This is a genomic window from Kitasatospora sp. NPDC018058 (assembly GCF_044327205.1).
GTDB lineage: Bacteria > Actinomycetota > Actinomycetes > Streptomycetales > Streptomycetaceae > Kitasatospora.
In genome coordinates, this window is the sequence record NZ_JBIRFA010000031.1 from 1 (window position 1) to 57,671 (window position 57,671).

Genomic DNA, 57,671 nt, shown 5'->3' on the forward strand with positions numbered 1-57,671 from the left:
ACGAACGGCTCGCGCGACTGGCCATGCACCCACCGGGACCGAGAGGTCACAACCCTACCGAAGAGGGCTGCAGAAGGGATGGTCCTCTAATGAGCACGACGACGAGCACGACGACGAGCGCGACACCCCGCGCCCTACGCCGGCGCGACTTCCGGCTCCTGTGGGCCGGCGAGTCCGTCAGCCAGTTCGGCAGTGCGACCACCCGCGTGCTCCTGCCGCTGATCGCGGTGAACACACTGGACGCCGACTCCTTCACCATGGGCCTGCTGGGCGCCGCGGCCTGGGTGCCGTGGCTTCTGATCGGCCTGCCCGTAGGAGCCTGGACGGACCGGATGCGACGCCGACCGGTGATGATCGTGTGCAACACGGTGTCGGCGGTGCTGATGTTCTCCCTGACGGCGGCGGACTGGCTGGGCCTCCTCACGACCGGTCAAGTCCTTCTCGTCGCCCTCCTGGCCGGCACCGCCGACGTGTTCTTCCGCGCGGCCTACAGCGCGTACATCCCCGCCCTCCTGCCGCAGGAGGAACTGGCGGACGGCAACGCCAAGCTCCAGACCAGCGAGTCCGCCGCCGAGGTCGCGGCCCCGGGGGCGGGCGGCGTGCTGGCCCAGACGGCGAACGCGGCCCTGGGTTTCCTCGCCGACGGCCTGAGCTTCCTGATCTCGGTCGTGCTCCTCACCCGGATCCGCGCCCGCGAGAGCCCGCCCGGCCGCGAGGAGCGGGCGGGAGCCGACCGGTCCCTGGCCGCCGAGATCCGGGAGGGCATCGTGTTCCTCGCCCGGGACCCGTTCCTGCGGACGATCCTGGCGTGCGACGCGGCGATGAACCTGTTCCTGGCCGGTGCCCAGTGCCTGGCGATCGTCTTCCTCAGCCGAACGGTCGGCGCCGGCGGCGGCGTCATCGGCGTCCTGATCGCCCTGACCGGCCTCGGCGGCGTCCTGGGCGCGGTGATCTCGCCCCGCCTGGCCCGCCGGTTCGGCACCGCCCGGGCGGTCATCTTCTGCGCCTTCTGCAGCGGCCCGTTCGGACTGCTGATCCCGCTCACCACGGACGGCACGGGCCTGCTGGCCTTCCTGGTCGGAGACTTCTGCCTGATGACCGGGGTCGTCGCCGGAAACGTGATCATCGTGAGCTTCCGCCAGGCCTACTGCCCCCCGGACATGCTCGGCAGGGTCAGCTCCAGCATCCGCTTCGTGATGTACGGGACGATTCCGATCGGCAGCCTCCTCGGCGGAACCCTGGGCACCGTCCTCGGCGACCGGGGCGCCCTGTGGCTCCTGTACACGGGCAACGCGCTCTGCGCCCTGCTCCTCCTCACCGGCCCCCTGCGCACCCGACGGGAACTGCCGGTGCCGTGAGGCGAAGCGAAAGCACCCTCGGCGTCCGGAGCGCACCGGCCCCCGTCGGCGACGGGGGCCAGTGCGCTCCGGGGCGGCTACGTGCAGTTCTCGTCGATCTTGTACTGGAGCGCCTTCGGGTAGTCGTGCCGGCTGAGCCGGACGCGGGCCAGGATCGGCGCGTGGTTGAGGTCGTTGCCGGGATCGGCGATGTCCAGCAGGAGTGAGTCGAGCTCGGCGTGGGTGGTGAGTTCGTACCCGTGCATCCGGTCCTTGTCCGTGCCGAAGACCTCGGCCAGCTTCTCGTAGCGCCACGGGTGCAGCACGTTGTAGAAGTCGGCCCCGTCGGACGGCTTCTCCTTGTAGTAACAGGGGCTGACCAGCATCTGCTCGATGCCGTAGAAGCCCTCGTTGTCCAGGACGAAGACCACCGGCCGAAGGTGGTGGCGCACCTGGGTGGACAGTTCCTGGCAGATCTCCTGGAACGAGCCGTCCCCGACGAACACCAGCGGGCGCTTCATCGGTTGCTGTCGGCCCAGCGCCACGCCGGTGGCCGCGCCGACGGAGTAGCCGATGGACAGCCAGCTGTTCTGCGCCAGGAAGCCGGCCCGCTCGGTGATCCGCAGGTTCATCGAGCCGAGCAGCGCGAACGCCGCGTCCGAGATCACCGTGAACGGCGAGGGGGCCTGCGGGTCCCCGCCGGTGGCCTGGTGCTCCAGGAAGAAGTTGATGTGCTGGAAGAAGCTGTCATAGGTCAGCTCCGGCGGGTGCCGGTCGCTGCTCAGTGAGTCGAGGAAGTCGGCCGTGCTGGCCGGGACGTCCAGGCCCTCCGCGTGCGCCAGCGCGAAGTGGTCGGCCGAGAAGGTCTGTCCCGCCAGGGCGTTGCTCAATGCCGCGATGAACCGCCCGAGTTGTACCTCGGGGAAGTACCTGGCGCCGACGCTGACTCCGTCGCGTGCCGCCACGATCCAGTCGTCGCCGATGGACTGCTCGCCGCCGAGGTTCTTGGACGTGGACCAGGTCCCCAGGCCGATCCGGCACCCCGCGTTCTTGAAGGTCTTCCGGATCTCCGGCAGGCTCGCCTTGCCGTTGTAGACGCCGGCGAACAGCGGGTGCCGTTCGGACACCACGGACTTCGCACCGACCGTGGTGCAGAACTGCATCCGGGTGGTCTGCACGAACTCCAGCAGCTCGTTCTCCAGCCGCTGGCGGACCAGTTCCTCGCCGGCCCAGACGATCGGTGTGCCGAACTTCCGGATCAGCTCCACCGCCGCCGTGACGGCCTTCTCCAGCATGTCCTTGTTCCGTTTGGTGAACGGCCGCTCGTGAGCGCGGAGTTCGCCCTGCGGACGCTCGCAGGGCGCGTGCCAGAGGTCCTCCATGACCTCCAGGTAGACCGGCTTGCGCTCGGTCAGGCACGCGGTGATCGCGCTGTCGATCTGCGAGGGTGCGAGTCCCGGGTTGGAGAGCACCTGTGCGTCCACCGTGACCTGCCGGTAGACGTCCAGGTTGCTCTCCCGGCGCGGGCTCATGTGCGAGGTGAGCAGGCCGACCGCCTGCTGGTTGAGCCACTGCTCGTAGGACGGTGCCGCGTTGATCGCGATCAACGGTACGTCCTCGACGTACGCGCCGCCGATGGTGTTGAGCAGGCTGAACGCGCCCACCCCGTAGGTCACCGCGACGGCGCCGATGCCCTGTTCGCCCTTGGCCGGGTCGGCGTCGGCGGCCCGCACCCGGGCGTAGGCGTCCGCGGCGTAGCCGCCGCCCATCTCGGTCGGGGTGCCGATCCAGCGTACGCCGGTGGTGGCCTGCATGATCGTCAGGAACGGGCCGAGGAAGTCCCCCGGCACCCCGAACAGGTACCGGATGCCCAACTGCTCCAGCCTGGTGGCCAGGTAACGGGCCACCGTCCATTCGTCGTTGCTTCTCATCCGCGCATCGCCTCCTGTCGGCTCTCCTGTCGGACCTGAACCTCGGGCCGGATCTCCGGTTCGGCCCGGGCCGGAGGCGGTGGTGCCTCGTGCACGGCGATGGCAGCCCGGACGGCGGTCTCCACCGCGCCCTCGATCCAGGCGTGCTTGAGCGAGACGTGCTCGCCGGCGAAGTGCACCGGGCCCTCCGGCTTGACCACGTCGAGGTGGAAGCTGGTCATCTGGTGCGGGGTGTACACCGCCGCCTCACCGAAGGCGTACGGGTCGCGCAGCCAGCTCTGGGTCTTCCCGTAGCCGGTGTAGAACACCTCGATCCGCCGGCCGTGCACCGACTGGAGGTTGCGCAGCGCGTAGACGTACCGCTCGTCGTCCTCCATGGAGTCCCAGCGCACCGCGTCGTCCGACCAGCTGTAGCTGGCCAGCACCACCCCGCCGCCGTCGCCGTCGGGCACCGGGTGCGAGGGGTAGTACATGAAGCGGTTCGGGTTGTCGGTGGTCGAGCCGCCGCCGAAGCAGTCGGTGGCGGGGCGCACGCTCGCCCGCAGCAGCGGGGTGTGCTGGTAGACCTCCCGCTGGGCCCGGCTGATGCGGTGCTCGTCCACGCTCGCGTGCGCGCCGAGCAGGACCTCCGGCAGGTTGCGCGGCGGCCGGTGGCCGTTGTGGGCGGCGGCCACGGCAGCCTCGGCGTCGTCCTCACCGGCCCGCTGGTAGTACTCGTACAGGCCGGGTGCGATGGAGTCGAGTTCGACCTTCCAGTCCGCCTCGGTGAACTCCCACCAGCGGCGGGAGAACTCCAGCAGCACCTTGGTGGCCTGGTCGTAGTGGGTCTCGATGATCGCCCGGCGCTTCTTGTAGGAGAACGGGGGCGTCACCTGGACGAACCGCAGGGCGGAGAACGGGACCGTGACGATCGCGAAGTCGCCCTTCCAGACGGTGGGTTCGGCCTCCGGGTCGTCCTCGGGGACGGTCTGGACGGCGACCTGCGGCCCGATCGGGCCGACGTTCCGGGCTCCTCCGCCGTCCCGACGCGGGTCCCAGTACTCCATTCGGATCATCCGCTCGCCCATCCGCAGCTCCTCCCGGAGCTCCTCGGCGAGCGCGTCGGGCAGCTTCCAGCTGCCGCCCGCGATCTCCCAGTAGGTGGCGTTCGGGTTGATGTCGCTGCGGCCCAGGAAGGTGTGGAAGAAGGCCAGGTGCAGCCGTGAGGTCATGTTCTCGATCGTGCCGATCGCCTCGATGGCCTCGTCGCTGAAGCCCGCGTACTCGCGCAGGAAGCGGCCCATCGAGTAGCCGTCGAAGTCGCGGATCACCCGGGCCCAGCCGTCCAGCCACTCGGCGAACGGCTTGTTCACCCGCTTGCCGCCCCTGATCACCGAGTAGTAGTCGCGGACGGGCTCCAGCGCCTGGTTGACCATGTCGGCGGCGGTGATCCGCACCTCGTCGCCGGTGAGGTGGAAGCCCTCGTTGACGCAGCTCGGGTCGGCGGCGTACTCCTTGCGGCGGGCCTGGATCCGGTTGGTGCGGATCCAGGAGTTGAAGCGCTTGACCGGCTCGCGGAAGTCCGGGCTGTCCGCGCCGTACTTCCAGACCTTGCCGGGTTCGAAGGACTCGTAGACCACCGGCGGGACGGGCGCGTTCTGCTTGCCGGTGTCCGGATCGACGTCGACGTTGAAGAACAGCTGCCGGTTCAGGCCGAGGCTGTCGACCAGCGCCAGGGTGAGCGGGTGGAAGCTGGGCAGCCGCATCGCCCCGGCCTCCGCGTACTGCTTCGGGTCGCGGAACGGTCCGTCGACCTCGTCGTCGGTGGAGCGGAAGGTCTTGATCCGCCCGCCCACCCGGTTGGCGTTGGCCTCCAGGATGGTGACGTTGTGTCCGGCGTCCTTGAGCAGCTTCCCGGCGACCAGGCCCGCGATGCCCGCGCCGACGATCAGCACGTCCTTGGGCTCGTCCGTCTCCGGGATGCCGTCCTTGATCAGGACGTCGAGGTAGCGCAGCTTCAGGTCCTTGTCGTCCGGACCGACCAGCAGCAGTTCGCGCGCCAGCTGTCGACAGGTCTGCCAACGGGCGCGGTCGCCGACCGTGCCCTCGATGACGGGGTTCTCCATGGTGTCTCCTCGGGGTGCTCGGCGCTCAGGAGCCGACCGGCTTGTTGGGGAGGTCCCTGGCGTCCGGGAAGTGCAGACAGCGGAAGTCCGTGAAGTCCTTGTTGAACGCCGCCAGGATGTTGCCCTGGATGTCGGTGTTCGTCCGCAGCTTCGGCTGGGGCAGTTGCTCGATGGACGGTACGGCGGTGGGACGGGTGGGGGTCGTGGTCACGCTCGGGCTCCTCGGGTACAGGCAGGGGCGATCGCAAAGTGTGATGGGTCTGACACTCAACGTAGCTTCGTCGTCGAGAGTCCTGTCAACCGGACGTCAGCCTCCCGACGGGCTCACGCAGTGTCACCGCCGGTGGTGCTGCCGCCCCAACTGGTCGCCAGGATCAGGGCGCCGGCGCCGACCGCGACCAGCGCGATGCCCAGGTAGTCGATCACCGGCCGCACCGTCGAGCGCACCGACGGGATGGTCCGGGCGGCCGCGGCCACCACCACGACGGCGATCGGCACATTGACGTAGAACGCCCAGCGCCAGGACAGGTGGTCGGTGAACAGCCCGCCCAGCAGCGGTCCGATCACCGTGGCCAGCCCGAACACCGCGCCGATCGCGCCCTGGTACTTGCCGCGCTCGCGCAGCGGGATGACGTCTGCGATCAGTGCCATGGCGGTGACCATCAGACCGCCCGCGCCGATGCCCTGGAGGGCCCGCCAGGCGATCAGCAGGATCATGTCGGTGGCCAGGCCGCACAGGAACGAGCCGGTGATGAAGACGATCGCCGAGACCTGGAACAGCAGCTTGCGCCCGAACAGGTCGCCGAACTTGCCGGCCAGCACGGTGGCCACCGTCTCGGCCAGCAGATAGGACGTCACCACCCAGGACATGTGCGCGGCCCCGCCGAGGTCCGCGACGATGGTGGGCAGCGCGGTGCCGACGATGGTCTGGTCCAGGGCGGCCAGCAGCATGCCGAGCACGATGGTGCCGAAGACGACGTTCCGCTGCCGCACGTCGAGCACCGGCGGGGCGGAGGGCTGGGCCTCGGTGGCGACGGTCATGCCGCAAGCCTCGGGGCCGTCGGGGCCGGTCGCGATCCGGTTCGGCCGTTCGGGTGCGGTGCCGGGGGCGTTGTGCCTTCGCGCGGGCCCGGGTGGCGGCGCCGGGTGCGGCGGGCGACGATGGGCCGGAGCTGGGGCGTGTCCTGCGGATCCCTGCCCAGTTCACCGGCCCCCGGACTCCGGGAAGGGGCTCCTGATGATCGCCCAGTCCTCCCGCAACGCGGTGAACCCCGAGCCGCCCGGCGCCTCCGCCGTCGGCGGGCGGGCCGACGCGCGGCGCTGGCGGGCGCTCGCGGTCTGCCTGGTCGCCGGGTTCATGACCCTGCTGGACGTCAGCATCGTGAACGTCGCCCTGCCGACCGTCCGCGCCGGGCTGCACATGTCCGACAGCGGCCTGCAGTGGGTGCTCAGCGGCTACGCGCTCGCCTTCGGCCTGGTGCTCGTCCCGGCCGGGCGGCTCGGCGACGCCCGCAGCCGGCGGGCCGTCTTCCTCGCCGGGCTCGCCCTGTTCACCGCGGCCAGCGCCCTGGCCGGGGCGGCGCAGAGCCAGGAGTGGCTGGTGCTGGCCCGGCTGTTCCAGGGCGCGGCCGGCGGGGTGCTGGTGCCGCAGGTGTCCGGCTTCATCCAGACCCTGTTCCAGGGGGCCGAGCGCGGCCGGGCCTTCGGCGCGCTCGGCGCGGTCATCGGGCTGTCCACCGCCGTCGGACCACTGCTCGGCGGCCTGCTGATCCACCTGTTCGGCCCGCAGGACGGTTGGCGCTGGGTGTTCCTGGTCAACCTGCCGATCGGCGTCGCCGCCCTGCCGATCGCCTACCGGCTGCTCCCGCCGCCGCGCCCGGCCGCCGACCGGGCCGGGCACCGCGACTTCGACCCGGTCGGGGTGCTGCTGCTCGGCGCCGGGACGGTCGCGCTGCTGCTGCCCTTCATCCAGGGACAGCAGTGGCACAGCTCGGCGCGCTGGCTGCTGCTGCCGGTGGCGGCGGTGCTGCTGGCGGCCTTCGTCGGATGGGAGCGGCACTACGCGCGGCGGTGCGAGCCCTTGGTGAGCATGGCGCTGTTCGCGGTCCGCCCGTACGCGGCGGGGGTGCTGCTGTCGCTGGTGTACTTCGCCGGGTTCACCGCGATCTTCTTCATCTTCACGCTCTACCTCCAGGTGGGCCTGCACTACTCGGCGCTGACGGCGGGCCTGGCGATCACCCCCTTCGCGCTCGGCTCGGGCGTGTCGGCGGCGGTCGGCGGACGGCTGGTGAGCCGGCTCGGACGGCGGCTGGTGGTGGCGGGGCTGCTGTTGGTGCTGCTCGGCCTGGTGGCCTCGGCCCTGGCGGTGCAGCTGTGGTCGGGCCCCGCGGTGGCCTGGACGACGGTCGGCCCGCTGCTGATCGCCGGGGTCGGCAGCGGACTGGTGATCTCCCCGAACCAGACGCTCACCCTCCAGCCGGTCCCGCTCGCCCGCGCGGGCAGTGCCGGCGGTGTGCTGCAGACCGCCCAGCGGGTCGGTTCGGCGGTCGGCATCGCGGTGGTCGGCTCGGTCTTCTTCGCCCACGCCGGCGGCCGTCACCCGGATTGGGCGCTGGCCTTCCAGCTGGGCACGGCGGTGGCGGGGGGCCTGGTGCTGCTGGCGCTGCTGGTGGCGCTGACGGACGACGTGGCCGGCCACCGGAGGTAGCCGGGGCGCTGGGGCGTTGGCGGGCCCGGGGGACCTCGGCGCGCCGGGCCGACCGCCCGGCGCGCCGTTGCGTCCCCTCAGTGGTCCCGGCGCTGGATCACCGCCGCCGCGAGCGTCACCGAGGCGAGCGACCAGAACGCGTAGGTGGTCCAGGAGCCGGCGACCGTGGCCGGGTACGCGGTCGGCCGCAGGCCGGCCAGGGTGGTGCGGGCCAGGCGCTGCCAGGCGGGGAAGGGCAGGGCGTGCAGGAGGTCGGCCGTCCAGCGGTAGCGCTCGGTGATGAAGGACGGCAGGAAGAACAGCACCACGACGGTGCCCACCACCGCGCCCGCGCTGTGTCGGATCAGGGTGCCGAGACAGAGCCCGACCAGCGCGCAGACCGGGGCGAACAGCGCGGCCGCGGCCACGTAGCGCAGGGCGGTCGGGTCGGTGATCGATTGGCCGATGCCCCGGTCGGCCAGGACCGCCTGGGTGAGGCCGAAGGAGACGCCCGCGGTGAGCACGCCGAAGCCGAGCATCACGCCCGCCAGCACGCCCGCCTTGGCGAGCAGCACCGCCCGGCGGTCGGGCACGGCGGCCAGCGTGGTGCGGATCAGCCCGGTCGCGTACTCACCCGCGATGACGGTCGCGCCGAGGCCGCCCGCGATCAGCATCAGGATGTCGGCGGAGCCGGTGTGGAAGGAGTCGTTCAGTGCGACCTGGGCCATCACCGCAGGGTCGCCGTCGCCGGGCGTGTAGTGGTCGTGGGTGTACTGGGCGGCCTTGAGGTTGGCGGCGATGATGACGAGCGTGCCGAGACCGAGCACCCAGGGGATCGAGCGCAGTGACCGGAACTTGAGCCATTCGGCGCCGAGGAGGTCGCCGAAACGAGGGCGGGGGAGGGGAGTTGCGGTGCTCAACGGGCTGGTGCTCATCGGGGCTCTCCGGCGAGGTACTCGACGCTGTCGGCGGTCAGTTCCATGAAGGCCTCCTCCAGGGAGGCGCCACGGGTGGTCAGGGAGTACAGCAACAGGCGGTGCTCCAGGGCGAGTTCGCCGATCCGTTCGGCGTCCAGGCCGGTCACGTCCAGGGCGCCGTCCGGGCCGGGCCGTACGGTGGCGCCGGCGGCGCGCAGTACCGCGGTTAGCCGGTCGGGTTCGGCGGCCCGGACGGTGACTCCGGCCCGGCCCGCGCGGGCGGCGAACTCGGTGAGGCTCTCGTCGGCGATCAGCCGGCCGCGTCCGATCACCACCAGGTGGTCGGCGGTGTGCTCCATCTCCGCCATCATGTGGCTGGAGACGAACACCGTCCGCCCCTGCGCGGCGAGTCGGCGCAGCAGCCGCCGCACCCAGAGCACGCCCTCCGGATCCAGCCCGTTCAGCGGCTCGTCGAAGAGCAGGACCGGCGGGTCGCCGAGCAGCGCGCCGGCGATGCCCAGGCGCTGCTTCATGCCCAGCGAGTAGCCGCCGATCCGCCGTCCGGCGGCCTCGGCGAGGCCGACCTCGGCCAGCACCTCGCCCACCCGGGCGGCCGGGATCGCGTTGCTCCGGGCCAGCGCCCGCAGATGGGCCGCCCCGGTGCGCCCGCCGTGCACATCGCCCGCGTCCAGCAGGGCGCCGACCTCGCGCAGGCCGCGCGGCAGGCCGCGGAACGCCCGGCCGCCGACGGTGGCGGTGCCGCTGGTCGGGTCGTTCAGGCCCAGGACCAGCCGCAGGGTGGTGGACTTGCCGGCGCCGTTGGGGCCGAGGAAGCCGGTGACGCGGCCGGGGCGGACGGTGAAGGTGAGGCGGTCGACGGCGGTTCGGTGGCCGTAGCGCTTCGTCAGCTCGGTGACTTCGATCATGGCCACCACGGTGCCGGGGGAGGCCGCCCGGACACATCGGACCGGTGTCGACACCGCAGGTCACCCCCGGCCGTACAACCACGGTTGGATGACGGCGCCCGAGGCCGTCGTTACGATCTCGAACCATGCCCGCGACGCCCCCACCCCCGCTGTTCCGGCGTATCCCGCCCGAGGCCTGGGTCGCCCTCGCCTGGTGCGTGGCCGCCGCCTACCCCGCCGTCATGCTCGGCGGCACCGCGCGGCTGCACCGGGGTGCCGCCGCGCACGGCGGACTGGCGTTCACCCTGGCCGACACGGCGGTGGCCTTCCTCGGCGCCGCGCTGGTGCGCCGGCTGCCGGTGCTCTCGATCACCCTGCTGCTGATCGCCACCTGGACCGAGACCGACGGTTGGGCCGCCGCCACCCAGGTGCCCCCGGCGGCGCTGCTCGCCGTGGACGTCGCGCTGTTCCTGATCACCGCCACCCGCCCGCGCCGCAGCTCCCGCACCGCCTTCGCGCTGGCGGCGGTCTTCCTGGTGCTGCACATCGGCCTGGTGCGCGGCAACACCGTCGGCATCTTCACCGGCACCCACATCGGCTCGGCCGACGGCGCCGCGCTGCTCGCCCTGGTCGCCTGGCTGGCCGGGCGCTCGGTCCGGCAGAACCGGGAGCACGCCGAGGCGCTGAGCAGCCGGGCGGCCGCCGAGGCGGTCACCGCCGAACGGCTGCGGATCGCCCGGGAGATGCACGACACCGTCGCGCACAGCATCGGCATCGTCGCCCTGCAGGCCGGCGCGGCCCACCGGGTGATCGACCGTCGGCCCGAGCGGGCCAAACAGGCGCTGGGCGAGATCGAGGCCGCCGGACGGGAGACCCTGGCCGCGCTGCGCCGCATGCTGGTCGCTCTGCGCCAGGCCGACGGCGAGGCGTCGGACACCGCCCCGCCGGGCCTGGCCGACCTGGACCGGCTGGCCGTGACGACCACCGCCGCGGGTGTGCGGGTCACGGTGCGACGCGAAGGCCGACAGGCCCCGCTGCCACCGGAGATCGACCTCTCGGCCTTCCGGATCATCCAGGAGTCGGTCACCAACGTGGTGCGGCACGCGGAGGTCGGCGACTGCCTGGTGACCGTGGACCGCAGCAGGGAGGGCGAGTTGGCCGTGGAGATCACCGACCGGGGCCGGGGCCGGGGCCGGGGTCGCGGCGGCGCGCCCGGCGCTGGCTTCGGCCTGGCCGGGCTGCGCGAGCGGGTCGCCCTGCTGCACGGCGAGTTCGAGGCCGGGCCGCGCCCGGGCGGCGGCTTCCGGGTCGCCGCCCGGCTGCCGATCCCCGAGCAGGTGGCCGCGTGATCCGGGTGGTGCTCGCCGATGACCAGCCGCTGGTCCGGGCCGCGCTGGAGATGGTCATCACGGAGACCGCCGACGTCGAGGTGGTCGGCGAGGCCGGCGACGGCGCCGAGGCCGTCCGGTTGGCCGCCGAACTGCGGCCGGACGTCGTGGTGATGGACATCCGGATGCCCGGCACCGACGGCATCGAGGCCACCCGGCTGGTGACCGCCGCCGGCGGGCCGACCCGGGTGGTGGTGCTCACCACCTTCGACGAGGACGAGCACGTGTACGCGGCGCTGCGCGCCGGGGCGTCCGGCTTCCTGGTCAAGGACATGGCGCTGGACGACATCCTCGCCGCCGTCCGGGTGGTCGCCGCCGGGGACGCGCTGATCGCGCCGAGCGTCACCCGGCGGCTGATCGGGGCGTTCGCCGGGCACCGGCCGACGGCGCCCGTCCCGGCGGTGCCCGGCCCGGCGGGGAGGCGCCTGGAGGCGATCACCGACCGGGAGCGGGAGATCCTCACCCTGGTCGGCCGGGGCCTGTCCAACACCGAGATCGCCGCCGAACTGGTGCTCAGCATCGCCACCGTGAAGACTTACATGACCCGGCTGCTGGCCAAGTTGGACGCCCGGGACCGGGTGCAGCTGGTCATCCTGGCCTACGAGGCGGGCCTGGTCTCCGTCCCCGGCTGACCAGGCCCACCCGGATCAGCGCTTGATCGCCACGCCCGCGTACATCGCGATGTCCTGGTCGCGGACCACCGGGGCGTCGGCCTCCGGCCGCCAGTGGTGGACCAGGGTGACGCCCGGGTCGAGCAGCTCGTAGCCGTCGAAGAAGGCCTCGGTCTCGGCCTTGTCGCGGATCTGCAGCGGGATGCCGCGGGCGTTGTACTCCCGGCCGACGCCGCCGACCCCGACCGGGTCGGTGTCGCCGGTGAACACCGTCAGGGCGAGGAAGCTGCCGGGCGCCAGCGCGTCCATGAAGCGGCGCACGATGCCCTGCGGGTCGTCCTCGTCCAGCACGAAGTGCACGATCGCGATCAGCGACAGCGCCACCGGCTGCGAGAGGTCGAGCACCTCGCGCAGCCGGGGGTCGTCGATGATCGACTCCGGGGCGCGGAAGTCGGCGTCCACGTAACAGGTGCGGCCCTCGGGCGTGCTGGACATCAGGGCCCGCGCGTGGGTCAGCACGATCGGGTCGTTGTCCACGTACGCGACCCGGGTGTCGGGGGCGATCGCCTGGGCGATCTCGTGCACGTTGGGCGAGGTGGGGATGCCGGTGCCGATGTCCAGGAACTGCCGCACCCCGTAGCGCTCGGTGAGGTGGCGCACCGAGCGCTGCATGAAGTCGCGGGTGGTGCGCATCGAGATCGGCAGGGACGGCCAGGCCTGCACCGAGGCGCGCGCGGCCACCCGGTCCGCCTCGAAGTTGGTCTTGCCGCCGATGAGGTAGTCGTAGACCCGCGCGGAGTGCGGTACGTCCATCCGCAGGTCCACCGAGGGGTAGTCCTCCCGCGGCTCCTGCCGCGATTCGTGCTGCGCCCGGACCTCGTTCGCCATGCTCGCCCTCCCGTTGTCGCTGGGCATCCGTCACCGGCCGCCACGACGGCGGTCCTTGGTGCGCATGGTAACGGTGCTCCGGTACGACCAGATGACGATCGCTCAGGCCTGAACTTCCGGACTGCGGGGTTCGACCATCGGCGCCCCCGCCCGGCGGGGCAGCGTGCCACGGCCGGGACGCCCGCCGGCCAGCTCCACCGCCGCGCCGATCCAGGCCGCACCGAAGGCCCAGGTCGCCACCCACTCGCCCAGGTACACCGGTCGCACCGTCCAGTCCGTACCGAGCCCGGACAGCCCGCAGACCGCCGCGGCCAGCAGCGCGACCAGGATCAGCACCCCCGCCCCCAGGTAGGCCGCGCCGACCCGGGCCGGCTGCGTCGAGCGCGGATTGCGGAAGGAGTAGAGGCAGAACAGCGCCAGCATCACGAACAGCAGCGCGGCGAAGGCCAGATGGAACCCCCCGACCACCCGCTGCACCTGCGTCGGATCCCGCGGCGCCGTCGGACACAGCGCGACCCCGAGCGCGAACACTCCGGCCGCCGTGCTCCACCGGTCGTCCCGCCGGTCGAAGCGGTAGCAGATCAGGAACACCCCGAGCGCGCAGAGCGCCCCGACGAAGACGTTCCGCGTCCCACCGTAGTACGCGGCGCTCATCGAGGCGGGCCAGAACCCGTCCGTGCCGCGCCCCGTCACCTCGTCGGCCAGCCAGTTGCCGAGCGGCAGCGCCGGCGGCAGCAGGATGCCGATCGCCCCGACGCCGAAACGCAGGAAGCTGACGGTACGTTCGTCCTGGATGTGCTGCTGGGGGGAATCAGGGGTTCTCTCGCTGCGCAGGTCGTCGCTCACGGACGCCTCCTCGCCTTCCGTACGGGCAGCCGTGGCCCGCGGATCGTCCGGCCGCTGGGGAGTCGCATGAGGCGGTGTCGACGGGCGCCGCCGCACGGAAGCGGCCGTCAACTGGTGTACCCGCAAAGGAGCGGAGGCCATCACTGGATCAGGTGGTTCGCGGCATCCTCGACTTGACGGCACAGGGCGACGGCGCCGCCGGCCACCGGAGTGCACTCGGCGGGTGGCCGGCGGCGGGGTTCAGCGGCTCGAACCGGCGGTGCGGGCGATCAGCGCGTTGAGCAGGGCGGCCCCGCGCTCGGCGTCGTCCACGCTGATCGCGAAGTCCGTTCCGCGCCTGGTGCGGACCACCAGGCACTCGCCCCGGCGCAGGAACACGGTGGTGCCCCGGCCGTTGACGCGGTAGCCCCAGCCGCCGGCCTGGCGGGCGGTGAGCTGCTCGACGCGGGCCGAGACGAGCTCGGCGGGCGGCAGACGCCGGGCGGGCCAGCCGAACGGGCCGAAGCCGACGTGCAGTCCCTCGCCGGTCACCCGGACCCGCACCGAGGAGCAGAGCAGGGCGGCGACGGAGCCGAGGCCGAAGAGGACGACCGACACCCAGTCGTCGGCGGCCGCCAGTCCGCCCGCCGTGACCAGGGCGCCCGCCACCGAGATCAGACCCATGACGGCGGCGAGCAGTTGCAGCCACGGGTTGGCGGCCTGGGAGAGCCAGACCAGCCGCTCGCCGGCCTTCGGTTCCAGCACCGGGGTGCCGGGTCGGGCCGGGGCGGTGGCGTCCGGGCGGGTCGCCAGCCAGGCCAGCACACCGGCCAGGCCCGCTGCCACGACGATCAGGACCACCTCGATGCCCATCGGTGCGGCGTCCTGCCAGCGGGCGCGGTCCAGGTTGGCGCGCACGATGCAGGTCTGCGCCCCGGTCAGCAGTACCCCGGTGAAGGCCAGCACCGCCCCCGCGCGGCCGCGGGCCTGGTCGGGCCGGAACCGGAGGACGGCGGCAACGGCGAGCGCCACCAGGAGCCAGAGGCCGGCCGGGAAGAGTGCCGCCGCCGTCAGCGACATCGAACCGTCCGGGTTGCTCCCGCTCCAGTGGGTCGCCACCTGCTCCGGAAGCCGGTTGCGTGCGGCCAGCGGCAGCACGATCAGCAGCGCCAGCACGCCGAGCGTCCAGACCACCGCCCCCCACAGCGCCCCCCGGCGCACCGGCCGGCTTGAAACGGGCTCTTCGTCCCTCACGGCATCCCCCTGATCAGATCCACGAGATCGTTCCTGCTGTAGCCGGCCTGGGCCGCGTCGGCGATCAACTGCCGTACCCGGTCCACCAGTTCGGCGCGCGTTCCGGCGTCCGAGGCGACCGTGATGCCACGGCCCCGGCGGAACTCCAGCACCCCCTCGTCGCGCAGGGCGCGCAGCCCGCGCAGGACGGTGTTGGTGTTGACGCCGAGGGCCCGGGAGAGCTCCCGGGCGGGCGGCAGCTTGTCGCCGGGGGCGCACTCGCCCTCCGCGACGGCCCGTCGGATCGCGCCCGCCACCTGCTCGTGCAGCGGGCGGGCGTCGCCAAGGTCCAGCTTCAGCAACATGGTGCTACTGACGATAGCACCATCCAAATCTGGTGCGTACGAGCGATCCACAGCCGATCATGGACCTGGAGGCGGTGCGGTGAGCGGACGACTGCGGGTGTTCCTGGGGGCGGCGCCGGATGGAACGGCTGGTCGCCAACCTCCTGGACCTCAGCCGGCTGCGGGCCGGGGAGATCCCGGTGGTGCTGCGGCCCACCGTGCTGCGCCCGGTGGTGGCGGCCGCGCTGTCCGGTGAGGACGGCCGGTCAGCGCGCTCGGCTCCCGCGGGCGTCCTCGGCCGGGCGAACGCCTCGTCATCGCGGCTGCTGTCGTACGAGCCCGCACTCGCTTGAAGGCCCGACATCGAGCGGCCCGTGGGGATGCCGCTCCGCACGGGCGCTTCCACTCACCCATCCGGAGGCGGTCTTCGCCCGCCGGGTAGGCCGAACGGGTGAGTCAGGCCTCGCGGGTCGTCCGCGTATGGAGTGCGTTGGGAACTTCGCCCGGGGCGTCAGGAAGCCGTCAACAACCGCTGGTCGGCGGCCGGAGGGCGGTTGGGTGGAGACCGACGGACGACGGAACTACACGAGGACGGATCATGCACGGCAACGGGCGACACCAGGACAGCGCGGACCCCAGGGTGGTGGTCGGCGTCAGCGGGTCGCTGGGGAGCCTCGCGGCACTGCACCGCGGCGTCGCCGAGGCCCGCGAGCGCGGCGCCGTGTTGGTGCCGGTGCTCGCCTGGGAGCCGCCGGGCGGCGAACTCGGCTACCGGCGTTCGCCCTGTCCGCCGCTCCTGGCCGCCGTACGGGAGGCCGCCGAGCAGCGGCTGAACGAGGCGCTGGACGCGGCCTTCGGCGGGGCCGACCCGGGTGTCCCGATGCGGCCGGTGGTGATCCGCGGCCAGTCCGGGCCCGCCCTGGTGCACGTCGCCGACCGCGCGGACGACCTGCTGGTGCTCGGTCGGAGCGGCGGACCGCTGCGCCGCCGGCTGCGGCGCTCGGTGTCCGCGTACTGCGCCAGGGAGGCCGGCTGCCCGGTGCTGATCGTCCCGGTGCCCGAGCTGCTGCACGACCTGGAGTCCCTCCACCGGCGCACCCGCTGGCACCTGCCGGTCGGCCCCGCGCCCGAGCTGATCGCGGCGAAGGGGTAGCCCGCGGTGCGGATGTACTCGGCGCGCCCCGGTGGCACCCGCTACCACCAGGTGCTGGACCGCCTCGCCTCCGGCACCTCCGGCACCGTCGCCCTGCTCGGCGGCGGCCTGCTCGCCCTCGCCCTCGGCGGCCTCGGCGAACTGCACTCCGGTTGGCTCGCCTTCGTCGCCTACCTGGCGCTCTGCGGCCTGGTCGGCGGCTTCTCCCGCCCCCGGGCCGCGCCGGTGATCGGCCTGGCCGCCTGGCTGTGCTGCAACGCCTTCGCCGAACACCGGCACGCCGAACGCGGCTGGTCCGGCCCCTGGCCGGAGGCCTGGCACTACGCGATGTTCACCGCCACCGCCCTGCTGGTCTCCCTGCCCACGGCGCTGCCCCGCCGGACGGTACGGGTGTCACCGCTGCGCCTGGACCGCACGGTCTGAGGCGCGCCCCGAGGACGGTCCGCCCGCGAGGGCGGACCACGCCGAACCCCGGGGCTCCGGCCGGTACTCCGGAGCCCTCGGCAACCGGTGGAAAACAGGTGGACGAGGCGCCCCGGCGCCTCCCGGTGGAGTGGCCGCCGTTCGGACAGCGGGTTCGCCGCCCGCAGCGGCCACTCCATCCGATCTGTCAGGACCCTTTCCCGGTGGGGGAGTTGGAGACCCGAGTCGGAGGCCCCGGGTGGGCGTGCGGGATAAGGGCGCGCAGAATGTCCGTATGCAGATAGCGAACATGCCAAGGACCGCGACGGGCGAGGACGCCGAGCCGATAGCCCGGGTACTGGCGCGGGCCTTCGGTGACGACCCGATGATGTGCTGGTTCTTCCCCGAGGGCGTCAGCCGCCCGGCCGCGCTGGGCGGTTACTTCACGACGCTGTTCACCCGGCAGTACCTGCCCCACGGGATGTGCGAGCGGACCGACAGCGCCGTCGCCTTCTGGGTGTCGCCGGAGGCGCAGGACAAGGCCGTCCCGGACGCGGAGACGATCCGGGAGCTGACCGAGCTGCTCGGTGAGCGGGCCGAGCCGTTCCGGCGCTCGGTCGACGCGGCCGCCGCGAACGCGCCGCAGGAGCCGCACTGGTACCTGGCGGTGCTCGGTGTCGATCCGGTCGCCCAGGGGCGGGGGCAGGGCGCCGCCCTGCTGCGCTCGGGGCTGGCGAGGGCGGACGCGGACGGACTGCCGGTCTATCTGGAGTCCTCCAAGGAGGCGAACCTCGCCGTGTACGGGCACTTCGGCTTCGAGGTGCTGGAGGAGGTACGGCTGCCGGAGAACGGCCCGACGCTGTGGGTGATGCGGCGGGCGCCGCAGGGCGGCGAAGGTGCGTAGCCCCGGTGTCAGTCGTCGCTGGGGAGTTCGGCCGGGACGGCGATGACGTCGACCAGGGCCTCGCCGCGCAGGGCGGTGAGCGGGAGCGGGCGGCCGATGGCGTCGGCGAGCATCAGGCGCTGGAGGGACTGGGCGCTGCCCATGGGTTCGTCGGCGGCGGTGAGCAGCAGGTCGCCCTCGCGCAGGCCGGCCCGGAAGGCGGGGGCGCCGGGGACCACCTCGACGATGCGCAAGCCCGTGTCCTGCCCGGTTCGGTGGCGCAGGGCGGGTGGCAGTGGGGTCGGGACCCCGGCCAGGCCGAGGTAGGCGCGGCGGATCCTGCCCTCCGCGAGCAGGGCGGCGATGATCCGGCGGCTGGTGGCGTTGATCGGGACGGCCAGGCCGAGCCCGTTCCCCGCCACGGCGGTGGTGATGCCGACCACCTCGCCGTTCGCGGTGGTGAGCGCCCCGCCGGAGTTGCCGGGGTTGAGGGCGGCGTCGGTCTGGATCACGTCGTCGATGATCCGCGCCGCGCTGCCGGAGCGGGCCGGAAGGGAGCGGCCGAGCGCGCTGACCACGCCCGCGGTGACCGTCCCGGCCAGGCCGAGCGGGTTGCCGACGGCGACCACCAGCTGGCCCACCCGGAGGGCGGTGGCCTCACCGAGTACCACCGGAGAGGGGGTCGGGCCGTCGGCGCGCAGCACGGCCAGGTCGGAGAGCGGGTCGGCGCCGATGGTGTGGAAGGGCGAGCTGGTGCCGTCGGCGAAGGCCAGCATCCCGGCGTCGGCGTGGCCGACCACATGGGCGTTGGTGAGCAGGAAGCCGTCCTCGGTGAAGACCACCGCCGCGCCGAGCGCGGTGCTGAACCAGCCGCCCCTGCCACGCCGGGGGACCTGGAGGGCCGCGACGCGCGGCGTCACGGCGGCGGCGACGGACGTGACGATCCGCGAGTAGGCGTCCATCGGTGCCTCGGCCTCGGGAACGCGGCCCGGTCCGGGGAGTGTCGGCCATGATGCTCACCCCTCTCGCGGGCGGGTGGCCGGGTTTCTGCGGGTGGCCGGGTGTGTGCCAGGTAGCAACAACGGTGCGGGATCGTGGCTTCCGCCGTGTCCTGACGGGTTCTCGGCGTCCGAAAAACAATAAAGCACAGGCAAAGTAGGCGTAGAGTTCGAGCAAAGCCGCATCTGTGGGAGGGGCTCATGGACACCATGCTGGAGCCGGACTGGCGCACACTCGGCGAGCCGGGCGGCGGGCGGCTGGGGACGGAACACCTCCTGATCGCCGTCGCCGGCTCGCCGGGCCCCGCCGGGGCGGCGCTCACCGCCGCCGGGGCCGCGGCGGACCTCCTGCACTCCCTGCGCCGCGACCGTGACGGCCGGTGGGGCACGGACGACGGGACCGGCGACGGGGTGCCCGCCCGGGAGGTGCTCGGCCCCGCCGGGGACGACGGCCTGGTGCTGACCGGCGCCGCCGCCCGGGCACTCGCCGGGGCGGCGGAACGCGCCCGCCGGGACGACGAGCGGACCTTCACCGCCGAGCACCTGCTGCGCGCCCTGCTCGCCGACGACCGCACCCGCGCCGCCGAACTGCTGCACACGGTGGGCGTGTCGCCGCAGGCCGTACTGGACCGCCTGGACGGCGCCATGTCGGCGGCGGCGGGCGCCCACGTGGCCGGCGCCGCGCCGGCGGCCGGGCCGGACGGCCCCGACGTGGTGGCGCCGCGGGCCGCCGGTGAGCGCCCGGGCCCCCTCGACCCGCTGTTGCGCCCCACCCGGGAGGCGCTGCTCGCCCGCCGTACCCACCGACTCCCGCGCTGGAAGCGCCTGTTGCAGCCGGGGGCGGCCGGGCGAGGGGTCTGGATCAGGCTGGAGACGGACGCCCAGGCCCTGCGCCTCGGCCGCCGCACTCCCGGTACCGAGCACATCCTGCTCGCACTGCTGGCCGTCCATGAAGTGGCCTGCCGTGAGCCCTGGTCGGACCTGGACACCGCCGGTGGCGCGCTGCTCTCGGGCCGGGGCCTCGACTACGCCCGCGTCCACGCCGTCCTCGACGCCGGCGAGGTGTCCCTGCCCGCCGACCCGCGCTCCGTGGAGGCCTACCTGGCCGCCGCCGCGGCCCAGGGCGCCGAGCGGTTGGTCCGGGCGCTGTTGGAGGAGGACACCCGCGCCCGCCGCCTGGTCGAGGCCCTGGAGCGTCGACCGTGATGCCAGAGGAAGGGGAACGCCAGGGCGATGTCCTCGATCCGCGTCAACGGGTCGCCCATCGCCCGGGACTTGTGGAAGGCGGTCTCACCCCGGCAGGACTGCGGGCCGGCAGGTGGCGGCGGTCAGAGTACGGCGGCACCGAGTGTGATCGAGGCCAGCAGCATCAGCAACCCCAGCGTCACGAAGCCGTACTCCACCCGCACCCGCTCCCGCCCGTCCACCAGCACCTGCCGAGGGTCCGCCGGGTCGTAGCGGACCGGTACGTAGCCGCCGTCCGGCAGCGGGTGGCGCGCCGTGGACGGGACGGGGGAGAAGACCTCGACCACCCGGCCGTCCTCGGTCTCGAACTGCAGCAGCGGACGCGGCGGCAGCGCGCGGTCCTCCGGTGCCGGCACCCTGGCCCGTACCAGCGCCCGCACGGGCACCCCGACCCGGCGCAGCCGCCGCAGCTCGCGCAGCCCGACCACCCCGGCGAGGTAGGCGACCACGCCGCCCAGCGCGCCGAACACCACAACGGCGAATCCGGCCGTCCCGCCCACCGCGCCTCCCAGTCCGAGACTTCCTCGGGAATCCAGAACCCCGGGATCCCGGAACCCCAGTATCGCGCGGCGGAGGCGCTCCGGACGCTCCGGAATGGTCCAGTCCACTCTGGGCGACGGCCTGTTCCTCCCCCAACACCGTCACCGGGGGCCGGGGCCCAGTGAACCCCGGCGCCCCGGTCGGAACGAACCTCGCTAGACCTCGCCGAGCGGCACGCCCGGGTCGGCGAGCCGTTCGGCGTCCACCACCCGCCCCGAGCGCACCAGTTCGCGGATCGGGTCGGTGACGTCCCAGACGTTGACGTTCATCCCCGCGAGCACCCGGCCGCCGGAGAGCCAGAACGCGATGAACTCGCGGGTGGCCGGGTCGCCGCGGAACACCACCTGGTCGTAGCCGCCCGGCTCGACGTAGCCGACGTACTCCATCCCGAGGTCGTACTGGTCAGTCGCGGACCCTGGCACGGCCATTGACGTTCGCGTTTGGCTGATAGGAGGCTCAACCAATGCAGCGCACAGGTCTGACGCCCGAGAAGAACCGCACGGAAGATCCTCGTGATCTTCTCTCTGTCCAGACGCAGGAGGAGCTGGGCCGAGCGTGGGCAGCCAAGAACGGCAAGCGGGTCCGGGACGTCTGGGTGGACAACCTGTCCGCATAGAACGACGTAAAGCGGCCTGAGTTCGACAAGGCCGTGTCCGCCGTACTGGTCGGCGAGGTGCCGATCCTGTGGTGTGCATTCCTGGACCGCTTCACCCGCAAGGGCACCTGAGGTACGAGGAGCAGCCGAGCAGCATCAAGTACCACCTGTTGACCGACCTTGCCCGGTGCTGGGGTTGCAGGGGGGCTGCAAGTGGGGAAGGAGTCACGTCTGCGCGCGGCACGCGGCTGGGAAGTCGTGCCCGGAGCCCGTCAGCGTTCAGCGGACGACCCTGGAGCAGTACGTGACGCTTATGTGGTTCAGCAGGATGAACTCCGGAGAGGTTTCGGATCTGCTGTTGTGGATCGCGGCGTCCAAGTGAACTCGGCCAGCACCACACGACGGCTCCGACACCCGCACAGTGCGCACGCGACAGCCGTCGATGCCGCGGAATGAGCGGGCGCTGCGGTTGGTGCGCCCGGATGGGTGGCTCAGCTTTCGGAGGGTGGCAGGTCGCGGTAGGGGGCGCGGGGCTGGGGGACGGCGTGCTGCTCGGTGGTCTCGATCCGGGGCGGGGTGCCGTTCGCGGCGCCCGGGACGGGTGTCCAGACGCCGGTCAGAGCGACCCAGCTGTCGGCGGCGGGCGTCGGGCCCGGCGCGTGGACCAGCACACGCAGCCGGCGGGCGTCGGCGGCGCAGCAGCTGACCACCAGGCGGTTGAGGTACCACTCGTCGGGGTTCGGACCGGGGGTGACGAAGCCGGTGAGGCGGACCTTGTGATCCTTCAGGCCGCCCTCCGGGTCGCGGCTGCGCCCGATGAACTCGGTCAGCGACATCGGGGTGGGCACCTCGACAGCGGACGCCTGCGGGGCGAGGGCGGCGTAGTCGGTCTTCTCGACGGTTGCGTCCGCGCCGTCCCGGGAGGCGGTGAAGGAGCCGAGCGCGGGAGGGGTGAAGCAGAGCAGCAGCACGGCGGGCACGGTCAGCAGCCAGGCGATCCCGGGGCTGTGGTGGTGCTCGTGCTCGTGGTCCTGCTCCTCGGCGGACGGTTCGAGCCAGACCGCGTTGCCGTCGGTGTCGCGCCCGAAGCGCATGACGGGCTCCCGCCGCCGCGCGGTCAACCGGCGCGCCGCCCCCGTGATGCCGAGCCCGAGCAGTACCAGCCCGGAGCCGATCAGCGGGTAGCGCAGGCCCTCCTTGACGTACTGCAGGAAGAGGTCGCTGTTGACGGTGATCCGCAGCAAGGCGATCCCCACCAGCGCGACCAGCAGCGACGGGACGAGCTCCCGGACGGTGGCCTTCACAGCAGCACACTCCCGATCACGACGCTGGCGAGGACGGCGACGACGAAGGTCGCGGAGGAGAAGCGGGCAGCGAAGGCGCGGCCGAAGGAACCGGACTGGAGGGCGATCAGCTTGAGGTCGACCATCGGGCCGACCACCATGAAAGCGAGCCGGGCGGTGGGGGAGAAGCCGCTGAGCGAGGCGGCCACGAAGGCGTCGGCCTCGGAGCAGACGGCCAGGATCACGGCGAGCAGGGCCAGCATCGGCACGCCCAGCCACGGGGAGTCGGTGAAGGCCCGGAGAACGGATGGCGGGACGAGCACGTTGAAGATCGCGGCGGCCGTCGCGCCGACCACCAGGAAGCCGCCGGCGTGCAGGAAGTCGTGCTGGAAGCCGCGGCGGAACTCCTCCAGTGGGTTGCGCCCGGCCGGGCCGTCGCCGCCGGCGGCCTTGGACAGCCGCAGCCACTCCGGGCGGCCGAACGCCACCCAGAGCCAGCCCATCACCACTGCCGTGGCGAGCGAGGCGACCAGCCGGGCGAGCACCATCGCGGGCTGTCCGGGGAAGGCGATCGAGGTGGCGACGAGGACCACCGGATTGACGGCGGGCGCGGAGAGCAGGAACGCGAGTGCGGCCGCCGGGGCCACCCCGCGCTTCATCAGGCTTCCCGCCACCGGCACCGATGCGCACTCGCACCCGGGGAGCACCGCCCCGGCCATGCCCGCCACGGGGACGGCCAGGGCGGGGCTTCGCGGCAGGATCCGGGTGAACACGCGGGCGGGGACGAACGCCCCGATGGCCGCGGAGATTACCGTGCCCAGGACGAGGAACGGTACGCCCTGGACGACGATGGCCACCATGACGGTCCGCCACGCGCGGACCCCGCCGGTGTCCCAGGCCCGGGCGAGGGCGACCACTGCCGCCGTCAGGGCGACCGCCCCGATGACGAGCGGTACCGGCCGTCGGTGGCGCGGCGCCTGTCTCGCTGTCGTCGGGGCCGCCGGGAGTCGTCGGACGCCGTCGAGACTCGTGTCCACCATCGTGACCGCCCCTCAGCCCGCTCGCCGCGGGCGTGCGGCAAGGCATGAATGCTCACCGTCAGAAATGCGTGAGTGGTCGCCAGGGTAGCGGTGATAATCACTTTCATCTAGGTGTCGTGTGCATGCTTGACGGGCCCGAGTCGGCGTCTTGGCGATCGGTCGACGGTCCGTCAGCCAGTAACCGGGCGCAAGCCAGCGGGGTCGCTCGCCGGCGGGATCTCGGCACCAGGCAGCTGCCAATGGCGAACGGCCTGCTGGGCCGCCCACATTCGGGCGTAGCGGCCGTCGGGCTCGGTGAGCAGGTCGGTGTGGGTGCCGCGCTGGGTGACCCGGCCCTCGTCGACGACCACGATCTGGTCGGCGCCGACCACCGTGGACAGCCGGTGGGCGATGACCACCACGGTCCGGCCGGCCACCAGGCGCTCGACCGCCTGCTGGACCACCAGCTCCGACTCGCTGTCCAGCGCGGCCGTGGGTTCGTCGAGCAGGACCACGGGTGCGTCCTTGAGGATCGCCCGGGCGATCGAGATGCGCTGGCGCTCGCCGCCGGACAGGGCCGAGCCGATCTCGCCGACCCGGGTCTCGTACCGCTGCGGCAGCCGGTCGACGAACTCGTGCACGTTGGCCGCGCGGGCCGCCGCCTCGATCTCCTCGTCGGTGGCGTCCGGTCGGGCCATCGCGATGTTGGCGCGGATGGTGTCGTCGAAGAGGTGGACGTCCTGGAAGACCACGGCGATGTGGCGCAGCAGTTCGTCGGGGTCGAGGGTCCGCAGGTCCACGCCGCCGAGCCGGACGGTGCCGTGCTGCGGGTCGGCGTAGCGGGCCATGAGTCGGGTGACGGTGGTCTTGCCCGAGCCGGACGGCCCGACCAGCGCGGTCAGGCTGCGTTCGGGGACGGTGAGGTCGAACTCTCGTAGGGTGGGCCGGTCCTGCCCGTCGTAGCCGAAGGTGACCTGCTCGAAGCGGAGCTCGAAGCCCTTGGGTTCGGTGCCGCCCGGTTCGACCGGCAGGGACGGCAGTTGGAGGACCTCGTCCACCCGGGCCAGCGCGGCCTCGGACATCTCGAACAGCTTGGTCATCACGGCCGCCATGCTCAGCGGCTCGGCGAACCGTGCGGCGGTCACCACGACGGCGACCAGCAGCCCGGGGGACAGGCGGGCGTCGAGGACCAGCGCGGCGCCGACCGCGACCAGCGCCACCAGGGCCAGCCGGACGAGGAGTTGGGCGGCGGCCAGGGGTACGGCGGCCGAGCGGTTCGCGGCCGACTGGGTGTGGTGCTGGTGGGCGAGCATGTCCTTCAGCCGGGGCGAGCCGGCGCCGGACTGCCCGGTGGCCCGGAACACGGGCTGGCCCTGCACGTATTCGACGATCCGGCTCGCCGTCCGCGCGTCGGCCTCGTCCACCGCGTGGAAGCCGGCGTTGGACGAGCGCTGTACTCGGCGGACCAGCGGCAGTGCCGCGCCCACCGCCGCCGCGAGCACCAGCCCGAGCCGCCAGTCCAGCAGGGTGACCACCAGGCCGAGCACCACCGGGACGGTCACCAGTTGGACGAACAGGGTGGACAGCGTGGACACGGCGGTGGCCGCGGCGGTCGCGTTGGCGCCGACCACCGAGGTCAGGTCGCCGGCCGCCCGGCGGGCCAGCTCCTGCTGCGGGATCGCCCGCAGCCGCTCCCCGAGCCGCAGCCTGGTGGCCTCGGTGACCAGGTGCCAGTAGCCGTAGGTGAAGCCCAGCTCCCGGACCCGCAGCGCCCCTTCGAGCGCCACCAGGGCTGCCAGTACCCCCGTCCAGAGCCAGGCCCGGCCGGTGTCCACCGGCTCGTGGGTGAGCTCGGCGAGCAGCGGTACGAAGCTCGCGTACGCCGCCGCCTGGACCAGGCTCGCCGCGACCGAGATCCGCAGGGTGCGGCGGAACTGCGGCGCGTACGGGCCGGCCGCGGTGAGCATCAGGCGCAGGATCCGCCTCAACGGACGGCCTCCTTTCCGGTGGTGCGGTGGCCGTTCGAGCCGTGGTCGTTGGCGGCGTGGCTGGACAGCCCCCAGCCGGCCGCCCGGTCGTGGCGGGCCCAGAGCCCGGCGTAGCGGCCGTCGGCGGCGAGCAGGTCGGCGTGCCGGCCGCGTTCGACGATCCGGCCGCGGTCGAGTACGGCGATCTGGTCGGCGTCGGTGATGGTGCCGAGCCGGTGGGCGATGACCAGGACGGTCCGGCCACGGGTGAGCCGGGCCACCGCCTCCTGGATAGCGGCCTCGCTCTCCGGGTCGGCGAAGGCGGTGGCCTCGTCCAGGACGACGACCGGCGCGTCGGAGAGGATCGCGCGGGCGATGGTGATCCGCTGGCGCTGCCCGCCGGAGAGCCGGGAACCGCGCTCGCCGACCTGGCTGCGGTAGCCGTCCGGCAGCTCGCCGACGATGAAGTCGTGGGCGGCGGCGGCCCGGGCCGCGGCGCGGACCTCGGCGTCGGTGGCCTCCGGCCGGGCGAGCCGGATGTTCTCCTCGACCGTTCCGGCGACCAGGAACGGCTCCTGGAACACCAGGGCGACTTGCCGCAGCAGCACGTCCCCGGCGATGTCGCGGACGTCCACCCCGCCGATGCGCACCGACCCGGAGTCGACGTCGAAGAAGCGCGGGATCAGCCGGGCCACCGTCGACTTGCCGGAACCGGACGGGCCGACCAGCGCGCACACCGTCCCGGCCGGGACGTGCAGGTCGACGGCGTCCAGGACGGGTTCGGTCCGGTCGGCGCCCGGGTAGCGGAAGGTGACGCCCTCCACGGTGATCGCGGAGCCCTCCGGCACGCGGGGGTTGGTCGGTTCGGGCAGCGGCTCGGTGGCCAGCAGCTCGGCGATCCGCACCGCGCCCGCCTTGGCGTCGTTGAGGTGGTTGGCCAGGTGCATCAGCGGCGCGACCGCCTCGACCGGCATCGCTCCGATCATCAGGGCGAGCAGCAGCTCGGTGGTGGAGATCCAGCCGGCCGCGCGCATCGGCACCGAGGCGGCGGCCACCACCAACAGCGTCGGCAGCGGCACCACGAACAGCTGGTTGACCACCCCGGAGGCCCACGAGGTGGCGATCCACGCGGCCACCGCCTCGGTGAACTCCCGCACCGCGGCGGTGAACCGGCCGACCGACGAGCGGCCGTCGTCGAAGGTCCGCACCACCGGCATGCCCTGGACGAACTCCACCACGGCCGCGTTGACCCGCTCGTTGGCGGCGTTGTACCTGGCCCGCTGCTCGGCGTGGTCCCGGGTCAGCAGCGACATACAGACGATCGCCACCGGGACCACCACCAGCACCGCGAGCAGCAGCCGCCACTGGACGGCGCCGAGGGCGAGCAGCGCGGCCAGCGGCTGGGCGATGCCGGAGCCGACGAACGGCAGGGCGTCGGCCACCGCGTTGTGCAGGGCCTTGACGTCGTCCTGGACGATCTTCTTGATCCGGCCGGAGCCCAGCCGCTGCACCTCGCCGAGCGGCATCCGGGCCAGCGCGTCGGCCAGTTGGCGGCGCAGCGCGACCTCGAACTCGTAGCTCGCCTCGTGCGCCAGGTGGTCGGCCAGCCAGCGGGCGGCGAAGGAGAGCAGCAGCGCCGCGAGCGCACCGACCGTCCAGCCGACCGGGAAGGACGGGTCGGCGCCGAACAGTCCGCCCGTGGCGTAGGCGGCGCAGACGAAGCCCGCGACCGCCCCGGTGCCGGCCAGCACACCGAGCAGGGCGGCCGACCGCAGCCGGGCGCGGATGCCCGGCTGGGTGGCCACCAGGGCGGACAGCGTGCGCAGCCCGCCTTCCGTGCGCTCAGCCATGGTCCGAGTCCCGTACCAGGGCGGCGAGTTCACGCCGGTCGACCTTGCCGAGGGCGGTTCGGGGGAAGGCGTCCAGCACGACCACGCGGTCCGGCAGCTTGAACGCGGCGAGGCCGCGGCCGGTGAGGTGGGCGTTCAGCTCGGCCCGGGTGGGGGCGGCGCCCTGGGCGATCACGCAGGCGCAGCTGCGCTCGCCGAGCACGTCGTCCGGCACCCCGACCAGCGCGGCGTCGTGTACGGCCGGGTGGGCGAGCAGCAGGTTCTCCACCTCCTCCACCGGGACCTTGTCACCGCCCCGGTTGATCACGTCCTTGACCCGGCCCTCGACGATCAGGTGGCCGCTGGGCAGCCGGCGCACCAGGTCGCCGCTGCGGTAGAAGCCGTCCGGGGTGAAGGCGGCGCGGTCGGCCTCGGGCGCGCGGTAGTAGCCGCGGATCGTGTACGGGCCGCGCACGAGCAGTTCGCCGACCTCGCCGGGCGCGACCTCGCGGTCGTCCGGGCCGACGATCCGCAGTTCGTCGTGCTCGGCGAGCGGGCGGCCCTGGGTCTCCAGCAGCAGCTCCTCGGGGTCCTCCGGGCGGGTGTAGTTGAGCAGGCCCTCGGCCATCCCGAACACCTGCTGGAGGTCGCAGCCGAGAACCGGGCGGACCCGCCGGGCGGCCTCGGGCTTGAGCCGGGCCCCGCCGACCTGGAGCAGTTCCAGGCTGCGGAGGTCAGCCGGTGTCCAGTCGGCGGCCTCCAGCCAGAGCAGGGCCAGCGGCGGCACCAGCGCGGTGGCGGTGACCCGCTCCCGTTCGATCAGCGGGAAGGCGTCGTCGGGGCTCGGGGTCGGGGTGAGGACCACCGTGCCGCCCACGCTCAGCGTGCCCAGCAGGCCCGGACAGGCCAGCGGGAAGTTGTGGGCGACCGGCAGCGCGGCCAGGTAGCGGGTGGAGGCGTCGAAGCCGCACACCTCGGCGCTGGCCGTGGCGTTGTAGAGGTAGTCGTCGTGGGTGCGCGGGATGAGTTTGGGGGCGCCGGTGGTGCCGCCGGACAGCAGCAACAGCGCCACGTCCGAGGGGTCCGGCCCGGCCAGCGGCAGCGGGTCGGCGGTCACCTCGGCCAGCGCCGTGAACTCCTGCGGCTCGCCGGCCACCAGCACCTCGCGCAGCTCCGGCACCTCGGTCGTCAGGGTGCGGGCGAGCGCCCGGTGGTCGTGACCGAGGTGGACGTCCGGGATCACGTACGCCCGGGCTCCTGACAGCCGGGCCAGGTGGACGAGTTCGGTCTCGCGGTGCGCGGGCAGCGCGAGTACCGGGACGGCGCCGAGCCGGAACAGCGCGAAGAGCAGGGGCACGAACTCCGCGATGTTCGGCAGCTGGACCAGCACCCGGTCACCGGCGGTGAATCCGCGCCGGTACAGTCCGGCGGCCAGGTGGTCGGCGCGGTCGTCGACCTCGCGGTAGGTCCAGCGGTGGCGGCCGTCCACCACGGCGGTGTGCTCGGGCGTGGCGAGCGCCTGTTGGCGCAGCAGCGAGCCGAGGGTGCGGCCCCGCCAGTAGCCGAGTTCGCGGTAGCGGTCCGCGAACTCCGTCGGCCAGGCGGTGAATCCGTCGAGCATGGGGCCCTTCCAGGGGGATCGGTGGGTCAGTGGGCGGCGGGCACGACGTACGGGGCGACGGTGGCGAGCTTCTCGCAGGTCTCCTCGTACTCCCGGGCCGGCCGCGAGCCGGCGACGATGCCCGCGCCGGCGCGCAGCCAGGCCCGGCCGTCGCGCTGGTAGACGGCGCGCAGTACGAGCGCGGCGTCGAGCGAGCCGTCGGCGCCGGCCATCAGCACCGTTCCGGCGTACAGGCCGCGCGGTTGGTCCTCCAGTTCGGCGATCAGCCGGTAGGCGGCGGCCTTGGGGATGCCGGAGGCGGTGACGGGCGGGAACACCACGCCGAGCGCGTCCCAGCCGGTGCGGCCCTCGGCCAGCGTGGTGGCGACCCGGGAGGCCAGGTGCTGGACGCTGCCGCGCCGCTTGACCGCCATGAACTCGGTGACGTGGGTGGTACCGGGTCTGCCGACGGAGGTCAGCTCCTCGACGGCGAGGCGGACCGAGGCGGCGTGCTCGTAGACCTCCTTCGGGTCGGCCAGCAGCTCGGCGCGCAGCGCCTCGTCGGTGTCGGGGTCGCCGGTGAGCGCCCGGGTGCCGGCCAGCGGCTGGGTCGAGGTGCGGCCCGTGGCGTCCGCCTCGACCACCGTCTCGGGGCTGAACCCGGCGGCCTGCCAGCCGCCGAGGTCCAGCAGGAAGGATCGGGCCGGGGTGTTGTGGCGGCGGCCGGTCAGGTAGGTGGCGCACACGTCGACCCGGAACGGGACGGGTACCGGGCGGGAGACGATGGCCTTCTCCAGCCTGCCGCGCCCGATCTCGGCCACCGTGTGGGAGACCCCGCAGTGGTAGGTCGTGGGGTCGGCGCGCACGTCGACCGGGACGGGCCGGTGCTCGGGCCGGGCGGCGGGTTCGGCGAGCAGTTTGAGTGCCTCGTCCAGCTCGCCCGGGTCCACCGCCCGGACCAGTACGTGGTCCGCGGTGATCTCGAACTCCAGCCGGGGGACGACGAGATGGGCGAGCACCCGGTCGTCGGCCGGCCGGTCCGGGGCGGCCAGTTCGAAGCAGGCCCACCCGTAGGCGCGCCAGTCGGCGACCGGTGTTCTCTCCAGGGCCTCGGCGACCCGCCGCCACGGGGTGCCGGACCACTCCCGGGCCTCGCCGTCGCCGGTGCGCACGTGCCGGGCATCGACCCGGACCTCAGCCAGCGCGTCACCGGCCACGTGCCAGCGCCCGCTTCGCTCGTACACCACGTACTCGCCGAGCAGCCCCGAACCGGTCAGCTGGGCGACGACCGCGAGCGGGTCGAACGGCCCCTGCACGGTGGATTCCTGGTAGTGCCGTATCACGATGGTGCTCCTCACGGGGTGGTGCGCAGCGGGGCGGCGATCAGCTCGGCGACGGCGCGGGCGTTCTGCTCCTCGATGCAGCTGAAGTGGTTGCCCTCGATGTCGGTGACGGCCAGTTCGCCGAGGACGACGTCCTGCCAGAAGGCGAGCGTGGTCTCGTCCATGCCGGGGGCGAAACCGGAGGAGCCGCGCGGGCGCAGGAAGCGGATGTCGCCGGCGTACGGGGGAGGGGTGAACCGGGCCGAGCGGAAGCTCTGCGCGAACACCCGGAACATCCCCTCGGCCATCTCGGCGGGCAGTTCCTGGCCGGTCTCGGCGGAGGCGGCGCGGGCGTAGCGGGCGAAGCGATCGCTGCGGGTGTGTGCACTGAGCAGGCGGAAGTAGGTGGCGGCCGCGTCGAGTTCGGGATCGCCGCCGACGTCCAGAAGGGAGCCCTCCGGGACCTTGTCGCCGTGGCGTTCGATCACCTGCATGAAGGCCTTCAGGACGGCGTCCGGGTCGATCGGGCCGAAGCCGGCCTGCGGAAGCGCGATGTGCAGGTTGGGCAGGAACAGCAGCTCGATCATCAGGTCGTCGTCGACGTCGAAGACCACCGGGTGGCTGCTGGCCAGGACCAGGTCCTCGACCACGATGCCGCGTTCGTCCAGCCGGCGGGCCACCTCGGTGGCGTACAGGCCGCCGAGGCAGTAGCCGACCAGCTGGACCCTGGTGTGGCCCTCGGCGATCAGCCGTTCGGCGTAGTCGTCGGCGGCCCGTTCGATCACCTCGGCCGGGTCGGTCGCCAGGTACCTCTCGGTGTCGTCGATCACGATGCCGAGCACCGGGCCGAGGTTCTGGGCGACCAGCTCCTTGGCGAGCGGCCGGTAACAGTCCATGGTGCCCAGGCCCGCGTGGAACAGGACGCGCAGCGGGCCGTCGCCGCCGGTGCTGAACGGCACCAGCAGGGCGTTGCCCGACTCGCCGCGGCGGCCGATGAGTTCGGGCTCGGCGACGTTGCTCCCGTCGGCGCCGCGCCCGCGCAGGAGGCGGGCGAGCGCCTCGATGGTCGGCTGGTTGAGCAGCCGGCGCAGCAGGGTGTCGAAGGGGACGCCGGCGGCCTGTGGCAGCTCCGTGCGGAGCCGGCCGGCCATCCGCGCCATGATGAGCGAGTCGGCGCCGCGTTCGTAGAAGCTCTCGTCGCGGCCGATCCGGGGGATGGCGAGCGTGGCCGCCCACAACTCGGCCAGCCTCGCCTCCAGTTCGTCGGCGGGTGCGCCGCCGGTGGCGGTCGGCTCGGCGGTACCGGCGGCGGGCCGCCAGGTGCGCAGGGTCTTGCGGTCGACCTTGGCGTTGCCGGTGAGCGGGAGGGCGTCGGCCACCTGGAGGTGCGAGGGCACCATGTGGGCCGGGAGTCGCCGGGCGAGGTGATCACGCAGCTCGGCCTCGGTCACCGGGACGCGGTCGGTCTTCAACCGGGCGGCGAACAGGTGGACGGCCTGCGGGGTGAGGGCGTGGCCGTCCTCGGGCAGGGTGAGCACCCGCTCGGCGCCGGTGGCCTCGATGAGCCGCAGCCACTGGTCGCGGTCCACGTAGGAGGGGCCGCCGTCGCGCAGTTCGTCGGCGGGCGGGGTCATCAGGAAGGCCTGCGAGGCGAGGATCCAGGGGTGCTCCCTGGTGGGCTCGGTGAGGACCAACCAGCCTCCGGGCGCCACGAGTTCGGCGAGCCGGGCGAGCGCGGCCGGGATGTCCCGGGCGTTCTCCAGCACGCCGGCGGCCAGGACCACGTCGAAGGAGTTCGGGGCCAGGCCCTGCGCCCGGTGGTCCCGGTCGACGTCGAAGACGCCGAAGCGCACTCCAGCGTGTTCGCCGAACCGGGCCCGAGCCTCCGGCAGGAAGAACGGCGCCACGTCGGTGAACAGGTAGTCCACCTCGGTGCCGGCCAGCGCCTCCAGGACCGACTCGGTGGTGCCGCCGGTGCCGGCGCCGGCCTCCAGGACGCGCAGCGGCCGCCCGGCCCCGGCGGTCCCGTCGGCGATCCGCTGGAACAGGGTGGCCACCGCCTGGTTGAGGTAGCGGGCCATCGCGTTCTCCCGGTACAGCGCCCGGGTGGTGGCGAACCCGCCCTCGGGGTAGAGGAGCGCGAGCGGGTCCTGGCGGCCAGCCAGCAGCTCGGTTAGCTGCTCGGCGTTGCGGCGCAGGTAGGCGGGGAACTCCGGGGTGCCCAGCTCGGCCGTCCAGGCCCGTTCGGCGCGTTCCCAGCGGGCGGCGGCCGTTGCCGCGTCGACCGGGCCGAGGTCGGTGTCGGCGAGGACCGACTCCCAGCGGCGCGCCAGCCAGCGGTGGCGCTCGGCGACGTCCTCGCCGGCCTGGGCCAGGGCGAGCGCCATCGAGGTCAGCACCGCGTGGTCGAGCCGCTCGACGGCGTGCGCGACGGTGGCCGGGACGAGCCCGGGGACAGCCGCGTCGGCCTCGGCCGAGGCCGACGCCAGCAGCGCGCTGTCGTCGGGCGCCGGCTCCCCGGTGCGAGCGGGCTCGACGACGCCGAGCAGACCCTCGCCGTCCACGACCACCCCGGCCGCGGCGACCGCCGGGTGGGCGAGCAGCGCGGCCTCGATCTCACCGAGTTCGATCCGGTGCCCGCGCAGCTTGACCTGGGTGTCCTCGCGGCCCAGGAACTCGATCTCGCCGCCGGGCAGGTAGCGCCCGAAGTCGCCGGTGCGGTAGAGCCGTTGGCCGTCCACCGGGTGGGTGAGGAAGTGGCGCGCGGTGGTGTCCGGGTCGCCGAGGTAACCCTGGGCGAGGCCGTCGCCGGTGATGTACAGCTCGCCCGCCGTCCAGACCGGGCGGTCCCGCAGGGCCGAGTCCAGCACCCGGAAGCCCTGGTTGGCCAGCGGGCGTCCGTACGGGATGCTGCGCCAGCCGGGTTCGAGGCCGCGGTACGGGTGGGCGATGGACCAGATGGCGGCCTCGGTGGCGCCGCCGAGGGCGACCACCTCCAGGCCGGGCAGGTGGTTGGTGACCTCGTCGGGGAGCGTGAGCGGCACCCAGTCGCCGGAGAGCAGGGCGAGCCGCAGCGAGGGCAGCGCCACGGGCTCGGAATCCAGGTAGGAGGCGAGCATCTGCATCATCGCGGGCACCGAGTCCCAGACGGTGACGCGGTGGTCGGCGATCAGGGCGGCCCAGTGCGAGGGGTCGGTGCGGCGCTCGTGGTCCGGCAGGACGAGCGCCCCGCCCGTGGAGAGCGGGCCGAACACGTCGTAGACCGACAGGTCGAAGCCGAGGTTGGCCAGGCCCAGCACGCGGTCCTGGGCGGTGACCGCGAAGCGGCGGTTGATGTCCGCGACGGTGTTGGCCGCGGCGCGGTGGCTGACCACGACGCCCTTGGGGCGGCCGGTCGAGCCGGAGGTGTAGATCACGTAGGCGGGGTCGTCCGGGTCGCCGCCGTCCGGCAGCGGCGGCTCGACGGCCGTGAGTGCGTCCACCGCGATGGCGCCGGGCGCGGCCTCCGTCCAGGACTGGGTGAGCACATGGCGCACGCCCGCGTCCGCCAGGATCGCCTCCCGGCGCAGCGCCGGCTGCACGGTGTCCATGGGCAGGTAGACCGCCCCGGCGAGGAGGGTGCCGAGCACAGCCGCCACCTGTTCGACGCCCTTGTCCATGACGATCGCCACCCGCTCGCCCGGGGTGCAGCCGGCCGCCCGCAGCGCCTCGGCGACGGCGGCGGCCCGGCCGGCGAGTTCGCCGTAGCTCACGGTGCCGTTCGGGCCGATCACGGCGGGCCGGTCGGGGGTGCGGGCGGCCTGGGCGAACAACGCGTGGTGCAGCGGGGCGTCCGGCAGCGGTGCGGCGGTGTCGTTGACCGCCCGCCGCTCCTCGGCCTGCCAGGCGGGCAGGGGGACGACGTCTTCGGCGTCCCAGGGCCGGTCATCGGCCGCGAGCTCGCGCAGCAGCCTCTCGAAGGCGTCGAACATGTCGTCCGCGAGGCCGTCGGGGAAGATCCCGTCACGGATGTCCCAGTTGACCTGGAGGCCCTCGGCGTCGTCCATGGCCTGGCAGTCGATGAACACCTGCGGGGTCTGAGTGATGCCGAAGCCGTCCAGTCTGCCCTCGGCGCGCTGCTCGGTGCCGTCGTCGCCGAGGCCGATCGCGCTGGTGAAGACCACGGGCATCAGGGCGGCCTCGCGCCCGCGCCGGCGGGCGAGTTCGCGCAGCACCTCGACACCGGAGCAGAGCCGGTGGTCGAGGTCCTCGAAGAGCCGGCCGCCGAGCGCCTGGGCCCGCTCGGCGAAGGACGCGCCCTGCGTCCAGTCGACGGCGAGCAGGCTGACCGAGGTGAAGTCGCCCACCACCTGGTCCACCTGCGGGTGCAACGGCAGCCGGTTGAGTACGGTGAGGTTGAGGGTGAACTTCGGTGTGCGGCTCCACCGTTCGAGTACGGCGGCGTACGCGGCGAGCACCACCGAGGACGGGGTGAGGCCGCGCCGCCGGGCGCGCTCGCGCAGCGCGTCCCAGGCGACGGTGTCCAGCTTGAGGAAGCGGCGGCGGAACCGGCCGGGGGTCTCCCGGTTGAGCACCGGCAGGTCGGGGGCGGGCGCAAGCTCGTCGATCCGCGCCCACCAGTAGTCGCGGTCGCGCCGGTGGCGGGGCGACTCGCGCAGCGCCCGCTCTGCCAGCAGATAGTCGCGGAACTCCAGTTCCAGCGCGGGGAGTTCGGCGTCCGGTTGGGCGTGCAGCGTCTCGAACTCGGCGAGCAGCAGCCAGATGCTGGCCCAGTCGGCGATCAGGAAGTCCATCGACAGGTGGAGGACGGCCCGCTCGTCGGTCCGGGTGACGCGCAGGTCGAACAGCGGCCACTGGTCGGTCCGGTACACCCGGTGGCCGAAGTCCTCGCGCACCGAGACGAGTTCGGCCTGGACCAGCTCCTGGCCGGCGCCCCGTAGGTCGGTGGCGGGCACGGTCAGGTGCGGGACCTCGGGCAGCACCCGCTGGTAGCCGTCGGCCTCGACCACGGCGCGCAGCATGCCGTGCCGCGCGACCAGCCGGTTCCACGCCCGCTCGGTGCGCTGCGGGTCGAGGTCGGGGTAGTTGACCTCCAGGTAGACGTGGCAGGCGACCTTCCCGTGGCCGAAGGCGTCGCCCCGGCCGAGCAGGTAGGCGGCCTGGACGTCGGTGAGGGGGAAGGGCTCGGTACGGGACTCCGGATCGGGGACGATCGCGGGCCTGGCGTGCTCCTCGGCCAGGTGTGCGAGGACGGTCTCCTTGCCGGCCTTGAGCCGGGCGAGCAGGTTCGGGGTGAGGGCGCCCTTGGGTGCCCGGTACCGGAGTTGGCCCGCGTCCTCCCACAACTGCACTCCAGCGTGGCGGAGTTCGGTGATCAGCTCGGTGACGTTCATGCGTGCGTGGCCTCTTCGGGTCGCGGACGGATGTTGGCGTTGAACCGGAACACGTTGTCCGGGTCCCAGACGGTCTTGAGCCGGACCAGGCGCTCGTGGGCCTCGGGCCCGTAGGCGGCGCGGACCCACTCCGGCTCGGGGTCGGGCAGCAGGTTGACGTACGGGCCCCGGGTGACCGGCTGGAGGGCGCGCCAGCCGTCCCGGGCCGGGCGCAGGTGGGCGGGGCTGTCCGGGTCGCCGTACCACTGGGCGCAGATCTCGGCGAACCAGGCGGCGTCCCGGTGGGTGAAGGCGGTCGGTCCGGCGGGGGCGCGGCCGATGGCGCCGCCGAGGGCGCCGAGCACCACCGAGAAGTTCGGCCCGCCGGCCGCCCAGTGGGCGAGCAGGTCGTCGATGGTGGAATCGGAAAGCTCCGTCAGCAATTCGCCGCGGTTGTAGACCTGCTGGCGGGTGACGTCGGGCGGGGACGGCAGGAGGCGCTGGTAGGCGGTGTACGCCATCGGGCGGATGCCGTCCGCGACCGGTTCGGGGCAGCCGTGGCGCAGCGGGCCGAGCACCTCGTCCGTGCGGGCCGGATCGCCGAACCAGGTCGGGATCAGCACCATCGAGCGCTCGAAGTGCAGCCGCTCGGGGATGAACGGCAACGGGGGCGCAGTCCAGAGCAGCATGATCAGCGACGCCTGGTCGGGAGCCCCGGCCAGCCAGTCCCGGGCGGTGCGCAGCACGGCCGGGGCGTGCGCGGCCGGGTGGACCAGCGGACCGGCCACCACCCCGGCCACCGGGTGCAGCCGGAAGCCGAACCGCACCACGACGCCGAAGTTGCCTCCGCCGCCGCGCAGGCCCCAGAAGAGTTCCGGGTGCTCGGTCGGGCTCGCCCGAAGCTGCCGCCCGTCGGCCGTCACCAGGTCGAAGAAGACGGCGTTGTCGCTGGTCAGCCCGTACTGGCGGGAGAGGTCGCCGATGCCGCCGTTCAGGGTGTGGCCGGCGATGCCGACGTCGGGGTTGCGGGGGCCGGGCAGGGCGAGGCCGTGGCGCTGGGTGGCGGCGTCGAACTCGCCCCAGGTGAGGCCGGGTTCGGCGACGGCCAGGCGCTTCCCCGGGTCGACCTCGATCCGCTTCATGCCGCCGAGGTCGATGACCATCCCGCCGTCGCAGGTGCCCCAGCCGGCGACGTTGGCGCCGCCGCCGCGCACCGCGACCGGCAGGCCGTGCCGGCGGGCGTGCTCCAGGGCCGTCCGGACGTCTTCCGGGTCGGCGCAGCGGGCGATCGCGGCGGGGCGGCGGTCGGCGCGGGCGTTGCGCACCCGGCGGGCCTGGTCGTAGCCGGGGTCGATTGGGGTGATCAGTCGCATCCGGGGCTCCGCTCGAAGACCGCGCCGTGGACGTCGGCGGGGTGGATCTCGTGCTGCAGACCGGCGAGCCGGACCGCCCGGACGCCGGTCCGGTCGGCCGGTTCGGCGGCCAGTCGGCGGTCCGCTCCGGCCAGCGCGTCGAAGGCCTCGCGGTCCTGTTGCGCCACGCCGAAGCGCACCCGGGCGACGCCGAGCGCACCGTTGGGGTGGGTGACGGCGGCCGGCCGCTGCGGCGGGTCGTACTGGGAGACGACGAACGGCAGCCGGGCCGGGGCCGGGGTGAGGAACTGGTACCGCACCCGGGAGCCGTCCGGCGTGCTGCGGCGTCCCTTCATCACCCGCGAGCCGGAGATCCCGGTCTCGCGCAACGCCAGGTGCGCACCGGTCAGTTCGGTGCCGTCGGTCTCCAGTGCCACGTCCCGCCAGCCTTCGCCGCCGGCCGCCCAGCGGGCCAGCCGCCGGCCGGCCGGGGCGCCGTTGAGGAGCCCGAACGGCAGGCTCAGCAGGCCGAATCGGCGTGGCAGCTCGAAGAGTTCGATGAACGGCCCGGACTCGAACCAGATCAGGGCGTTGTGGGCCTTGTCCGGTGTGCTTCCCCAGGTCACGGTGAAACCGGCGGCGGTGAAGTCCGCGACGGCGGAGTGGATGTCGTGCACCTTGCAAAGGATGTGACTGCATCTCAGGTCGAGACTGGGTGTCATGGTGCTCATTTCGGTGCTGCGCTTCCATTGGCTGAGGCGTGCTCGGCTGCTGCGTGCTCGGTTGCGGTTCGGGCGGCGAACAGGCGCTGCCCGAGCGGGGCCATTGGGTGGTTCTCGGCGGGGAGCGTGCGGACCTCGGGGATCCCGGCGCCCGCCAGGGCGTCGAGCCACTGCTCGCGGGAGAGGAAAGTGGTGCCGGAGGCCAGCCGGGCGTCCTGGGCGGCGGTCATCATGAACGCCTGCGAGGAGAGGATCTCCAGGTGTTCCCTGGTCGGTTCGGTGATCAGCAACCAGCCGCCGGGGAGGAGGAGTTCGGTGAGTGCGCGGACGGTGGCGTCGGTGTCCCGGGCGTTGTTCAGCACGCCGGCCGCGATCACCACGTCGAAGGAGCCGGGGGCGAGGCCCTGTTCGTCCGGTGCCCGGTCGATGTCGTACGTTCCGTAGCGCAGCCACGGCAGCCGGGCGAACCGCTGCCGGGCCGGGTCGAGGAAGAACCGGGACACGTCGGTGAACAGGTAGTCCACCCGGGCCTCCGGTTCGCCGGCGAGCGCCATCGCCACCGCCTCGGTGGTGGCCCCCGTCCCGGCGCCGACCTCCAGCACCCGCAGCGGCTCGCTGCCGCCCGCGGCGGCGAGCCGGCGGACCGCGGTGGCGACGGCGGTGTTGAGGTAGCGGGCGGTCACGGTGTCGCGGTACACGGCGTCCGCGAGCTCGGTCCGCCCCTCAGGGAAGAGCAGCAGCGTCGCCTGCTGCTCGCCCGTCAGCAGCGCGGGCAGCCGCTCGGCGTTCAGCCGCAGGTAGTCGACGAACTCGGCGCCGCCCAGTCCGTCCTTCCACAGCCCGGCGGCCCGGTCCCAGGCCCGGGCGGTGGAGACCGCGTCGGCGGTGCGGACCCCGGTGTAGCGCTTGCCGTCCCGAGTGAGCCACTCGCGTTCGGTCAGCACGGTCAGCCAGCGTCCGACGAGGACGTGGTGGGCGGGTGCGACCCCGGTGAGCAACTCCTCGACGGTGTGTCCGGTCCCGGCGGGCAGCAGCAGCCCGCGGTCCTGGAAGGACAGCAGCATCGCGGCGAGTACCGCCTCGTCGAGCCGGCGGACGAACTCCTCCGTCTGACCGCGTGCGACGTGCCGGGCCTGCGGTTCGGCGGCCTCGGCGGCGGCCCGGACCACGCCGTCCAGCGTCGGCGCTCCGGCGGCCCCCGTCGGCCACAGCTCGGTCACCGGGAGCGGCTCGTGGTGCTGCCCGGGCCGGAGCGCGGGGTAGCCGAGCCGGGCCGTGACGTCCTGCCACATCCGGGCCAGCGTCAGGTGGTACTGCTCGGGCCGCTCCGCGCCGGGCTCGCCGAGCACCGCCGCCCGCAGGCCGAGCAGGTCCGCCCCGATCGCGCCGGGCCAGTCCGCGCCGAGCGCGTCCCGGTAGCGCGGTGGCTCGGCCGGGCCGAGGACGGCCGTGGTGGGTTCGGCCAGGTGGCCGGTGCCCGGACCGTCGAAGTCGAACCGCTCCTTCACCGCGTCCGGGATGTGCAGCCGCGGGCTCCACAGCACCGGGCCGTGCGGGTCGGTCAGGGTGAGGCTGCCCGCTGCCGTGCCCAGGGTCACCCGGTGCAGCAGGTGCACGTGGTTGTCGGGGTCCGCCGGGTCCACCTCGTTCTGCACCCGCAGGGTGGCCGGGATCCCGCCGACCGTCCCGGTGAGCAGCCCGAACGGGCCGGTGGCCGGCAGCGCCTCCAGCTTCCACGGGCGCAGCGTGCCCAGCGCGTCCCCGAGGATGTGCACCAGCGGGAACGCGACCTGCACCGAGCAGGCAGCGTCCAGATACAGCGCCGACCGCCGGTCCAGCAGCCGCCGGGCCGCCGCGGTGAACCGCCGCACGGCGGGCAGCCGGACGTACAGGTCGCCCAGCCGGTACTTCACACCCCGGCGGCGGGCCTCGCGCAGGCAGGCGGCCAGGTCGTCATGGTGCACCGGCTGCTCCTGGAGGACGTGGACGCCCCGGCCGAGCAGCTTCAGCGCCAACTCCGTGCCGGCGCCGCCCATCACGCCCGAGCGCACCACCACGCAGGCCAGGTCGATGTCGCCCGGAAGCGTGTCCGGATCGGTGTACAGCGGCACCCCGTACCGGCGCGCGCACTCCACCGACCGCTCACCGCCGCGCGCCAGCACCCCGGCGATCTCGAACTCCTCCGGCAGCCCGGCGAGGGCGGCCAGGTAGAACTGGCCGAACGTCGTCCCGCACACCACCACCCGCAGCCGACGGCCCTTCACAGCGCTCCCTCTTCTTCCACGGCGAGCTCGGCGAGGGCCGAGTCGGCCACCGTCAGCACGACCCCCGGCACCTCCCGCAGCCGCCCGACGGCCGCGACCGGGTCGAGTACCGCGTCCGCGAGGTGCACCCCGGCCGGCACCTCGCCGTGCAGGACCGCCAGGGCGGCCACCGCCGTTGCCGCGCCGGTCAGTTCGGCGATCCCCGGCGCCCGCAGCACCGCCGTCCGGCTGACCGGGCGGCCCTCGGCGACCCCGTCCAGCTGGGCCAGCAGCACGGCGTACGGGCTGCGCCCGGCGAGGTCCAGCGCCGTCGCCCGGCACAGCGCCGCGACCGCGTCCGCCCGGTTCAGCGTGCGGGCCGCGTCGAGGGCGGCGGCGAGGTGTTCGCCGTCGAGCGCGGTGAACCACCGGCCGTGGTCGAGCCCGAGGGCGCGGGCCACCCGCTCGCCCTCGCCGTCCAGGTAGGGCAGCACGGTGACCGGGCGCGGCAGGTACGGCAGCCGCCGTCCGGCGGCCCGGGCCAGTGCACCCGGGCGGCGGGCGCCGTCGGCCCAGGCGGCCAGCGGCTCGCTGTCGGCGCCGAGGACGCCGTGCAGGTAGTCCTCGGCACCGGTCTGCGTGAACGCGTCCAGCACGGCCGCGTACGCGGTGAGCCCGTGGATCTCGGCGAAGTGCTGCTGGGCCAGCCAGCGCGGCAGCAGGCCGGACAGACCGGGCAGCGCGCCGGCCGCGAACACGGCCGCGCGGTCGACCGCCCCGAGTTCGGCCAGGCCGTTCGCCGTACCGGCGTCCACATGGTGCGCCCCGGCCGCGAGCGCGGCCCGCGCCACCTGGACAGCGGTGCGGTGCGACGGTCCCGCGCAGTGCACGACCAGCGCGCACCCGTCGACGAAGGCCGCCAGCGAGGCCTCGTCCTCGACGTCCACCCGGGCCGCCTCCGCCGACGGGCCGAGCTCCGCGGCCAGCCGGGCGGCTCGCGCCTCGTCCCGCCCGCCGACCCGGAGCGGACCGGCCCCCCAGCGCGCCAGTAGCCGGGCGGCCTGTACTCCGACGGTGCCGTAGCCGCCGATGACGCCGATCACAGTGACCCTTCTTCCAGGTCCTCCAGCCGGGCGAGCTCGTCGGCCACCACGGCGGCGACCTGGGCGAGGCTCGGGCCCGCGAAGATGCGGCGCAGCGGCAGTTCGACGGCGAAACGTTGCTGCACCCGGGTGATGAAACGGGTGGCGAGCAGGCTGTCGCCGCCCAGCTCGAAGAAGCCTCGCCGTCGGCCGACCTCCGAGGTCCCGAGCAACTCCCGCCACATCGCGGCGAGTTCGCACTCCAGTTCACCCTCCGGCGGTTCGTCCGGGCCGAGCTCGTCGCCAGCGTCCGCCAGCACCGCCGCGACAGCCTTGCGGTCGACCTTGCCGTTGGCACTCAGCGGCAGCCAGGGCAGCACCTCGATCCGCTCGGGCACCATGTGGCCCGGCAGCAGGCCCGCGACGTGCTCGCGCAGCACCGCCGGCTCGGGAGCCGTCGCGCTCTGCGGGCGTTCGGCCCACAGCAGATCCATGAACGATTTGCCCACCGGCCGGTGACCGGCCCCGCTCAGCCCGGCGCGCGCGAACAGCTCCGTCCAACGCTCCCCGGGGAGCATCGGAGAGCCGGCCAGGCGCCGCTCCCGGTCGAAGCCGTTGTACCCGCGGTCGAGCAGACCGGCTGTCAGCAGTGCCATCGGCGTCAGCGCGGCGCGCTCCACGGCGAGCAGCCGCCCGCCGGGCCGGGCCAGCAGCGCGGCCAGCGCCGGGCCCTGCCCGGGCTCCGGGTAGCGGTGCAGCACATTGCCGGCCAGCACCACGTCGAAGCCGTACCGCAGGTCGTCGGGCACCGTCGTGCCGGGCAGCAGGCGGCAGACGGTGTGGTGCGGCAAGGCCTCCAGCCGCCTGGTCGCCGTGGCGACCAGGCCGGGGGCGGCGTCCAGCAGGGTGTAGCGCACCTGGTCGGGGCCGACCAGGGCGAGCAGCCGCTCGGCGGTCCGGCCGTCCCGCCCGGCCAGCTCGACCACCTCGACCGGTCGACCCAACTCAGCCGACATGTCAGCGAGTTGGGAGGCGAGCTCGGCGAGCGCAAGGGCCGTCCCGGGGTCGTGGTCGGCCAGGCTGGCCGGGGCGAGGACGTCGTCGTCCAGCAGTGCCGCCGGGTCGAGCCGGCCCGCCAGGATCTCCCGGTAGTCGCCGAGCCGTTCCGACAGCCGCCGGTGCGCCCGCGCGATCAGCGCGCCGTACTCGTCCGCCCCGGCCCGGGGGGCCTCGCGGAGCAGCGCAGTCTCCAGCTCGGGACCGGCCAGATAGCGGCCCGCGTCCTCGGCCACCACCTTCCGGTCGACCAGCAGCCCCAGCCAGAGCCGCAGCACCGCATGGTGCTCGTCCACGGCGTCCAGGCGCGCCACCAGGTCCTCGAACCGCCAGGCCGTCCCCTCCTCGAGAGCGTCCAGGCCGAGCAGCCGGGCCAGCACCGCACCCGCGGTGTCCGCCTCCAGCTCCCACGCGCCCGCCCGGGCCACGGCGACGTCGGTCGGCACCCCGGCGCCACCGGGCACCCCGGAGCCATCGACGGCCGCCGGGACGGGCACCACGCCCGCCACCAGCCTGCGGCCAGTCCCCTCGCCGACCACCGCGGCGACCGCCCGGCCCACCCCCGGCCCCGAGCGCAGCGCGGCCTCGATCTCGCCCAGCTCGATCCGGTGGCCGCGCAGCTTGACCTGCTGGTCGGCCCGGCCGAGGAACTCCAGCGTGCCGTCCGCCCAGTACCGCCCGAGGTCCCCCGTGCGGTACCAGCGCTCGCCCGCGCGGGCCACGAAGCGCTGCGCCGTCAGCCCGACGGCACCCCGGTAACCGCGCGCCACGCCCGCGCCGCCGATCCACAGCTCGCCCGGCACACCGTCCGGGCAGTCCCGGCCGAGCGCGTCCACCACCCGGAACCGCTGGCCGCGCAGGGGCCGGCCGTACGGGACGGAGCGCCAGGCCGGGTCCACCCCGGCCACCTCGAAGCAGTTGGACCAGATCGCCGCCTCGGTCGCCCCGCCGAGCGCCACGAACCGGCACTGCGGCCGCAGCACGGCCAGCCGGCCGGGCAGGTCCAGCCCGACCCAGTCGCCGGAGACCAGCGCCAGCCGCAGCGGCTCCGGTGTGTCGGCGGCCTCGGCCACCGTCAGCAGCATGTCCAGCAGGGCCGGCACGGTGTTCCACACCGTCACCCCGTGCCGGCGCACGAGCTCCAGCCACCGCCGGGCGTCCCGCCGGTCCTCCTCGCCGATCAGCACGACCGCCCCGCCCGCCGACAGCGGGCCGAAGACGTCGTACACCGACAGGTCGAAGTCCAGCGCGGACACCGCGAGCGTCCGGTCCTGCTCGCCGACGCCGAACCGCTCGTTGACGTCCGTGACGGTGTTCGCCGCCGCCCGGTGGGTGATCTCCACGCCCTTCGGCTCACCGGTGGAGCCCGAGGTGAAGATGACGTACGCCAGGTCGTCCGGGGAGGGCTGCGCCAAGGTCGCGGGCACGGCGGCCCCGGCCTGCCGCAGCACTTCCTCGGTCACCGCCAGCCGCGCCCCGGCCACCCCGACGATCCGCTCGCGCCGGGCCGCCGGCTGGTCCACCCCGACCGGCAGGTACGCCGCTCCGGTGGCCAGCACACCCAGCACCGCCACCAGCTGCTCCGGCCCCTTCGGCAGCGTCACTGCCACCAGCTCACCGGGTCCGGCCCCCTGGTCGTGTAGGACCGTGGCCACCCGCAGCGCCCGCTGCGCCAGCGAGTCGTACGTCAGGGACTCGCCCTCGCCCCACACCAGCGCGGTGCGCTCGGGCTGCTCGGCGGCCCGGCGGAAGAACTCGGCGTGCAGCAGGCGGTCCTCGGCGCCCTCGCCGGTCGCGTTGACGGCTGCCCGGGTGCGCCGCTGTGCCTCGGGCAGCAGGTCGGGTACCGCGCCCTGCCAGTCGGCCCTGGCCTCGCCGAGCCAGCCGACCAGCCGTCGGTAGGCGGCGAACATCTCGTCCACCAGCCCGGCCGGGAACAGCTCCTCGACCACGTCCCAGGTCAGCCGCACGCCACCGTCGGAGGTCTCGGTGACCTGGTGGTCCAGCCAGACCTGCGGGGTCTGCGAGACGCCCCAGACCGGCTCGGTGAACGGACCCTCAGTTGGATCGCCGCCGACACCGAGTGCGCTCGTGAACACCACCGGCATGGTCGTCTCCGGTTCGCCGGTGAAGCGGGCGAGGTCACGCAGCACCTGAACCGCCGACAGCTCCCGGTGGTCCAGTCCGCGCCACAGCTCCCGCTGCACCCGCCGGGCCGCCGCCAGCCAGCTCTCCCCGGGCTCGGGGCGGGAGGGCACCAGCACCAGTGAGGTGAAGTCGCCCATGACCAGACCGATGTCCGGGTGGACGTCGCGACGGTCGAACAGGGTGAGGTTGACGGTGAGGTCCGGGCGGGCGCTCCAGCGCCCCAGCACCTCGGCGAAGGCGGCCAGAAGCACCACCGACGGGGTCAGCCCGTGCTCGCGCGCCCGCTCGACTACCGGCCGCCACCGCTCGCCGGGGACCCGGGCCTCCCGGCGGGTGAAGCGCGGCCGGCCGATCTCCGCCGGGTCCACCGCGAGCGGCAGCTGCGGGCCCGGCGGCAACGCGGGCAGCTGCTCCGCCCAGTACGTCCGGGCAGCGGCCAGCTCCTGCGGCGCGGGCGTGGCGCCGAGCACGTAATCGCGGAACGAGGCCTCCACCGGCGGGAGTTGGGCTTCCGGGTGCTCGTAGAGGGCGCCGAGCTCGCCGTAGAAGCGCAGGATGCTCAGCGCGTCCAGCACGATGTTGTCCATGCCGATGCCGAGCCGGGTGTGCTCGCCCGCGCGGACCGCGCGGATCGCGAACAACGGCCAGCGGCTGGGGTCGAAGACCTGGTGCGAGGCGGCCTCGCGCAGCTCGGTGAAGGCGGCCTCCGCATCGTCGCCGGCCTCGGTGACCGGGATGGTGAACCGGGGTACCTCGGCGAGGATCCGCTGCTCGCCGCGCTCGTCGACGACCGCGCGCAGCATCTCGTGCCGGGCGACCAGCCGGTTGACGGCCTCCTCCAGGCGGGCCGGGTCGAGATCCGGTACGTCGTACTCGCGGTAGTAGTGGCAGCCGGTGCCGCCGAGCGTGAAGCCCTCGCCGCGGCCCAGCCAGTACGCGCGCTGGACGTCGGTCAAGGGGAACGGATCGTGCCGCCGTGCCGGGTCGGCCGCGAGTGCGGCGTTCTCCGGTTCGGCCTCCAGCGGCTGGAGCGTCGGCGCGAAGTCGGCCAGCACCGGACGGGCGAACAGCTCGGACAGCCGGACGCCCGCGAAACCGGCCGCCCGCAGCCGCCCGATCAGCCGGGTCGCGAGCAGCGAGTCGCCGCCGAGCGCGAAGAAGTCGTGTTCGCGGCCGACCACGTCGACGCCGAGCACCTCGGCCCAGGCGGCCGCCGCCCGCTGCTCGGTCTCGCCGACCGGCGGGGTCACCGGCGTGCGGCCGGGCAGCTCGGCGGTGGCCAGCACGCGGCGCAGCAGCCCGCGGTCGATCTTGCCGTTGGCGGTCAGCGGCAGGCCCGGCAGCACGGCGATCCGCTCGGGGACCATCGGCGCCGGAAGCACGCCCCGCAGGTATTCGCGCAGGGCGGCCGGCGTCCCGCCGTCGCGCAGCGCGCCGACGGTGGCCAGCGCCGCCCAGTCGGCGGCCGCCTGCGCCCGGTCGTCGGTCACGGCCGCGGCGATCCGGCCGTCCGCGCAGACCACCGCGACGCCCTGAGACACGCCCGGGAAGGCGGTCAACGCGGCCTCGATCTCGCCGAGTTCGATCCGGTGGCCGCGCACCTTGACCTGGTGGTCGGCCCGGCCGAGGAACTCCAAAGTGCCGTCCGGCCGGTAGCGGGCGCGGTCGCCGGTGCGGTACCAGCGCACGCCGTCCAGCTCGGTGAAGCGGTCGGCGGTGCGGTCCGGGTCGCCCCGGTAGCCGCGGGCGACGCCGGCGCCGCCGATCCACAGCTCACCGGGGACGTGGTCGGGACGGTCCCGGCCGAGCGGGTCGACCACCCGGCAGGCGACGTTCTCCAGCGGTGTGCCGTACGGGATGGACGCCCAGTCGGCGGGAACCTCGCGGACCTCGCACCAGGTGGAGTGGATGGCGGTCTCGGTGGTGCCGCCGAGCGCGGCGAACCGGCACTGCGGGGCAATGGTCGCGAGCCGGGCCGGCAGGTCGAGCGGCACCCGGTCGCCGCCGAGCAGGACGGCCTTGAGGTCGGGCAGCGGCCGTTCCGCCGCGGTGACCAGCATGTCCAGCAGCGCGGGTACACAGTTGACCACCGTGGCGCGGTGGCGGACCGCCAGGCCGACCCACGCGGTGGCGTCCCGGCGGTCCGGCTCCTCGACGCAGACCACCGCGCCGCCGGCCGACAGCGGGCCGAAGACGTCGTACACCGACAGGTCGAAGTCCAGCGCGGACAGTGCCAGTGTGCGGTCCGAAGCGCCGAGCTCCAGGCGGGAGTTGAGGTCCTCGATGGTGTTCATCGCCGCGGCGTGGGTGAGTTCGACGCCCTTGGGCTCGCCGGTCGAGCCGGAGGTGTAGATGACGTACGCGAGGTCGCCGTCACCGCCGGGTACAGGGGCGGGCAGGGGAGTGGTGCCGGCGGGGACGGTGACGTCGTCGACCACCAGGCGGATGCCCGCGGAGCGGTGGATGCGCTCGCGACGGGCGGCGGGCTGGTCGACGCCGAGCGGCAGGTAGGCGGCGCCGGTGGCCAGCACGGCGAGGACGGCGAGGATCTGGTCGGGGCCCTTGGGCAGGGTGACGGCCACCAGTTCGCCCGGTCCGGCTCCGCGTGCGCGCAGGTGCCCGGCCAACGCCAGGGCCCGGTGGGCGAGCTGACCGTAGTCCATGGCGTCGTCGGTGCCCCACAGCAGGGCGGGGGCCTGCGGGTGGGCGGCTGCGTGGGCGAAGAAGCCGTCGTGCAGCCGGGCGCCGGTGCGGGTTGCCGCCGTGTCGTTCGCCCTGGCGCGGATGGCGAGTTGAGCGTCCGGCGGGAGCGCGGGGACGGCGGTGGACCAGGCGCTCTCGTCGGCGAGCAGCCGGTCGAGCAGGCCGCTGTAGGCAGCGAACATCGCGTCCAGGACGCCGGGGGCGAAGGCGTCCTCGCGGGCGTCCCAGTTGACCAGCAGGCCGCCGCCGATCTCGGTGACCTGGGCGTCCAGCCAGACCTGCGGCCCCTGCGAGATGATCCAGGACGCCTCGCCGAAGGCCTCCCGGACGGCGGGCGCGAACAGCTCGCCGAGGCCGAGTGCGCTGGTGTAGACGACGGGCGCGAGCACCTGTTCGCCGTGCAGCCGGGACAGGTCGCGCAGTACCTCGACGCCGGAGTGCCCGGCGTGCGCGGCGTCCGCGTGGAACCGCCGCTGCAGGCGCACCGCCCGCTCGGCGAAGGTGCCCGGCGTGGTGCCGTCCCAGGCGAGGAGCACGGAGGAGGTGAAGTCGCCGACCAGTTCGCCGACTTCGGGGTTCAGCGGGGTGCGGTCGAAGAGCGGGAGGTTGAGCAGGAAGTCAGGTTCGGCGCTGAACGCGGTCAGCGTCTCGGCGAACACGGCGGCCAGGGCCATGGCCGGGGTCAGGCCGTGCCGTCGGGCGTGCGCTTCGAAGCGCCCCAACTCGGCGGTGTCCAGCAGGCGATGGCGGCGCAGCACGGTGGTCGCGGCGGAGCCGTGCGCGTCCGGGGCGAGCGGCAGCAGCGGCGCGGCGGGCAGTTCGGGCAGACGAGCGCGCCAGTGGGCGCGATCGGCCTCGAGGACGGCCGGGTCGGTGGCCGCGGCCCGGTCGGCGAGGTAGCGCGGGAAGCTGTAGCCGAGGGCGGGCAGTTCCTGGTCCGGAGCCGTGTAGGCGCGGGCGAGGTCGGCGAGCAGGACGCGCAGGCTGAGCGCGTCGGCGGCGACCATGTCGAGGTTGAGGTGAAGCCTGGTCCCACCCGGGCGGACGGTGTCCGGCAGCAGTGTGAGCTGGACGTCGAGGACCTCGCCGGAGGCGATGTCCAGGGTGCGGTGGGAGAGACATCGGCGCAGCTCCGCGAGTTCCGCCTCGGCCTCGGTGGCGCTCCGTTCCCGCAGGTCGTGCACCCGTAGTCCGGGCCAGGCGGCCTGCGGGGCGATCCGCTGCCGGCCGTCGTCGAGGATGTGCACCCGGAGCATGCCGTGGCGGGCGAGCACGGCCCGGACGGCTGCCTCCAGTCGCTCCGGGTCCACCCCGGCGCCGTCGAACTCGTGGTAGAAGTGGGCGGCCACGCCGCCGAGTTGCTGCCCGTCGGCGCGTCCGACCCAGTACGCGTGCTGCATCAGCGCGAGGTCGAAGGGGGCGTCCTCGTCGACGGCGGCGGGCTCGGCCGGTGCGGAGGAGCTGGTGGTGCGGTGCCCGTCGATCAGGGCCCGACCGTCGACCAGGGCCCGCCAGGCGGCGAGGGTGGGCTGGGCGGCGAGCTCGGCGAAGCCGACGTCGACGCCGGCCCGGTTGAGGTTCCCGGCCAGTCGCATCATCGTGAGCGAGTCGAGCCCCAGCTCGATCAGGTTGGCGTCCTCGGCGATGGACTCGGCGGTCAGGTCGAGCAGTTCGCCGACCGCCTGGGGCAGATTGACGGCGGCCGCCGCGCGGTCGTGCGACACGTGGAGGTCCTTCCTTGGGCAGGGGGCGGACCACGAAGGCGTGGTGTGTTCATCATTAATAGCATTGAAAACCATTTCCATCTAGTGCTAGCGTCCCGCTGTCTCCAGTAGGCCGCGAGGAAGGGGCGGGAATGGATAACGCAGCGTCAGAAATGCTGCCCAGCAAGCAGGAAGAGGTTGGCGAAACCCCGGTCGACGTGCGCTTGACGCGCACCTGGACCACCGGCGTCACCTCGCTCGCGGCAGCGATGATGACCCTCGACATCACCGTCGTGAATGTCGCGATGCCCCGGATCGGCGCGGACCTCGACGCCTCGCTGGACGCCCTCCAGTGGATCGTCAACGCCTACACGCTGACCTTCGCCGCCCTCCTGCTCACCGCCGGCTCGGTCTCCGACCGCATCGGTCGCCGGAAGGTCTTCCTGGCCGGCGTCGCCGTCTTCACCGCCGCCTCCGCCGCCTGCGCGCTCGCCCCGGACGCCGGTGTGCTGATCGCCTCCCGGGCCGTCCAGGGCGCCGGCGGCGCCATGGTCCTCGGCACCTCGCTCGCCCTCATCGCCGGCGCCTACGAGGGCGCCCCCGCCCGGGCCCGTACCGGCGCGATCGGCCTCTACACCGCCGGCGCGGCCATCTCCGCCGCACTCGGCCCCCTCGTCGGCGGCGCGATCACCGAGTGGCTGAGCTGGCCCTTCCTGTTCGCCGTCAACGTCCCCGTCGGCCTGCTGATCCTGTACGGCGCCGTGCGCAAGGTCCCCGAGAGCGTCGACCCCGCCGCGTCCGGCCGGGTCGACCGGGCGGGCGCGGTCCTCGCCGTCCTCGCCCTCTTCGCGCTCAACTACGGCCTGCTGACCGGCTCCGAGCACGGCTGGTCACGGGCGGACGTGGTCGGCTCGATCGCCGCCGGGGCTGCGCTGACGGCGGCCTTCGCCCTCGTCCAGTGGCGGCTCGGCGAGCACGCCATGCTCGACCTGCGGCTGTTCGCCATCCCCACGTTCAGCGGAGCGGTGCTGCTCAGCTTCGCCGCCCGGATCTTCAGCTTCGGCCTGCTGCCGTTCCTCACCCTGTGGCTCGGCGGCATGCTCGGCCTGTCCCCGTTCCGGATCGGCCTGGTGCTGCTCGCCCAGTCCGTGGCGCTGCTGCTCGCCGCGCCCGTCGGCATGCTGCTCGCCAAGAAGGTCCCGGTCTCGGCGGTCCTGGCGCTCGGCATGGTGCTGGTGGCCGCCGGGATGTTCACCGCCGTCGGCATCGGCCCGGCCGACGGCTGGGCGGCCGTCCTGCCGATGCTGATCCTGCTCGGCGCGGGCGCCGGCCTGGCCCTCCCGCACCTGCTCGACCTCGCCGTCGGTGTCGTCCCCGCCGCCCGGGCCGGGACGGCCTCCGGCGCGGCCAACAGCTTCTTCCCGCTCGGCACGGCCTGCGGCGTCGCGCTCTTCGGCGTCGTCCTGTCCCACCGGGTCGACTCCGCGCTCTCCCCGTCCGCGCTCGCCGCCCTCGGCGTCCCGGTCTCCGACGCGGGCCACGTCCACGAGCTGGTCGCCGCAGGCCAGTTCGACGCGATGGCCGCCCCCTATCCGGCCCCCGCCCGTGAGCAGGTCCTCGCCCTCGCCCACTCCGCCTACACGTCCGCCCTGTCCTCCATCTTCCTGATCGCCGCCATCGCGGCCCTGCTGGCCGCCGGTGCCAGCCTGGTCCTGGTCCGCCCGCGCGACGCCGTCGCGTAGCCGCCTACGCCTGTGCCCGGTTGTCCCCTCCGCGGGGGCAACCGGGCACAGGCGCGTGTCCTGCGAGGTCAGCTCCGCAGCCGCTCCACGACGGCCGCCACGACGGCGGCCGGCTGCTCGGAGAGGTAGAAGTGGCCGCCGGGGAAGTCCAGGAGGTCGAAGCCGGTGTCGGTCCAGGCCTTCCAGCCCTCCGCCTCCTCGATGGTGAGTTCCTCGTCCTCGGTGCCAACGAGGGCGGTGACGGGGCAGGGGAGGAGCCCCTCGGGGCGGGCGGGGTACGTCTCGATGAGGCGGTAGTCGCCGCGGACGGCCGGGAGGACCAGGGCGCGGACTTCGGGGATCGCCAGCAACTCGGCGTCGGTGCCGCCGAGACGGGCGAGTTCGGCGCAGAGCGCGTCGTCGTCCCGTAGATGGACGGTGCCACCGTGGTGGAACTGCGGTGCCTCGCGGGCGGAGGCGAAGAGGTGGGCAGGCGGGCGGTGCCCCCGCCGCAGCAGGTGCAGGGCCAGTTCGTGTCCGACGGTCGCGCCCATGCTGTGCCCGAACACCGCCCACGGCCGGTCCAGCAGAGGCCCGACGGCCGCGGCGAGGCCGGCCACCAGCCTGGGCAGGTCGGCGGGCATGGGCTCGTCGAGCCGGTCCTCGCGACCCGGCAGGCGGACCGTCAGCAGCTCGACGTCGGGCGGCAGGAGTGGGGCCCAGGAACGGTAGAGGCCGGCCGAACCGCCGGCGTGCGGGAGACAGAACAGCCGGACGGCGGCAGCCGGTCGCGGCTGCGGGCGACGCAGCCAGCGGGTGGAAGTCATGGCGCGGGGTCCTCAGGAGTCGGAGACAAGGGCGGGCAGGCCGGGGGCGGCGGCCAGCAGACCGGCGGTGACCGGGTCGGCAGGGGTGGCGAGCACCCTCTCCACCGTCCCCGCCTCCCGGATCTCGCCCTCGGCCAGCACCGCGAGGTGACCGCCCAGCCGCGCGGGCACGGGCAGGTCGTGGGTGACGACGACCAGCGCGACGCCCAACTCCCGCCGCAGCTCGTCGAGCAGGGCGAGCACGGTGGCGGCGGTCGGCGGGTCGAGGGCGCTGGTGGCCTCGTCGCAGAGCAGCACGTCCGGCCCGGCCGCCAGGGCGCGGGCCAGCGCGACCCGCTGGCGCTGCCCGCCGGAAAGTCCGGACGGGTACCGCTCGGCGTGCTCGGGCGTCAGGCCGACGCGTTCCAGCAGGCGGTGCACCTCGGCCCGGACGGCCGCCGGGTCAAGCTCGGGCCGGTACAGCCGCAGCGGGCGGGCGACGGCCGCGCCCACCCGGTGGCGGGGGTTGAGCGAGTCCTGCGGATCCTGCGGGACGAGCTGGAGGCGGCGCAGCTGCGCCCGCCCCCGGGCCCGTACCCCGGGCGAGACCGGCTCGCCGCCGAGCCGCAGGGTGCCGGTCCAGTCGGCGTGCAGCCCGGTGAGGCAGCGCAGCAGGGTGGTCTTGCCGCCGCCGGACGGGCCGACCACGCTCAGGCAGTCGCCGGGGGCGAGCGTGAGGTCGATGCCGTCGAGAACGGTGGCGCCACCACGCCGGGCGACCAGGCCCGTCAACTCCAGGACGGGCGCACCGGAGCCGGCCACCGCCCTGGGCAGCGCGGTGACTCGGACCGCCTCGACCAGCCGCCGTCCCGCCGCGCTCGCGGGCCGCGCCAGCACCTCGGCCACCGGGCCGCGTTCGACCACCCGCCCGCCGTCCAGCACCGCCACCTCGTCGGCCACCTCGGCCACCTGCGCGAGGTCGTGGGCCACCAGCAGCACGGCCGGTCCGCCGTCGGCCCGAAGCCGCCGCACGTCGGCGAGCAGGGCGCTCGCGGTGGCCGGGTCGAGGGCGCTGGTCGGCTCGTCGAGCACCAGTAGGTCCGGCCGGTGGGCGAGCGCGGCGGCCAGCGCCACCCGCTGCCGCTGGCCGCCGGAGAGCTGGTGCGGCAGCCGCCGCAGGAAGGCGGGGTCGTCCGGCAGCCGGGCCAACCGCAGGGCGGCGCGCGCCCGTTCGGGCCGGTCGGCCTTCGCTACCGCCCGGGCCCGCAGGAACTCGCCGATCTGCTCGGCGACCCGCAGAGTGGGTGCCAGGGAGGTGCGCGGATCCTGCGGGACGTATCCGGAGTGCCGGCTGCGCAGGCGGCGCAGTGTCCGCTCGGGCAGGCCGAGGACCGGCGCGCCGGCGAGGTGGACCGAGCCGCCTTCGACGACCAGCCCCGGGCGGATCTCGCCGAGGGCGGCGAGCGCGAGGGTGGTCTTGCCGCTGCCGGAGGCGCCGACCAGGGCCAGGATGCGGCCTGGAGCGAGCTCCAGGTCGACGCCGTCCAGGACGGTGGCGCCGCTCGCCGTCCGTACGGTCAACTCCTCTACCGAGAGCACCGAACCGTGGTTGTGGTCCGCAACTGTGCTGCCGGCCGGACGACGTCGCCGCGCGGCGGCCGGAAAGGCGTTGTCCACCAGCAGGTTGGCGCTCAGCAGCAGCGCCAGGATGCCGGCCGCCGGGACGGCGACCGCGAGCGGTTGGAGGGAGAGACCGTCGCGGTTCTCCAGGATCATCAACCCCCAGTCAGCCGCCGGAGGTTGGGCCCCGTACCCGAGGAACGAGGCGGTGGAGACGATGAACACCGCGCCGACGAACCGCACTCCCGCGTCCGCGGCCAGCACCGGCGCCGCGTTGGGCAGCACCTCCCGTGCCAGCACGTACCAGGTGCGCTCGCCGCGCGCCAACGCGGCCTCCACGTAGTCGTGTTGCAGCGCCTGCAGCGCGGTCGCCCGGACCACCCGGATGATCTCGGGGAACAGGACGACGGTCGCGGCGGCCCCCACTCCGAGGGCGCCCCGCCCGGTGGCCACCACGGTGACGCTGAGCAGCAGGAATCCGGGCAGGCTGAGCAGCACGTCCGCCGCCCGCAGGATCCAGGCGTCCACCCGCCCACCGCGCAGCGCGGCCGTCATGCCGACCGCGCCGCCGGCCAAGTAGGAGACGGCGAGCGCGCCCAGCGACAGCAGGACCAACGAGCGTCCGCCGTCGAGGAATCGGCTGAGGACGTCCGCACCGAGGTGGTCGGTTCCCAGCGGGGCGCCGCCGCCGGCCTGCCCGTACGGCATGTCGAGCACCTCGCCGGGGTCGTGCGGGGCGAGGGCCGGGCCGGCCAGGGCGAGCAGCACGGTGGCGGCCAGGACTGTCCCGGCGAGTACCGCCCGCAGCCGCCGCCGCTTCGGCGGAGCCGGGGCCACTTCGGTGGTCAATTCGTTCTCCTGGCAGCCGGGTTGAGCATGGTGGCGAGGGCGTCCGCCAGCAGGTTGAGGGCGACGGTGAACGTGGCGACCAGCAGTGCGATGCCGAGCACCACCGGGGTGTCGCGGGAGGCGGTGGCGTTGACCAGGGCCGCGGCCAGCCCGGGGTAGCCGAACAGGCTCTCGGCGACCAGCGTGCCGCCGAGCAGGTAGGCGAGGTAGCGGGCGAGCACCGGAACGGCCGGCACGATGGCGGCCGGCAGGATCCAGCGCAGCACCACCCGGCGCTCCGGCACTCCGCCGAGCCGGGCGGCGAGCACCGCGTCCGAGCCGGCCGCCTCCACCACCCCGGAGCGGACCAGCCGGACGTTCTGCGCCAGGCTGACCGAGAGCAGGGTGAGCACCGGCAGGACGAGCAACTCCGGCTGGGAGAGCGGGCTTTCGCCGGCCGCCGGGACCGAGACGGCGGGCAGCCAGCCGAGGCCCACCGCGAACAGCAGCACCAGCAGCGTGCCGATGACGAACTCCGGCAGGCTGACCAGGGTGAGCGTGCCGATCGAGAGCACCCGGTCGGTGAGTCGCCCGGCCCGCAGTCCCGCCCACAGCCCGAGTGTGATCGCAAGCGGGACGAGCAGCAGGGCGGTCACCGTGCCGAGCAGCAGCGAGTTGCCCGCCCGCTCGGTGACCAGCTGGGAGACCGGCACCCCGTTGGCGTAGGACGTGCCGAGGTCGCCGTGGAGGGCGTGCCAGAGCCAGTGCAGGTAGCGGGTCCATGGCGGTTGGTCGAGGCCGAGCTGGTGCCGGAGTGCGGCGACCTGTTCGGGTCCGGCCCGGCCGGCCAGCCGGGCGGAGGCCGCGTCCCCGGGGGCGAGCGCGGTGGCGGTGAACACCAGGACCGACGCCGCCAGCAGGGTCGCGGCCGCCGTGCCGAGCCGGCGCAACCAGCGGATCACGAGGAGAGGAACGCGTCGCGCAGGCACGGGTAGTCGAAGGATCCGAGCGCCTTGACGCCCTGGACGGTCGGCTTCGCCGCCGCGACCGGGGGGATCCGCGCGAAGACGGCGTCGCCGCCCTGGTCGTAGAGGTAGTGCTGGACGTCCTGCACGGCCTTGGTCCGCTTGGCGTCGTCGCCGACGGCCGCGTGCATCGCGGTCAGCAGCCCGTCCAGGGTGGGGCCGGCGGGCCCGGTGAACGGGTAGGACGCCTTGGAGCCGTAGAAGAACGACAGCTGCAGCGGCAGCGGCATCGCGTGGTAGAGGTTGGTCTGCAGCGGGGTGCTGAGCAGTGCCTTGAAGTCGGTGTAGTAGTCGGCGGCCGGGATCTTGTCGACGCCCACCGCGAGCCCGGCGGCCTGCGCGTGCTGGACGAAGGCGGTGGCGCTCTCCAGGGTGCCGTACTCGTAGTCGCTGGTGCGCACGGACAGCTTGACGTCCGAGAGTCCGGCGTCGGCGAGTGCCTTCTTGGCCTTCTCGGGGTCGTACGCCCGGCGCGGCAACGAGCTGTCGTACCAGGACTGGTGACGGCCCAGCGCGTCGTCGGCGACCTCGCCGTAGCCGAGGGTGACGGTGCGGACCATGGCCTCGCGGTCGATCGCGTAGCGCACCGCCTGGAGCGCCGCGGGCTTGTCGAACGGGTGGAGGCCGAGGTTCATGGTGAGCGCGAGGTCACTCCAGAGCTCCTGCGGTGCGGTGACCACCCGCACGCCGGGGTTCCTGGCCTCGGCGCGGGCGGCGGTGAGGGTGATCCCGCCGGCGTAGTCGAACTGGCCGGCCTTGAGCCCGTTGATCCGGGCGCCCGCGTCGGCGACCGACGACAGCTCGATCTCGTCCAGGTAGGGCCCACCGCCGAGTGCGGTGCCCCAGTAGTCGGTGCGCGCGGTGAGCAGGCTGCTCGCGCCTCGGGTCCAGTTCTTGAGGACGAACGGCCCGGAGCCTGCCGCGTGCTCGAAGTCGGTGGTGCCGTTCGGGATGACGAAGATGGACTGGGCGAGCGCGAGGTCGAAGAAGCCGTCCGGGGACTTGAGGGCCAGCTCGACGGTGCGCGGGTCGCGCACCGTGCTGGCGGCCGGGTCGAGCCCGGCCAACAGGCCGGCCTGGGTGGTCGGGTTGCCGGCCAGGGTGCGCAGGCTGAACAGCACGTCGTCGGCGGTGAGTTTGCGCCCGTCGCTGAAGGTGACGCCGTCGCGGACGCGGACGGTCCACCTGGTGGCGTCGGCGTTGGGCTCGACGGACTCAGCGAGGCGCCACGCCGGCTTGCTGCCGTCGATCTCGCCGAGGGTGTCCCAGATCAGTCGGGCCCGGACGTAGTCGACGGCGCTGTTGGTGGCCTGGAGCACGTTGGTGGACTCGGCGGCGGAGCCCGCGAACGCGGCGCGCAGCCGGCCGCCCTTGCGCGGGGCCATGGACGGTCCGCTGCTCGTGGCGAGCTGCGGGGCCTTGCCGTCGCCGCTCCCGCAGGCGGCCAGCAGTCCGCCGGCCAGCAGGGTTCCGAGCCCGGCTCCGGCGCCGCGCAGCAGGGCGCGTCGGTCTATCTGATGAAGCGTCACTTCGTCCTCACTCCAGGCGTGTCGGTGCAGGCGATCCTAGAATGAAACGATAATGCTTTTCAATAAGATGGGAGCGTCGGTCATCCGATGCGCTTCGACCCGTGGTGCCGCCGCTCGGCCCTGGCGGTCGCGCCGGTTCGCCGTTCGCCAAGCTTTGGCAATGATTTCCATCTCGGGCTCGACAGGCCTGGTTATGAAAATCGTTTTTATCTAGGCTGGGTGATGTCCACCGGCGCTGGATCCTGCCCACGGGGCAGGGCCAGCAGGTATGCGAGGAGTAGCCCGTCATGAGCACCGCCCAGTCCCGCCGCAAGCCCCTCAGACTCGTCCTCAGTGCCGCCGCCGTCGCCGCGCTCGCCGCGACCACCGCCTGCTCGACCTCCTCCCCGGCGAAGACCGCCTCCTCCTCGGGATCCAGCAGCGCCGGCGGCAGCTCGAAGGTCATCCAGGTCGCCGCGGCGGAGAACTTCTGGGGCTCGATCGCCACCCAGCTCGGCGGTGACCACGTGAAGGTCACCAGCGTCATCACCAACCCGGACACCGACCCGCACTCCTACGAGCCGACCGCCGCCGACGGCCGTACGGTCGCGGGCGCGGACTACGTGATCAGCAACGGGATCGGGTACGACGCCTGGTCCGACAAGCTGCTGGCGGCCAATCCCGCCTCCGGTCGCACCGCGCTGAAGGTCGGCGACCTGCTGGGGAAGAAGGAGGGTGACAACCCGCACCAGTGGTACTCGGCGGAGAGCGTCACCAAGGTGATCGACCAGATCGCGGCCGACTACAAGAAGATGGACCCGGCCGACGCGGCCTACTTCGACGCTCAGCAGAAGACCTTCACCACCCAGACGCTGGCCAAGTACACCCAGCTGGAAGCGGACATCAAGGCCAAGTACGCGGGCACCCCGATCGGCGCCTCGGAGTCGATCGTCACCCCGCTCGCCGAGAGCGTCGGCCTGAAGATGCTCACCCCGGAGAGCTTCCTGGACGCGGAGAGCGAGGGCACCGACCCGACCGCCGCCGACAAGGCGACCATCGACCAGCAGATCTCCGGCAAGCAGATCAAGATCTACGTCTACAACACCCAGAACTCCAACCCCGACGTGGTCGCCCAGGTCAACGCGGCCAAGGCGCAGGGGATCCCGGTCGCCCAGGTCACCGAGACCCTCGCGCCGGCGAACGCGACCTTCCAGGACTGGCAGACCCAGCAGCTGCAGGGCATCGCCGACGCGCTGAAGGCGGCGACGGGCAAGTGAGCATCCACCCGACCGAGAAGGTCCGTACGGAGATGGAGCGCACCGCGCCCGGCGGAGAGCCGGTGCTGTCGCTGCACGGGGCCGCCGTGCGTGTGGGCGGGCGGACCCTGTGGTCGGGTGTCGATCTGACCGTGGGGGCCGGGGAGTTCACCGCCGTCCTCGGCCCCAACGGGGTCGGGAAGTCGACCATGGTCAAGGTCCTGCTGGGCATCCTCCCGGCTGCGGCCGGCGAGGTGCGTGTGCTCGGCACGGCGCCCGGCGAACGCAACGCCGCCGTCGGCTACCTGCCACAGCGGCGCAACTTCGACGCGAGCGTGCGCATCCGGGGCATCGACGTGGTGCGGCTGGGGCTGGACGGGGATTCGTGGGGGATCCCCGTCCCGTTCCTGAACCGCGCGAAGCGCCAGGCCGCGCGCCAACGGGTCGAGGAGGTCGTCGAGTTGGTCGGCGCCACCGCCTACGCGCACCGGCCGATCGGGCAGTGCTCGGGCGGGGAGCA

The 57,671-nt window shown here is 73.8% G+C and carries 40 protein-coding genes and 1 pseudogene (1 of these 41 running past the window's edge); 12 read left to right on the forward strand and 29 right to left on the reverse strand.

Translation table 11 applies throughout. The annotated features are described in order from the left end of the window. Positions 1 to 89 precede the first annotated feature (89 nt). The gene (locus tag ACH4E7_RS32720; protein ID WP_396252776.1) at positions 90 to 1,358 is read left to right on the forward strand and encodes an MFS transporter; all 1,269 of its coding nucleotides are present in this window, start codon (positions 90 to 92) and stop codon (positions 1,356 to 1,358) included. 77 nt (positions 1,359 to 1,435) lie between these two features. On the opposite strand, the gene ACH4E7_RS32725 is transcribed toward ACH4E7_RS32720, so the two are convergent. From ACH4E7_RS32725 to ACH4E7_RS32740, 4 genes and pseudogenes are all read right to left on the reverse strand, one after another. After that, positions 1,436 to 3,268 (reverse strand): alpha-keto acid decarboxylase family protein, encoded by a 1,833-nt coding sequence (locus ACH4E7_RS32725; RefSeq protein ID WP_396252777.1) that lies wholly within the window; start codon positions 3,266 to 3,268, stop codon positions 1,436 to 1,438. Beyond that, the gene (locus ACH4E7_RS32730; protein ID WP_396252778.1) at positions 3,265 to 5,373 is read right to left on the reverse strand and encodes a flavin monoamine oxidase family protein; all 2,109 of its coding nucleotides are present in this window, start codon (positions 5,371 to 5,373) and stop codon (positions 3,265 to 3,267) included. Before ACH4E7_RS32730 ends, ACH4E7_RS32725 begins: the two co-directional genes overlap by 4 nt. Positions 5,374 to 5,398: 25 nt before the next feature. Continuing rightward, a complete protein-coding gene (locus ACH4E7_RS32735) occupies positions 5,399 to 5,584 on the reverse strand; it encodes a hypothetical protein (RefSeq protein ID WP_396252779.1) in 186 nt (61 codons plus the stop codon). A gap of 137 nt (positions 5,585 to 5,721) precedes the next feature. Continuing rightward, a pseudogene (locus ACH4E7_RS32740) lies at positions 5,722 to 6,414 on the reverse strand (MFS transporter); the annotation flags it as partial. 196 nt (positions 6,415 to 6,610) lie between these two features. On the opposite strand from ACH4E7_RS32740, the gene ACH4E7_RS32745 reads away from it, so the two are divergent. Next, positions 6,611 to 8,080, forward strand: a complete 1,470-nt coding sequence (locus tag ACH4E7_RS32745; protein WP_396252780.1) for an MFS transporter — start codon at positions 6,611 to 6,613, stop codon at positions 8,078 to 8,080. A 77-nt stretch (positions 8,081 to 8,157) separates the two neighbouring features. On the opposite strand, the gene ACH4E7_RS32750 is transcribed toward ACH4E7_RS32745, so the two are convergent. Next, complete coding sequence (locus ACH4E7_RS32750; protein ID WP_396252781.1) at positions 8,158 to 8,994, reverse strand: ABC transporter permease subunit; 837 nt, start codon at positions 8,992 to 8,994, stop codon at positions 8,158 to 8,160. Then, on the reverse strand, positions 8,991 to 9,902 hold the full coding sequence (locus tag ACH4E7_RS32755) for an ABC transporter ATP-binding protein (protein WP_396252782.1): 912 nt from the start codon (positions 9,900 to 9,902) through the stop codon (positions 8,991 to 8,993). Before ACH4E7_RS32755 ends, ACH4E7_RS32750 begins: the two co-directional genes overlap by 4 nt. 125 nt (positions 9,903 to 10,027) lie before the next feature. Between ACH4E7_RS32755 and ACH4E7_RS32760 the strand changes: the two genes are divergently transcribed. Together ACH4E7_RS32760 and ACH4E7_RS32765 are read left to right on the forward strand one after the other, a co-directional pair. Continuing rightward, entirely contained in the window at positions 10,028 to 11,230 is a 1,203-nt protein-coding gene (locus ACH4E7_RS32760; protein WP_396252783.1) for a sensor histidine kinase, read from the forward strand. 5 nt (positions 11,231 to 11,235) lie between these two features. Then, positions 11,236 to 11,901 (forward strand): response regulator, encoded by a 666-nt coding sequence (locus tag ACH4E7_RS32765; protein ID WP_396252853.1) that lies wholly within the window; start codon positions 11,236 to 11,238, stop codon positions 11,899 to 11,901. A 15-nt stretch (positions 11,902 to 11,916) separates the two neighbouring features. Here ACH4E7_RS32765 and ACH4E7_RS32770 read toward each other — a convergent pair whose 3' ends face one another. From ACH4E7_RS32770 to ACH4E7_RS32785, 4 genes are all read right to left on the reverse strand, one after another. After that, positions 11,917 to 12,768: an SAM-dependent methyltransferase gene (locus ACH4E7_RS32770; RefSeq protein ID WP_396252784.1), complete on the reverse strand. Its 852-nt coding sequence runs from the start codon at positions 12,766 to 12,768 to the stop codon at positions 11,917 to 11,919. 102 nt (positions 12,769 to 12,870) lie between these two features. Beyond that, the gene (locus ACH4E7_RS32775; protein WP_396252785.1) at positions 12,871 to 13,614 is read right to left on the reverse strand and encodes a hypothetical protein; all 744 of its coding nucleotides are present in this window, start codon (positions 13,612 to 13,614) and stop codon (positions 12,871 to 12,873) included. 240 nt (positions 13,615 to 13,854) lie between these two features. Next, positions 13,855 to 14,847 (reverse strand): DUF1648 domain-containing protein, encoded by a 993-nt coding sequence (locus ACH4E7_RS32780; RefSeq protein ID WP_396252786.1) that lies wholly within the window; start codon positions 14,845 to 14,847, stop codon positions 13,855 to 13,857. Beyond that, the gene (locus ACH4E7_RS32785) at positions 14,844 to 15,191 is read right to left on the reverse strand and encodes a GntR family transcriptional regulator (RefSeq protein WP_396252787.1); all 348 of its coding nucleotides are present in this window, start codon (positions 15,189 to 15,191) and stop codon (positions 14,844 to 14,846) included. Before ACH4E7_RS32785 ends, ACH4E7_RS32780 begins: the two co-directional genes overlap by 4 nt. 119 nt (positions 15,192 to 15,310) lie before the next feature. On the opposite strand from ACH4E7_RS32785, the gene ACH4E7_RS32790 reads away from it, so the two are divergent. From ACH4E7_RS32790 to ACH4E7_RS32805, 4 genes are all read left to right on the forward strand, one after another. Further along, on the forward strand, positions 15,311 to 15,523 hold the full coding sequence (locus ACH4E7_RS32790) for a hypothetical protein (protein ID WP_396252788.1): 213 nt from the start codon (positions 15,311 to 15,313) through the stop codon (positions 15,521 to 15,523). A gap of 245 nt (positions 15,524 to 15,768) precedes the next feature. Next, entirely contained in the window at positions 15,769 to 16,323 is a 555-nt protein-coding gene (locus ACH4E7_RS32795; RefSeq protein WP_396252789.1) for a universal stress protein, read from the forward strand. A 6-nt stretch (positions 16,324 to 16,329) separates the two neighbouring features. Further along, the gene (locus ACH4E7_RS32800; RefSeq protein ID WP_396252790.1) at positions 16,330 to 16,746 is read left to right on the forward strand and encodes a hypothetical protein; all 417 of its coding nucleotides are present in this window, start codon (positions 16,330 to 16,332) and stop codon (positions 16,744 to 16,746) included. Between the two features lie 274 nt (positions 16,747 to 17,020). Further along, complete coding sequence (locus ACH4E7_RS32805; RefSeq protein ID WP_396252791.1) at positions 17,021 to 17,629, forward strand: GNAT family N-acetyltransferase; 609 nt, start codon at positions 17,021 to 17,023, stop codon at positions 17,627 to 17,629. A gap of 8 nt (positions 17,630 to 17,637) precedes the next feature. Here the strand turns inward: ACH4E7_RS32805 and ACH4E7_RS32810 are convergent, their stop codons facing one another. Beyond that, on the reverse strand, positions 17,638 to 18,570 hold the full coding sequence (locus ACH4E7_RS32810; protein ID WP_396252792.1) for a S1C family serine protease: 933 nt from the start codon (positions 18,568 to 18,570) through the stop codon (positions 17,638 to 17,640). 237 nt (positions 18,571 to 18,807) lie between these two features. Here ACH4E7_RS32810 and ACH4E7_RS32815 point away from each other — a divergent pair, with 237 nt between their 5' ends. After that, positions 18,808 to 19,812 carry a Clp protease N-terminal domain-containing protein gene (locus tag ACH4E7_RS32815; RefSeq protein WP_396252793.1) on the forward strand — a complete coding sequence of 335 codons (1,005 nt, stop codon included), beginning with the start codon at positions 18,808 to 18,810 and terminating at the stop codon, positions 19,810 to 19,812. 122 nt (positions 19,813 to 19,934) lie between these two features. On the opposite strand, the gene ACH4E7_RS32820 is transcribed toward ACH4E7_RS32815, so the two are convergent. The 14 genes from ACH4E7_RS32820 to ACH4E7_RS32885 all read right to left on the reverse strand — a co-directional run bounded on the left by ACH4E7_RS32820 (position 19,935) and on the right by ACH4E7_RS32885 (position 48,408). Further along, positions 19,935 to 20,351, reverse strand: a complete 417-nt coding sequence (locus tag ACH4E7_RS32820; RefSeq protein ID WP_396252794.1) for a DUF3592 domain-containing protein — start codon at positions 20,349 to 20,351, stop codon at positions 19,935 to 19,937. A gap of 195 nt (positions 20,352 to 20,546) precedes the next feature. Continuing rightward, positions 20,547 to 20,777: an oxidoreductase C-terminal domain-containing protein gene (locus ACH4E7_RS32825; RefSeq protein ID WP_396252795.1), complete on the reverse strand. Its 231-nt coding sequence runs from the start codon at positions 20,775 to 20,777 to the stop codon at positions 20,547 to 20,549. A 700-nt stretch (positions 20,778 to 21,477) separates the two neighbouring features. Continuing rightward, positions 21,478 to 22,290, reverse strand: coding sequence for a TIGR03943 family putative permease subunit (locus ACH4E7_RS32830; RefSeq protein ID WP_396252796.1), 813 nt, complete (start codon positions 22,288 to 22,290; stop codon positions 21,478 to 21,480). Further along, a complete protein-coding gene (locus ACH4E7_RS32835; protein ID WP_396252797.1) occupies positions 22,287 to 23,309 on the reverse strand; it encodes a permease in 1,023 nt (340 codons plus the stop codon). The genes ACH4E7_RS32830 and ACH4E7_RS32835 overlap by 4 nt, the downstream gene beginning before the upstream one ends. A gap of 170 nt (positions 23,310 to 23,479) precedes the next feature. Beyond that, positions 23,480 to 25,276 carry an ABC transporter ATP-binding protein gene (locus ACH4E7_RS32840; protein ID WP_396252798.1) on the reverse strand — a complete coding sequence of 599 codons (1,797 nt, stop codon included), beginning with the start codon at positions 25,274 to 25,276 and terminating at the stop codon, positions 23,480 to 23,482. Next, a complete protein-coding gene (locus tag ACH4E7_RS32845; RefSeq protein WP_396252799.1) occupies positions 25,273 to 27,105 on the reverse strand; it encodes an ABC transporter ATP-binding protein in 1,833 nt (610 codons plus the stop codon). Before ACH4E7_RS32845 ends, ACH4E7_RS32840 begins: the two co-directional genes overlap by 4 nt. Further along, a complete protein-coding gene (locus tag ACH4E7_RS32850; protein ID WP_396252800.1) occupies positions 27,098 to 28,705 on the reverse strand; it encodes a (2,3-dihydroxybenzoyl)adenylate synthase in 1,608 nt (535 codons plus the stop codon). The genes ACH4E7_RS32845 and ACH4E7_RS32850 overlap by 8 nt, the downstream gene beginning before the upstream one ends. A 26-nt stretch (positions 28,706 to 28,731) precedes the next feature. Beyond that, positions 28,732 to 30,027 (reverse strand): salicylate synthase, encoded by a 1,296-nt coding sequence (locus tag ACH4E7_RS32855; RefSeq protein WP_396252801.1) that lies wholly within the window; start codon positions 30,025 to 30,027, stop codon positions 28,732 to 28,734. Between the two features lie 11 nt (positions 30,028 to 30,038). Further along, positions 30,039 to 35,399 (reverse strand): amino acid adenylation domain-containing protein, encoded by a 5,361-nt coding sequence (locus tag ACH4E7_RS32860; protein WP_396252802.1) that lies wholly within the window; start codon positions 35,397 to 35,399, stop codon positions 30,039 to 30,041. After that, complete coding sequence (locus tag ACH4E7_RS32865; protein WP_396252803.1) at positions 35,396 to 36,751, reverse strand: FAD-binding oxidoreductase; 1,356 nt, start codon at positions 36,749 to 36,751, stop codon at positions 35,396 to 35,398. Before ACH4E7_RS32865 ends, ACH4E7_RS32860 begins: the two co-directional genes overlap by 4 nt. After that, positions 36,742 to 37,461, reverse strand: a complete 720-nt coding sequence (locus ACH4E7_RS32870) for a VOC family protein (protein ID WP_396252804.1) — start codon at positions 37,459 to 37,461, stop codon at positions 36,742 to 36,744. Before ACH4E7_RS32870 ends, ACH4E7_RS32865 begins: the two co-directional genes overlap by 10 nt. After that, positions 37,458 to 39,716, reverse strand: a complete 2,259-nt coding sequence (locus tag ACH4E7_RS32875) for a Gfo/Idh/MocA family oxidoreductase (protein ID WP_396252805.1) — start codon at positions 39,714 to 39,716, stop codon at positions 37,458 to 37,460. The genes ACH4E7_RS32870 and ACH4E7_RS32875 overlap by 4 nt, the downstream gene beginning before the upstream one ends. Further along, on the reverse strand, positions 39,713 to 40,798 hold the full coding sequence (locus tag ACH4E7_RS32880) for a saccharopine dehydrogenase NADP-binding domain-containing protein (RefSeq protein ID WP_396252806.1): 1,086 nt from the start codon (positions 40,796 to 40,798) through the stop codon (positions 39,713 to 39,715). The genes ACH4E7_RS32875 and ACH4E7_RS32880 overlap by 4 nt, the downstream gene beginning before the upstream one ends. Next, on the reverse strand, positions 40,795 to 48,408 hold the full coding sequence (locus ACH4E7_RS32885) for an amino acid adenylation domain-containing protein (protein ID WP_396252807.1): 7,614 nt from the start codon (positions 48,406 to 48,408) through the stop codon (positions 40,795 to 40,797). The genes ACH4E7_RS32880 and ACH4E7_RS32885 overlap by 4 nt, the downstream gene beginning before the upstream one ends. Positions 48,409 to 48,539: 131 nt before the next feature. Here ACH4E7_RS32885 and ACH4E7_RS32890 point away from each other — a divergent pair, with 131 nt between their 5' ends. Beyond that, positions 48,540 to 50,129 carry an MFS transporter gene (locus ACH4E7_RS32890; RefSeq protein ID WP_396252808.1) on the forward strand — a complete coding sequence of 530 codons (1,590 nt, stop codon included), beginning with the start codon at positions 48,540 to 48,542 and terminating at the stop codon, positions 50,127 to 50,129. A 68-nt stretch (positions 50,130 to 50,197) separates the two neighbouring features. Here the strand turns inward: ACH4E7_RS32890 and ACH4E7_RS32895 are convergent, their stop codons facing one another. The 4 genes from ACH4E7_RS32895 to ACH4E7_RS32910 are packed head-to-tail and all read right to left on the reverse strand — an operon-like array spanning position 50,198 to position 55,916. After that, positions 50,198 to 50,935 carry a thioesterase II family protein gene (locus tag ACH4E7_RS32895; protein ID WP_396252809.1) on the reverse strand — a complete coding sequence of 246 codons (738 nt, stop codon included), beginning with the start codon at positions 50,933 to 50,935 and terminating at the stop codon, positions 50,198 to 50,200. Between the two features lie 12 nt (positions 50,936 to 50,947). After that, positions 50,948 to 53,383: an ATP-binding cassette domain-containing protein gene (locus ACH4E7_RS32900; RefSeq protein ID WP_396252810.1), complete on the reverse strand. Its 2,436-nt coding sequence runs from the start codon at positions 53,381 to 53,383 to the stop codon at positions 50,948 to 50,950. Beyond that, the gene (locus ACH4E7_RS32905; protein WP_396252811.1) at positions 53,380 to 54,324 is read right to left on the reverse strand and encodes an ABC transporter permease; all 945 of its coding nucleotides are present in this window, start codon (positions 54,322 to 54,324) and stop codon (positions 53,380 to 53,382) included. The genes ACH4E7_RS32900 and ACH4E7_RS32905 overlap by 4 nt, the downstream gene beginning before the upstream one ends. Beyond that, on the reverse strand, positions 54,321 to 55,916 hold the full coding sequence (locus ACH4E7_RS32910; RefSeq protein ID WP_396252812.1) for an ABC transporter substrate-binding protein: 1,596 nt from the start codon (positions 55,914 to 55,916) through the stop codon (positions 54,321 to 54,323). Before ACH4E7_RS32910 ends, ACH4E7_RS32905 begins: the two co-directional genes overlap by 4 nt. Before the next feature lie 287 nt (positions 55,917 to 56,203). On the opposite strand from ACH4E7_RS32910, the gene ACH4E7_RS32915 reads away from it, so the two are divergent. Next, the gene (locus ACH4E7_RS32915; protein WP_396252813.1) at positions 56,204 to 57,172 is read left to right on the forward strand and encodes a metal ABC transporter solute-binding protein, Zn/Mn family; all 969 of its coding nucleotides are present in this window, start codon (positions 56,204 to 56,206) and stop codon (positions 57,170 to 57,172) included. Next, on the forward strand, positions 57,169 to 57,671 hold the 5' portion of the coding sequence (locus ACH4E7_RS32920; protein ID WP_396252814.1) for a metal ABC transporter ATP-binding protein. Its footprint extends 382 nt past the window's final position; the window shows 503 of its 885 coding nt (coding positions 1–503); its start codon is at positions 57,169 to 57,171; the stop codon falls past the right edge of the window. The genes ACH4E7_RS32915 and ACH4E7_RS32920 overlap by 4 nt, the downstream gene beginning before the upstream one ends.

Coding starts and splice junctions, on each gene's coding strand:
- ACH4E7_RS32720 (WP_396252776.1), top strand. CDS start 90: ATGAGCACGACGACGAGCACGACGACGAGCGCGACACCCCGCGCCCTA.
- ACH4E7_RS32725 (WP_396252777.1), bottom strand. CDS start 3,268: ATGAGAAGCAACGACGAATGGACGGTGGCCCGTTACCTGGCCACCAGG.
- ACH4E7_RS32730 (WP_396252778.1), bottom strand. CDS start 5,373: ATGGAGAACCCCGTCATCGAGGGCACGGTCGGCGACCGCGCCCGTTGG.
- ACH4E7_RS32745 (WP_396252780.1), top strand. CDS start 6,611: ATGATCGCCCAGTCCTCCCGCAACGCGGTGAACCCCGAGCCGCCCGGC.
- ACH4E7_RS32750 (WP_396252781.1), bottom strand. CDS start 8,994: ATGAGCACCAGCCCGTTGAGCACCGCAACTCCCCTCCCCCGCCCTCGT.
- ACH4E7_RS32755 (WP_396252782.1), bottom strand. CDS start 9,902: ATGATCGAAGTCACCGAGCTGACGAAGCGCTACGGCCACCGAACCGCC.
- ACH4E7_RS32760 (WP_396252783.1), top strand. CDS start 10,028: ATGCCCGCGACGCCCCCACCCCCGCTGTTCCGGCGTATCCCGCCCGAG.
- ACH4E7_RS32770 (WP_396252784.1), bottom strand. CDS start 12,768: ATGGCGAACGAGGTCCGGGCGCAGCACGAATCGCGGCAGGAGCCGCGG.
- ACH4E7_RS32785 (WP_396252787.1), bottom strand. CDS start 15,191: ATGTTGCTGAAGCTGGACCTTGGCGACGCCCGCCCGCTGCACGAGCAG.
- ACH4E7_RS32790 (WP_396252788.1), top strand. CDS start 15,311: ATGGAACGGCTGGTCGCCAACCTCCTGGACCTCAGCCGGCTGCGGGCC.
- ACH4E7_RS32795 (WP_396252789.1), top strand. CDS start 15,769: ATGCACGGCAACGGGCGACACCAGGACAGCGCGGACCCCAGGGTGGTG.
- ACH4E7_RS32805 (WP_396252791.1), top strand. CDS start 17,021: ATGCAGATAGCGAACATGCCAAGGACCGCGACGGGCGAGGACGCCGAG.
- ACH4E7_RS32810 (WP_396252792.1), bottom strand. CDS start 18,570: ATGGACGCCTACTCGCGGATCGTCACGTCCGTCGCCGCCGCCGTGACG.
- ACH4E7_RS32815 (WP_396252793.1), top strand. CDS start 18,808: ATGGACACCATGCTGGAGCCGGACTGGCGCACACTCGGCGAGCCGGGC.
- ACH4E7_RS32825 (WP_396252795.1), bottom strand. CDS start 20,777: ATGGAGTACGTCGGCTACGTCGAGCCGGGCGGCTACGACCAGGTGGTG.
- ACH4E7_RS32835 (WP_396252797.1), bottom strand. CDS start 23,309: ATGGTGGACACGAGTCTCGACGGCGTCCGACGACTCCCGGCGGCCCCG.
- ACH4E7_RS32845 (WP_396252799.1), bottom strand. CDS start 27,105: ATGGCTGAGCGCACGGAAGGCGGGCTGCGCACGCTGTCCGCCCTGGTG.
- ACH4E7_RS32850 (WP_396252800.1), bottom strand. CDS start 28,705: ATGCTCGACGGATTCACCGCCTGGCCGACGGAGTTCGCGGACCGCTAC.
- ACH4E7_RS32860 (WP_396252802.1), bottom strand. CDS start 35,399: ATGAACGTCACCGAGCTGATCACCGAACTCCGCCACGCTGGAGTGCAG.
- ACH4E7_RS32865 (WP_396252803.1), bottom strand. CDS start 36,751: ATGCGACTGATCACCCCAATCGACCCCGGCTACGACCAGGCCCGCCGG.
- ACH4E7_RS32870 (WP_396252804.1), bottom strand. CDS start 37,461: ATGAGCACCATGACACCCAGTCTCGACCTGAGATGCAGTCACATCCTT.
- ACH4E7_RS32890 (WP_396252808.1), top strand. CDS start 48,540: ATGGATAACGCAGCGTCAGAAATGCTGCCCAGCAAGCAGGAAGAGGTT.
- ACH4E7_RS32895 (WP_396252809.1), bottom strand. CDS start 50,935: ATGACTTCCACCCGCTGGCTGCGTCGCCCGCAGCCGCGACCGGCTGCC.
- ACH4E7_RS32915 (WP_396252813.1), top strand. CDS start 56,204: ATGAGCACCGCCCAGTCCCGCCGCAAGCCCCTCAGACTCGTCCTCAGT.